Genomic DNA, 57,671 nt, shown 5'->3' with positions numbered 1-57,671 from the left:
CCGGGCACGCGTTCCATGACGTAGAAATCGCTGCCGAGCACGCTGTGGTCGGTGCACATGCCGACCATGGCCGGCACGTGCGGATAGGCCGGTGCGAGCAGCGACTGGATGCGGTACTCACGCGCCATGTCGTGCCCGGACGACGGTTTCGCCCCGGCCGGCGGACGGCGCAGCACGAGATCTCGATCCGGATAGCGCAGCAGGTAGGTCAGATTGGACGCGCCACCCGAGAATTGACGCACCTCCGGAATCCCTGCGATGCCGGCGTGCTCGCCGAGCCACGTTGCGACGGCCCGAACGTCGAACGTGTCCTCGTCGCGGACCACACGTGCATTGTCGGGAAGCTCGCTCACTCCGGTATCTCCATCTCAGTTGTATTTGCCGAGTTCGAATCGTGCCACGAGGCCTTGATGCACCTCGTCGGGGCCGTCCGCAAGGCGCAGTGCCCGCGCTGCCGTCCAGGCACCGGCGAGCGGGAAGTCGTCGGACAGTCCTGCGCCACCGTGGATCTGGATCGCGAAATCGATGATCTGTTGCGCGACCCGCGGTGCGGCGACCTTGATCTCGGAGACCGCGGATCGGGCACCTGCCAGACCCTGCGTGTCGAGCAGCCATGCGGCGTGCAGGACGAGCAGTCGGAGCTGGTTGATGGCGATGCGGGCATCGGCGATGCGTTCACGGTTGCCGCCGAGGTTGACGATCGGTTTGCCGAAGGCCGTCCGGTCGAGGCCGCGGCGGCATGCGAGTTCGAGTGTGTGCTCGGCGAGCCCGACCAGGCGCATGCAGTGATGGATGCGACCCGGACCGAGACGACCCTGAGCGATCTCGAAACCGCGGCCCGGCCCGGCGATCACCGCATCCAGGGGGAGCCTGACCTCGGTGAACGACACCTCGCCGTGCCCACCGGGTTCGTCGAAATATCCCATCGCCGGGAGCATGCGTTCGATCGTCACCCCGGGTGTGTCGATCGGGACGAGGACCATCGAATGCTGCTGGTACTTGTGCGCGTTCGGGTCGGTCAGGCCCATGAAGATCAGTACCTTGCAGTCGGGGTGCCCGATACCGGTGCTCCACCATTTGCGTCCGTTCAGGACCACCTCGTCGCCGTCGACGACGGCGGTCGCGGCCATGTTGGTGGCATCCGACGAGGCGACGTCGGGTTCGGTCATGCAGAACGCCGACCGGATCTCACCGTCGAGCAGCGGGCGCAGCCACCGTTCCTTCTGTTCGGCGCTGCCGTAGTGGTGGAGCACCTCCATGTTCCCGGTGTCGGGCGCATCGCAGTTGAACACGGCCGACGCGAACATCGACCGGCCCATCTCCTCGGCGAGCGGCGCGTAGTCGATGTTGGACAGGCCCGCACCCAGGTCCGGGTCGGGGAGGAAGAGATTCCACAGTCCGGCCTCGCGGGCCTTGCGCTGCAGTTCGCGGAATTCCGGCGAGACGGACCAGCTGCCGGTGTCGTCGCGACGTTGGGCGAGCGCCTCGCTCCGCACGGCACGCACGTGCCGTTCGACGGGTTCGACTTCGGCGGCGATGAAGCTGCGCAGCCGCTCGAGATAGTCGAGGCTCCGCGCGGACTGTCCGAAATCCATGAAGGCTCCGTCCTCAATTGAGCAATGCTCAGTTAGGCTATCGAGGTGAGCACTCCCCGACAAGCCCCGGATGTCAGACGCCGGCTGCCACCCGAGGAGCGTCGACGCCAACTCGTCGCGGTAGGCCTTCAGGAGCTGTCGATCCGGCCGATCCATGCACTGTCGATCGACCGTGTCGCCGAGATCGCCGGTATCTCACGTGGCCTGCTCTTCCGATATTTCCCCACGAAGCAGGACTTCTACGTCGCGGTCGTGGGTGCCGCGTCCCGCCGTATGTTGCGCGCGGCCGCAGCGAGCCCGGACGATCCCGACCCGCTTCGAGCGGGCCTGAGCGCATTCGTCTCGTTCGTCGACCGCCACCGCGACAATTATCAGGCGTTCTTCCACGGCGGGTTCGGCGCCGACCCGCAGATCCGCGAGATCCACGAGGAGGTCAGGAACACGATGGTCGGGCGAATCCTGGCCGCCACGGGAGCAGCACCGGATCCGCTCACCACCATGAGACTGCGCGGCTGGTGGTCGATGGTCGAATCACTTGCGGTAGACCGCACCACCGCCCCGGACACCTCGGTCGACGATGTGGTCGACTACAGCATCACCGTGCTGCGGACCGTCGTGCTCGACGACCACGCAGCACGACCCGACCTCACATCCCCGGGATCTGGATCGTGACGCCGGGGAACACCTCGATCTGCGGCGGCAACTGAACCTGCGGCGGAATCTCGACCGGCGGCGCCGGGATCGTGATCGGCGGCAAGTCGCTCAGGCCGGGGAGTTCGAACCCGGGCACCGGACGTCCGGTGGTCGTCGGAGCGGTGATGCCCGCGTCGGCCGGCACGCCCGCCTGTCCACCGACCGGGTCGGGCCACGGGAAGCTCTCCACATCGGTGCCCTCGAGCGCGACGTCCATCGTGTCCTTCCAGATGTCGGAAGGCAGGCTCGAGCCGTATATGGAGCCACCCCACAGATTGGTGATCGGCCCTGCATCCGAGGTACCGATCCAGACAGCAGTCGAGAGGGACGGGGTGTACCCGACCATCCACGCGTCCTTGTTCATGCCGGTGTCGCCGAGCTGGGTGGTGCCGGTCTTTGCCGCAGACGGCCGACCGCCGGCGAGCGCGTGGCCACGCGAGTACGCCGCGACCGGCAACAGCGCCTGGGTGACGTTGTCGGCCACTGCCGGGTCGATGCGATCCTCGCCGGGCGACGCCGGCCGGTCGAGGAGGACCTCACCGTCGGAAGTGGTGACCTTCTGCACGAAGTACGGCTGATGGAAGGTGCCCGACGCCGCGAGGGTTGCATACGCCGACGCCATGTCGATCACGCGCGACTGGTACTGGCCGAGCACGATGCCACCTTCGGGGATGCCGTTGGCCTCGGTGAGCGAGGTGCCCTCGACCCCGGGAATCTCCATGGGGATACCCGCGTCGTGCGCTGCGTCGGCGATCTTCTGAGGACCGTTCTCCATGGACATCATCAGCCGGTAGAAACTGGTGTTCAGCGACCGCTTCGTCGCCTCCGCGATCGTGCACCTGCCACACGACTCACCTTCGACGTTGTTGATCTCGAGGTTGCCGACGGTCAGCGGCGTGCTGTCGTAGCGGGTACCGAGACCGATTCCCTCACGCAAAGCCGCGACCAGGCCGAACGCCTTGAACGACGAACCGGTCTGCAGCGGCGCCTGGGCGTAGTCGTAACCCGCACCCTCCTCACCGCCGTAGTACGCCCGCACCGCACCGGAGCGCGGGTCGACGGACACCACGGCGGTCCGCAGGTCCTCGGGTTCACCCTCGAGGTTGCCCCGCGCCGCGTCGACCGCGGCCTGCTGGGCCACGGGATCGATCGTGGTGACGATGCGCAGGCCCTCGGTGTTGAGCACCTGCTCGCTGACTCCGGCTGCGGAGAGCTCACGCAGCACCTGAGACCGGATCAGTCCTTCGGGGCCGGGTGCCTCGTTGGCTCGCGCCAACTGATCCGACGGGACGGTCTCCGGGAAGGCCGCTTCCATGCGGTCACCGGAGCTGAGCACGCCCATCTCGACCATGCCGTCGAGGACGTAGTTCCAGCGCGCCTCGATCGCGGGGCGATTGAATTCGGGATCGAGCGACGACGGCGTCTGGATGACACCGGCGAGCACCGCGCCCTCGGAGACCGACAGGTCGCCGACCTGTTTGCCGAAATACGCCTGCGACGCGGCCGCGATACCGTAGGCGCCGCGGCCGAAGTAGATGGTGTTCAGGTACGCCTCGAGGATCTCGTCCTTCGACCATTCCCGGGCCATCTTCGAGGAGATGACCAGCTCCTTCATCTTGCGGGTGAGGGTGCGATCGGCGCCGACGAGCACGTTCTTGACGTACTGCTGGGTGATCGTGGAGCCGCCACCGGCGCTGTCCTTGCCCATGACGTTGTCGCGGGCCGCGCGCACGAATCCGGAGATCGAGAAACCCGGATTGCTGTAGAAGTCGCGGTCCTCGGCGGAGAGCACTGCGTTGCGGACGTGTTCGGGGACCTCGTCGATACCGACCTCGACGCGATTACCCTCCGGCGGCACCACCCGGGTGATCTCGGTGGTGTCGTCGGCAGCGTAGATACGAGCGATCTGGTTGGTCGTCAGGTCGGACGGGCGGGGAACCTCTGCCGAGACGTACGCGCCGGCGAACACTCCGATCGGCGCGAGAATCAGCAGCGCCACCACCACGAGTACGACATATCGGACGGTTCGCCACCGCCGTGACTTCGAATCAGCGGAACTGCGTCCACTGGCGGACGTCGACGGATTCGGGGGACTCACACGTACCACTTTCTCCAGGATGGGAACTCGGCAGATTCTTCCATCCTGCCGACAGCATGGTACGAAGTCACGCGCAGAAGTGACGTACGCAGCACTAGGACGAATCTGTGCGGCGCCACGCACGGTATGTGAACCACCACGCAAGCACGAACCCTGCCAGCACCAGTGACGGCACGATACCGGGCTCCGGTGACAGCATTTCTGCGACAGCCCCCACCACCGCCATCACGGCAAAGACCGTGATGACACCGAGCAGCATCTCGAGTCGCTGACGGCGGGGGAGTCGACGACTCACGACTTCACGCCACCCGCCGTCAGACCCGAGATGATCCGACGCTGGAAGATCAGCACCATCACGACCAGCGGCACCATCACCAGCGTGCCACCTGCCATGATCGACGCATACGGCGTCACATACGGGTCGGTGCCGGTGAACCGCGCCATCGCCACCGTCACCGGGGCCGTCCGTTCACTCGAGAGCTGCGACATGAGCAGGTATTCGTTGACCGTCGCGATGAACGCGAGGATCGCGGTGGTGAACAACGCGGGCGCCGCAAGCGGCAGCATGATCAGGCGGAACGCCTGCCCACGGGTCGCGCCGTCCATGCGCGCAGCTTCCTCGAGTTCCCACGGCAATTCGGAGAAGAACGAGGTGAGCGTGTACACCGTCAGCGGAAGCACGAACGAGATGTTCGGAATGATCAGCGCCTGGTAGCTGCCGATCCAGCCGATGTCGGTGAACAACTGGAACAGTGGTGTCACGAGTGCGACGACGGGGAACATCGAGGCACCGAGAATGATACCGGTGACGAAGTACTTGCCCCGGAACTCGAAACGCGACAGCGCGTACGCGGTGAACACACCGATGAGCAGTGCGATCGCGGTGGTCGCCCCGGCGATGATGACGCTGTTCATCAGCGCACGGGAGAAGTTGACCTTGGCGTCGGGGTCGAGCGCATCGGCGAAGTTCTGCAGGGTCGGATTCGTCGGCCACAGACTCGTGCTGAACGTCTCGGATGGATCGCGCAGCGCCGTCACGACCATCCAGTAGCACGGGGCGAGCCCCCAGACGATGATTAGCGCCACCCCGAGGTAGGTGCCGATTGTTCCCATCCGGAACCTGCCCGCACGCTTGGGGCCGGGCGGCGGGGTCTCGTCGGCAGACGTCTCGGTGGCGGTGACAGTGCCGGTCATGCGACGTCTCCCTTACGCTGCTTCTCCTGCGTACTGACCGCATTGGCGCCGAGGAACCGCACCAGGATGAAGGCGACCGCGAAGATGATGAGGAATGTGATCGTCGACAACGCGGACGCCGAGTTGGCGCCTTGACGCATCTGGTCGACGACCAGCACGGAAATCGTCGAGGTCGCGGGGTTGGAGCCCATCATGATGGCCGGCAGGTCGTACATGCGCAGCGCGTCCATGGTGCGGAACAGGATCGCGACCATGAGCGCGGGCTTGACGAGGGGCAACGTGATCTGGGTGAAGCGCTGCCAGGCGTTCGCGCCGTCGACCTTCGCCGCCTCGTACACATCCGACGGAATCATCTGCAGGCCCGCGAGGATGAGCAACGCCATGAACGGCGCGGTCTTCCACACGTCGGCGACGATGATCGCGAAGCGGGCGGGCCACGGATCGGCGGTCCACAGGATGTCGGTGCCGAGCATCTTGTTGGCGATACCGTCGTTGGCGAAGATGAAGAACCACAGCTTGGCGGTCACTGCGGTGGGGATGGCCCACGGCACCAGAACCGACGCACGCAGCAGACCGCGGCCGCGGATCGACTTGGCCATCACGAGCGCCATCGCGAAACCGATCACTGTCTCGATCGACACCGTCACGACAGTGAAGAAGAAGGTGTTGAAGATCGACTGCCAGAACTGAGAACCGAGGGTTCCCGGCGGGCAGGGGATCGAACCGGTGGCAGTACCGCAGGTCTGGGTGATCCAGCGGGTGTAGTTCTCGATACCCACGAACCCGCCCGTGACGAACCGGCCCGTATCGGGGTCGAGCGTCTTCGCGTCGCCGTGCAGCGACATCCAGACCGCTCTGCCGAGCGGGTACAGGATGATCACCGCGAGGACGATCATCGACGGCGCGATGAACATCCACACCGGCACCTTCCGCCGGGCCTTGGCCGGCGGAGCCGTCATCGGCGGCGGCGCGGGCGCGCGGTGCCGTCCGGCCACACGTCCGCGGCCGGGACCATCGGTCCCGACCGCGGTGTCGTGTGGCGGATCCGCGGGCTTTCCGACCTGCGGTTCTGCCATCTACTGCTCCTAGTGGATCAGTTGCCGGCGGTTTCGATGCCGGCCTGCGTGTCGTCCAGGGCCTGCTGGACGGGCTTCTCGCCCCGGATCGCAGCGTAAGCGTTGTCGGAGATCGCCTTCGACACGGCCGAGTAGTACGGCGACGACGGACGCGGCTTCGCGCTCTCGAGAGCTTCCTTCAGTGTCGAGAAGTACGGGTACTGCTCGAGGATCTCCGGGTCGTCGTAGACCTCGGCGAGGACCGGTGCGCCACCGACCTCGGCGTAGTACTCCTGCGACTGACGGGTCTGCATGAACTCGAGGAAGTCGCGAGCCGTCGCCGGAGCGTCCGTGAACGCGCTGATGCCGACGTTGTAGCCGCCGAGGGTGGACACGCCCGGACCGTCGACGCCCGGGAGCACCGCGATGCCGTAGTTGCCGGCGACCGACGTCTCTTCACCGTCGGTGTAGAAACCGGGCCACGTACGCATGAACAGGGCTTCGCCGTTGCCGAAAGCAGTCTGCGACTCACCCTCGGTGTAGGTCTGTGCGGCAGCGGGGATCGTGCCGTCCTCGAAGGAATCGACGATGAACTGCAGGCCCTCGGCCGTCTGCTCGTCGATGGCCGGGGTGAGGCCGTCCTCGGCGACGAAGCTGCCACCGAAGGCGTTGACGATCTCGGTGACGTTGACCGTCAGTCCCTCGTAGTTGCTGAACTGGCCGATGTAGCAGGCGATACCCGCTTCCTCTGCCTTCGGGCATTCCGCCTTCAGCTCGTCCCACGTGGCGGGCGCCTGATCGACGAGGTCGGTGCGGTAGTACAGGAATGCACCGTTGGTGTTCTTCGGCGCTGCGTACAGCGTGCCGTTGTAGGTGCCGGATTCGACGGTCGCGGGCAGCAGGCCGTCGGTATCGATCGCGTTGTCACCCTCGAGCGGCAGCAGCCAGCCGTTGGCAGCGAACTCGGCGGTGTTCGTGACGTCGACGGCGACGAGGTCGTACTCGTCGCTCTGCGCCTGCATACGCTGCGCGATATCGGCGTACTGGTCGTTGGCCTCGCGCGCGAGCGGCTTGAAGGTGACCTGCTCGTCGGGGTTCTCGGCGTTCCAGTCGGCGATGATGTTCTCGAGCGCTGCGTTCAAGGGGTCCTGCCCCTCGACGATGGTGATCGGGCCGCGACCCTCGTCGGATGCGGCGGCGCCCGTGTCGGAGCCGGTGTCGCTGCCACCGTCGTCGGAGCCACATGCCGTCAGAACCAGCAGCGCCGCCGAGGAGGCGGCGATGACAGCTCTGCGCATCGCCTTCTTGTTCAAAGCCATGTACATCTCCCGTGTGAGATCGGAAAATCAACTCGCCGGTAACCCCTGGGCCACCGACACCGGCCACTACTGTGGCACGGGCCACCCCGAAAAGTCGGCATTCCGCCCATCCTTTATCGGTTCTGTGTCGGGGACCGCAGCCGCCACACGCGGCCCGAATCGACCCGTTCAGCCGATGCGAAGACCATCCGACGTCTTGAACACGTGCACGTGGTTCGGGTCGAACCGCAGGTGGACGCGGTCGCCCTTCTGCGGTGGGGTGCGCCAGTCACTGCGCGCAACGATCTCCTGACGGATTCCACCGATCGTGGCGTTGCCGTACACGTACGCGTCCGAACCCAATTCCTCGAGGACATCCACATCGACGGGGAGCCCGTCGGTGGCGATCTCGAGGTGCTCCGGCCGGATGCCGATCGTCACCTCCGTCTCGGTCACCTGCCCGAGGATGTCGCGGGGCACCTGGACGTGGACGTCGCCCACCATGACTCCGCGTTCGACGACAGGAAGGGTGAACAGATTCATTGCGGGTGAGCCCATGAATCCGGCGACGAACACATTGGCCGGCTGGTTGTAGAGCACGCGCGGCGACGCGCACTGCTGCAGGATTCCCTTGTCGAGCACGGCGACGCGGTCGCCCATCGTCATGGCCTCGACCTGGTCGTGGGTGACGTAGACGGTGGTGGTGTTCAGACGACGCTGCAACTGCGCGATCTGCGTGCGGGTCTGTACGCGCAGTTTGGCGTCGAGGTTCGACAGCGGCTCGTCCATGAGGAAGACCTGCGGTTCCCGCACGATCGCACGCCCCATGGCGACGCGCTGCCGTTGACCGCCGGAGAGGGCCTTCGGCTTGCGGTCGAGGTACTGCTCGAGGTCGAGCATCTTGGCGACCTCGGTGACCCGCTCACGGATCCGGTGTTTCGGGGTCTTCGCGAGCTTGAGCGCGAATCCCATGTTCTCGGCCACCGACATGTGCGGGTACAGCGCGTAGTTCTGGAACACCATCGCGATGTCGCGTTCCTTGGGATCCTGTGCGGTGACGTCGTCGGCTCCGATGAGGATGCGGCCACTGTGGACCTGTTCGAGTCCTGCGAGCATCCGCAGCGACGTCGACTTACCGCAACCGGAGGGCCCGACCAGGACAAGGAACTCGCCGTCCTCGATCTCGAGATCCAGTGCGTCGACCGCAGGTGTACTCGAGCCGGGGAACAGACAGGTCGTCTTGTCGAAGGTCACCGAGGCCATCGCAGATCCTTTCCGAAGCGGACACGCTCGTGCGCTACCGGAATCTACCGTGCGTCTTCGTGGTCCACCGCCACCGGCGCGTCGTCGTCGCCCCACACCTGGATCCCACGGACCCCCGGCACATCGCCACGATGGAAGACCGGGTCGCGTCCCTGCTTGCGTTGTGCGCTGTAGTTGTGGAACAACGCGTACGCGATACCCGACAACGGGACCAGCGCGATGAGGTTGACCGTCGCCATCACGCCCATCGCGAGGTCGGCGATCGCCCACACCAGCGGGACCGAGCCGATCGCGCCGAGGAACACGCACACCACCACGGCCGAACGCAGATAGGGCAGGGCCTTCCGCGAACCGGTGAGGAACTCGATGTTCGATTCGCTGTAGTAGTAGTTGCCGATGACCGAGGTGAAGGCCAGGAAAAAGATGAGGACCGCGAAGAAGTGCACGGTCCAATCGCCGAGCTGCAACGCCAACGCATTCTGGGTCAACGCAGCGCCCTCGAGTCCCGAACCGAACTCCGGATCGGACAACAGGATGATGAACCCGGTGATCGAGCACACCAGCCACGTGTCGAAGTAGACGCCGAGGCTCTGCACGAGACCCTGTTTGACCGGGTGCGACACCGATGCGGTCGCGCCGGCGTTCGGGGCCGACCCCATGCCTGCCTCGTTCGAGAACAGGCCGCGCCGGATGCCGTACATGAACGCGGCACCGAACCCGCCTCCCGCGATCTCGCGGATGCCGAAGGCGTTCTCGAACACCAACTTGAACATCCCGGGGACCTCACCGATGTTGAGGACCACCACGATGATTCCGATGATCAGGTAGGCGATGGCCATGACCGGCACCACCACCTGCGACACACTCGAGATCCGCCGCACCCCACCGAAGATGACCAGGGCGACGAGGATCGCCACGCCGATGCCGATACCGACCTGCAGACCAGTCGTCTTCTCACCCACCGAACTCGACACCGCGTCGACGATCGAGTTGGTCTGCACGGCGTTGAACACGAATCCGTAGGTGATCGTGATGATCACCGCGAAGATCATGCCCATCCACCGTTTACCGAGCCCGTATTGCATGTAGTAGGCCGGGCCGCCCCGGAACGCACCCTTGTCGCGCACCTTGTACAGCTGCGCGAGAGTCGACTCGACGAAGGCGGTGGAGGCACCGACCAGCGCCATCGCCCACATCCAGAACAGTGCGCCGGGGCCGCCGATACTGATCGCGATCGCGACGCCCGCGATGTTGCCCGTTCCCACCCGCGACGCCGCCGAAATGGAGAATGCCCGGAACGCCGAGATCCCCTTCTCCCCGTCGGGGAGGTCCTCGGCCTTCTCCACGATGGATCGCAGCATGTCGGGGATCAGCCGGATCTGGATGAACCGTGACCGGAACGAGTAGTACAGCCCGGACCCCACGAGAAGCGCGATGACCGCGTACCAGTACCAGTCGTTGATGTCGGTGACGAATTCGACCGCGGTGTCCATTCCACTGATCTTGGCGGTCGGGGAACGGTTCCGCAGGGTTTCGACCCGGAATCGCCTCAGATCCGGTCGGCGAGCCGGGTGCCCTGCTCGATCGCACGTTTGGCGTCCAGTTCCGCCGCGACGTCGGCGCCGCCGATCACGTGCGTCACCACCCCGGCGAGGGTGAGCCCGTCCACGAGATCACGAACCGATTCCTGTCCCGCGCACACGATGATCGTGTCGACCGGCAGCACCCGATGCTCGCCCCCGTCCTTGCCGAGAGCGATGTGCAGACCGTCGTCGTCGATCCTTTCGTAGCTCACGCCCGAGATCTCGTGGACACCCTTGTGCTTCAGTGCGGCTCGATGTACCCAGCCGCTCGTCTTGCCCAGTTTCGCCCCGATCCGCGCCGGACTGCGCTGCAGCAGGTAGACCTCGCGGGGCGACGGCGAAGGCTGCGGAGTGGTCAACGCTCCGGGCGCATCCTCGTCGTCACTGACACCCCATTCGCGTTTCCATTCGGCGAGATCCGTCGCCGGGGAAGTGGTGTGGGTGAGGAACTCGGAAACGTCGACGCCGATGCCACCCGCACCGATCACCGCAACCCGCTCACCGATCGGCGCACCGCCGCGCACGGCCTGCGCATAGGTCAGCACGCTGGGATGGTCGATGCCGTCGATGGTCGGTACTCGCGGCGTGACACCGGTCGCGACGACGACCTCGTCGAATCCGTTCGTCAGGTCGGCGACCGTTGCGCGCGTATTCAACCGGACGTCGACGCCGGTGAGCTCCAGTTGTCGCGTGTAATACCGCAGGGTCTCGGCGAATTCCTCCTTGCCCGGGATGAGACGGGCAATGCCGAACTGGCCACCGATCTGCGCATCCGCCTCGAACAGGCTGACGCGATGGCCACGCCGCGCGAGGTTCACCGCGGCCGACAGGCCCGCGGGACCGGCACCGACGACCGCGACAGATTTGCTGCGGCGCGTGGGCGAGAGCAGCAACTCGGTTTCCCGTCCGGCGCGTGGGTTGAGCAGGCACGAGACGTGTTTGTTCACGAATGCGTGATCGAGACACGCCTGGTTGCATGCGATACAGGTGTTGATCTCATCCGGTGCGCCCGCGGCGGCTTTGCGCACCCAGTCGGGGTCGGCGAGCATCGGCCGCGCAAGCGACACCAGGTCGGCGCGACCGTCGGCGAGAATCTCCTCCGCAGTCTCGGGCATGTTGATGCGGTTGGATGCCGCGACCGGAATGCTCACATGCTTCGCGAGTCTCGCGGTGAAGTCGACGAATGCGGCGCGAGGCACGGAAGTGACGATCGTCGGTACCCGCGATTCGTGCCAGCCGATGTCGGTGTTCAGCAGCGTGGCGCCGGCCGCCTCGACTTCCTGTGCGACCGAGACGATCTCGTCCCAGCTCTGACCTCGGTCGACGAGATCTGCCATCGACAGCCGGAAGGAGATCACGAAGTCGGGGCCGACGGCCTCGCGGACTCCGCGGACGATCTCCACGGCCAGGCGGCGACGCTTCTCGGGTGTGCCGCCCCACTCGTCGGTGCGCCGGTTGGTGCGTTCCGCCAGGAACTGGTTGATGAAATACCCTTCACCACCCATGATTTCGACTCCGTCGTAACCCGCCTGCTGCGCGAGCCCGGCGCACCGGACGAATGCGCGGATCTGTCTGCGCACACCCCATGACGTGAGTCGCCTCGGGCGGAACGGGTTGATGGGTGCCTTGATCGACGATGCCGACACGCTCAGCGGCCAATAGCTGTACCGGCCCGCGTGCAGGATCTGCAGCACGATGCGGCCACCTTCGGCGTGCACGGCATCGGTGATCGTGCGGTGCCGCCGGGCCTCGATCCGGTTGGTGAGCTTGGCTCCGAACGGCAACAGCCATCCGGTCCTGGTCGGTGCGTAACCGCCGGTCACGATGAGCGAGACCCCGCCGCGGGCACGTTCGGCGAAGTAGGCGGCGAGTCGGCCGGTGTTCTTGGCGCGGTCCTCGAGCCCGGTGTGCATCGAGCCCATGATCACGCGGTTCGGCAGGGTGATCGAGCCCAGGTCGAGCGGCGACAGCAGGGTGGGGTAGGGGTCTGTTGTTGTCACGGATGATCCTGTCCGGAAGGTGGTGTGAGAGCGTCGAGCATGTCCTGGCACCAGTCGCGGAAACCTTCCTCGACGCGGATTCCGCCACGCAGCACCAGGTACTGATGCAGCGCAGGACCGGTAAGTGGGGCAGGACCGGTGAGCGAGGCCGGCGCCGGAAAGTCCCGCTTCTCGATGAGCCGATACACGTCGAGGCGAGCGTCGTGAGCGTCGCGATGACGGGTGATCTCCGCGAGCAACTCGACCATGGTGCCGGGCCGGGCGGCACGGATCTTGACGGCCAGTTCGCTGCGCAGGTGGTCAGGTTCCGACGGCTGCGCGATCCAGCGGTCGAGTTCGGCGTGTCCGGCTGCGGCCACGGTGTAGATCTTCTTGTCGGGGCGGCCGTCCTGCGGCACGGTCTCGCAGGTCACCCAGCCACGTTCCTCCATCCGTCGCAGGACCCGGTAGATCTGCTGATGGGTCGCGCTGTGGAAGAACCCGATGGATTTGTCGAAGCGACGAGCCAGCTCGTAGCCGGATCCGGCGTGCTCGTCGAGTGAGACGAGCAGCGCGTGTTCGAGTGCCATGCAGACATTATGCAACCAGGTGCATATGCAATCAAGTGCACTTCATCGGTGACCGGATCTTCGAGGGCAGGACCCTCTACGCTCGACGCGTGAGTTCGGACAAGATGCTGACCCGCATCGGCGGCCTGTTGCGGCAGGCGGAGTCGACCGACAACCCGCACGAGGCCGATGCCTTCCTCGCAGCCGCCCAGCGGCTCGCCACCTCCGCCTCGGTCGATCTCGCGGTGGCCCGCACCCATGCGACCGCCAAGGAACGCCGTGCGACACCGGTGCAACGACTCATCACCATCGGGGAGGCCGGAAAGAAGGGGCTGCGCACGTATGCGCAGCTGTTCCTGGCGATCGCGGCCGCCAACGACGTGCAGTGCGACATCACCGCCACCTCCACGGTGATCTACGCGTACGGCTTCACCGGCGACATCGACGTGTGCGAGGCCCTCTACTCGTCGCTGCTGGTGCAGATGGTGCGCGCATCCGACGCCTACCTGCGCTCCGGCACCTACAAGGACGAGACGACGGTGCAGACGGTGGTCGAACGCCGTGGGGGCCGGCAGGTCCGCACGCGGGTGCGGAAACCCGTCGCGGGCGTCACCGCACGCCTGAACTTCCAGTCGGCGTTCGCCGCGCGGATCGGCACGCGCCTCGCCGAGGCGAAACACGACACCGAACGCGAAGCCGAGGAATCGACGCCCGGAACCGCTCTCGTCCTGCGCGGCAAGGAACTCGAGTTGCGCGATTTCTACCGCATGACCTCGCAAGCGCGAGGAAGCTGGCGTGGGAACCGCGTAGCGACGCGGTCCACGGATGCGCAGAGAGCCGGCGACCGCGCCGGGCGCACCGCGCGACTCGGCAGCTCACCCGAACTGCCACCCGCCGCGAGGAGGTTGGAACGGTGACCAAGGTCCGTGACACGAAGAGAACATCCGTGTACGAGGCGGAATCTCTCGTACGACGCATGTTCGACCTGGCCGATGAGCGCGGGCTGCGCACCGTCGAGGTCGCCGGGTCGCACGTCACACTCCCGGTCGAACGTCGTTTCGCGTCGCTGGAGTCTGCTCAGCAGTACGTCGACAAGGTGCTCGCATTGAACTGGGTACGCGAGCGCTGGCCGCGCGCCGCGCTACCCGTACGAGTCCGCGCCCGGTCGGGAAATACCGCGGCGCACTACGAAAACGACTGTGCGACCATCGCGCTACCGGTACATCGCGACAATCGGGCCTGGGCGTTCCGCGAACTCGTGGTGCTGCACGAGCTGGCCCACCACCTCGACCCGCAGGACCCGGACGATCCGACCGAGCCCGCCCACGGGCCCGCATTCGTCGACCGGTTCCTGACATTGGTCGACGAGATCATCGGGCCCGAGGCGGCGTTCATGTTACGGGCGTCGGGTATTGCGGTTCGCGAGTGAGCTCGCCTCACATACCGGCGACCTCGACCCGTCCGTACTCGCCGACACCTGCTGCGAGGACGCGCAGGTGGTCGTCCATCGTGCCGAGGGTGTGCTCGATCGCGGTGAGCCGGCTCAGGTAGTGCCCGATCGAGTGTTCGGCGGTGACGCCGATACCGCCGTGCATCTGCACCGCATCCTGCCCGATCTTGCGTGCCGACCGCCCGACCTGCAGCTTCGCACGCGACGCGATCACCGGGTCGACGATGCCGTCGGCCAGCGCCATGGTCGCGTACAGGCTCATACTGGCTGCCAGTTCGTACTGCACGTACATGTCGGCGGCACGGTGCGTCAGAGCCTGGAACGTCGCGAGCGGCACACCGAACTGCTTGCGCTGCTTCAGGTAATCCGCGGTCGAGCGCACCGCCCGATCGATCGCACCGGTCGCCTCGGCGCACAGCACCGCTTGCGCCCTGACCTGCGCTGCGACGATCGCGGCCGACGCATCGGTGGCGTCACCCAGCGGGGTGGCTGCGACGCCGTCGAGCACGATCTGCGCGCCGCGGCGCTCATCGTTGGTGTGGTACGCCGTGCGGGTGAGTCCGTCGGCCTCGGCTGCGACGACGAACAGGCCCACGCCGCTGTCGGGCAGCTGCGCCGACACGATCAGAGTCTCGGCACAATCACCGTGGAGCACAGGATTTTTGCGGCCGGTGAGGGTCCACTCGTCGCCGCTGCGCACGGCGGTGGTGGCCACGGCCGCGGACGGCCAGCGGGTTCCCGGCTCGTCGTGCGCGAAGGCCATCAGCAGCGCACCTTCGGACAGGCGCGGCAGGAAGTCGTCGCGCTGGTCGTCGCTGCCGACCTCCGCGACCAGTCCGCCCGGCAGGTACACGGCAGCGAGTACCGGTTCGGGAGCCAGGGCCGCGCCGAGTTCGGTCGCGACGGCCATGACCTCGACGGGTCCGGCTCCCATTCCGCCGTGCTTCTCGGGCAAAGGCAGGCCGAGCACACCGAGGTCTGCGAGCTGCTGCCACACCTCGCGGCTCCAGCCGAGCTCGCCCTCGGCGACGCGGTTGCGGGTCTCCACGTCGTACGCATCGGCGAGCAGGTCGCGGACGGTCTTGCGGAGCAGGTCCTGTTCGGTATCGAGATCGAAGTTCATGTCCTGGGCCTCACAGTCCGAGAATCGAGGAAGCGATGATCGAACGCTGCACTTCGCTCGACCCGCCGTAGATGGTCACCTTGCGGTTGTTGAGGTAGGTCCCGGTGGTGAGCTGTGCCCACTCCGGCGAATCGATGTCGTCGGAACCGGTGGGGAGCGAATCCGGGCCGGCGATGTCGACAAGGAGTTCGGTGGCAGCCTGCTGAAGTTCGGAGCCACGTATCTTGAGCAGCGACGATGCCGGGTTCGGCTTGCCGTCGGACGAGCTGGCGACGACACGCAGCTGGGTCAGCTCGAGAGCGATCAGCTCGTTCTCGAGTTCGGCGAGGCGGGCGGCGAACAGCGGGTCCTCGAGGAGCGTGCCCTCGCCGAGCCGGGTCTCGGCGGCGAAGCTCTTGGCGCGGGCCAGCTTCACCTTGGTGGCGCCGACGCGGGTGATGCCGATGCGTTCGTTTCCGAGCAGGAACTTCGCGTACGTCCAGCCGGCGTTCTCCTCGCCGACGAGATTCTCGGCCGGCACCCGCACGTCTTCGAAGAAGACTTCGTTGACCTCGTAGCTGCCGTCGATCAGCTTGATCGGGCGCACGGTGATGCCGGGGGTCGACATGTCGATCAGCAGCATCGAGATGCCGGCCTGCTTCTTGACATCGGGATTGGTGCGGACCAGACAGAAGATCCAGTCGGCGTGCTGTCCCAGCGTCGTCCAGGTCTTCTGGCCGTTGACGATGTAGTCGGCGCCGTCGCGCACCGCGCGGGTCTTGAGCGAGGCGAGGTCGGATCCGGCCTCGGGCTCGGAGAATCCCTGGCACCACCAGATGTCGAGGTTCGCCGTGGCAGGAAGGAAACGTTCCTTCATCTCCTGCGACGCGAACTGCGCGAGCACCGGGCCGATCATCGAGGTGTTGAACGGGAGGGGTTCGGGAACCGACGCGAGCTGCATCTCGGTGAGCCAGATGTTGCGCTGCACCGGAGTCCAGTCCTGACCGCCCCACTCTACGGGCCAGTTCGGGACAGCCAGGCCGCGCGCGTTGAGTAGCTGCTGGGCGCGGACGAATTCGTCCTTGCCCAGGGACTTTCCGGCCGCGACCTTCTCGCGCAGCTCAGCGGGGAATTCCGTGGTGTAGAAGGTGCGCAGTTCGTCGCGGAACGCGCGCTCCTCTGCGGTGAGTTTCAGATTCATGGGTGGCCCTCTGTCGCGGTTGTGCGGTGGGGAGACCAGCGGAAAGGCTGCTGATCTGTACTCCCGAACGGTAACCTGACACTGTAAGGTTGTCCAGTACGACAGCCGAAAGGAGATGCACATGGCACGGCCGCGCACCCCGATCCTGAGCCGGGAACTCATCCGCCACACCACGCTGCGTCTCGTCGACGAGCACGGACTCGACGCCCTGTCGATGCGCAAGATCGCAACCGAACTCGACGTACGCGCACCCTCGCTGTACAGCCACTACGCCAACAAGGACGAACTGCTCGACGACATCGCCGCCACCATCGCCGAGAACGTCGACGTCAGCGGATTCGCCGGCGACGACTGGCAGGGTGCCCTCCGCACCTGGGCGCACTCCTACCGGGACGCCCTGGCCGAACACCCCAACATGGTTCCGTTCCTCGCCTCCGGCCCGAGCAACCGTCCCGTCGCACTCGTCCGCGCCGACGCCGTTCACGGCGGACTCACCCGCGCGGGCTGGCCACCGCGGACCGCCACGATGATCGGGGCATCGATCAAATACATCGTCGTCGGGTCGGCGATCACATCGTTCGCCGGCGGATTCATCGACGACATCGACACCTACAACGAGCGCTACCCGCACCTGTCGCAGGCGCATCGACTCCGCGAGTACGCCGCCGAGATCGACCAGGACAGCTTCGAACTGGTGCTCGAGACCTTTCTGTCGGGACTCACCCTGCAGTACGCAGCACTCGACACCCGGTGATCCGGCCAGGCGTCACACCCGCCGCAATCGGACGAACCGGATCCGGCTCCCCGCCTCCCGGAAGTCGGAATCGCTGCCGTCGACCTCGAAGCCCATCGCCGCGGACAACCTCGTCGCGATGCGGCGGTGCTTGTCCGCGTAGTGCACGAAGAATCGCGCACCTTCTTCGGGCTTGAGGAATTCCGCGGTGACCCCGGCCCGCTCACGTCGCGACTCGACGCGCACATGAGGATCGGCCCGCAGATTGCGATACCAGTCGGACGTGGCCCCGAACCCGGCCGCAACGACGAAACCGTCGCGCGTGTCGTCGTAGTTGACGACCTCGAGCACCACATACCGGGGTTTCCGGGTCTTGCGACCACGGTGTTCGAGAAGCAGGAAATGGCGGCCCAGCAGGAAACCGAGGTGCCAGCGGTACAACCGGATCGGCGAGCGGAAGAGCCGACGTCGGATACCGGTGGGCGGCACAACGGCTTTCGTCTCGCGCATGTCCTCCACCATGCACCTACGTGATCGCCGTTGTCGACACGCCGTGCGAACCGTCCCAGCGGATTCCGGCTGCGGCGCGAACACGATCCGAATACGGTTGACGCATGACTCGCTCCATTCGCATCGGACTCCAACTCCAGCCCCAGCAACAACCCGACTACGGCGTCATCCGCGACACGGTGCTGCGCGCCGAGGACGCGGGCGCCGACATCGTCTTCAACTGGGACCACTTCTATCCGCTGTACGGCGACCCCGACGGTGCGCACTTCGAATGCTGGACGATGCTCGGTGCGTGGGCCGAGCAGACCGAACGCGTCGAGATCGGTGCGCTCGTCACCGGCGGCGGCTACCGCAACCCCGACCTGCTGGCCGACATGGCGCGCACCGTCGACCACATCAGCGGCGGTCGCCTCATCCTCGGTATCGGCTCCGGGTGGTTCGAGAAGGATTACGACGAGTACGGCTACGAATTCGGGACCAAGGGGTCGCGGCTCGATCTGCTCGCCGAGTACCTCCCGCGCATCACCTCACGGCTCGGCAAGCTGAACCCGCAACCCACCCGGCACATTCCGCTGCTCATCGGCGGTGGCGGACCCAAGAAGACGCTGCCCCTGGTAGCGAAGTACGCCGATATCTGGCACAGCTTCGGCGAATTCGAGACCCACACGGAGAAGTCGAAGATCCTCGAGGCGCGGTGCACAGATGTGGGACGTTCCCCGTCGGAGATCGAACGGTCGACGTCGTGGCCAGGACTCGAACACGCCGCGGCCTACGTCGACGAAGGCATCAGCCTGTTCACCGTCGGTATCGGCGGGCCCGACTACGACCTCGCACCGCTGATCGAGGCGATCGGGTGGCGCGACGAGAATTCACCGCCGCCCCTGTCCGGTCTCGCCTAGGGCGCGGGGTCGAACATCCTCGGACCCGGGACGGTCTCACACCAGATCGGCGTCGTGGACGAGCAGCGCGATCTGTGTCCTGTTGTCGAGTGCAAGCTTGGTGAGGACGCTCGACACGTGGGATTTCACCGTCGTGACGTTCATGGTCAGTGCCGCTGCGATCTCGGCATTGGTGTCCCCGTTCCCGACCCGCACCGCCACCTCGTGCTCACGAGGCGTCAGCACGGCCAGCGCCGCGCGTGCGCGCTCGTACGTGCCCGCCTGTACGACGGTGCGGTCCATCAGCCGCCGGGTGATCGCCGGCGACAGGATCGGGTCCCCGGCGGCGACCCGGGCGACGGCCTCGGCGATCTGCGCCGGTGGGGTGTCCTTGAGCAGGAACCCGGCGGCCCCTGCGCGGAGTGCGTGCAGAACGTTCTCGTCGGTGTCGAAGGTCGTCAGCACGATGACCTCGGGCGGCCGAGGCCGTCCCCGCAACAGCGCCGTGGCGGTGATGCCGTCCACATGAGGCATCTGAAGGTCCATGAGCACCACATCGGGGCGGTGTGCGTCGGTGGCGGTGACGGCTTCACCCCCGTCTCCCGCCTCTCCGACGACGACGATGTCGCCGACTCCGTCGAGCATCATGGAGAGGCCGGCACGCACGAGGGCGTCGTCGTCTACGAGGACCACACGGATCACGTCGGCCATGGTAACCGGGCGCTGAGGTGGAACCGGCCGTCGATTCGCTCGTGGTCGAGCCGCCCTCCCGCGAGCCGGACCCGTTCGGTGAGCCCGACCAGGCCCAACCCACTGCCCGGCGCAGCCGGGGTGGTCCCGGGCGCGGGTAGCGCGTTCCGGATCTCGATCGCGAGCTCCGCCCCGGGCGAGCCGCCCAGAGTCACCTCGACCTTGTTCCCGGCGGCGTGCTTGCGTGCGTTCGTGAGTCCTTCCTGGACGACGCGGTACACGGTGCGGCCCATCGAAGGCGGCAGGTCGCCGGGGAACCCTCCGCTCAGCGTCACCGGCTGGCCGGCCGCGCGGGTCTCCTCGATCAGCACATCGAGGTCCGCCGCGGTCGGGCCGGGGCCGCTCGACGCTGCCGCATCGTCTTCGCGCAGTAGCACGATCACCTGCCGCAGCTCCTCCAACGCCTGGTGCACCCCGGAGCGAACCACCCCGGCCGCCAGCGCGATCTTCTCGGGCGGCGCATCGGGCCGGAACTCCAGCGCACCGGCGTGCGTTGCAACCAGCGACAGGCGGTTGGCGAGGACATCGTGCATCTCCCGGGCCAGGCCGCGTCGCTCCGCCGCTCGGGCCTCGGCAACGAGCCGGCCCTGCTCGGCCTCGGCGCGGCGTGCGCGCTCGCGCAACGACATCACCAACTCGCGGTGCGAACGGGCAAGCGTGCCCCAGCCCAACAGCGCAGCGTAGGCGACCGTCACCAGCACAACCCACCAGCCGAACCCGAGAGCCGGATCGGGGTAGCGGATCCATTGGAGCAGGTGCGCCGCGATCCCGGCGACCGCGACGGCCACAGCCGTGCGAAACCGCGTGCGCCAGGCAACCTGGAGCGCGCCCACGGTCGCCGCTGTGGTGGCGACCGGCGAGAGCACCGCAAGTACGGTCGCAGCGAGCGCACCGGTCACCGGCCGCCACAGCTGCAGCATCGCCGCGGCCAGGCCGAGGACCGCGACAGCGAAGTCCAGCGGCCCCGGATCGGGAAGCGACCACAGCGTCAGTGCGGTCAGCACGCCGACTCCAGCGGCCATGCCGATCAGTTCTCGAGGACGGGGATTACGGCGCTCCATCACCGGGCGATGCTATCCGCGCGAGCATCGGGTCCGTCACCTACGAAAGTAGGAGGCGTCTCTCTCTGCGGCAGGAGACCCCATGCCCTCGAGGCCGATGCGGTACCCGCTGTGCCTGAATGACACTGACCGGCATGAGCATCCCCTACGGCTACCTGATCGGGCTCGCCTTCCTCACGATCCCCGCGCTGCCGGTCCCGCGTCTCGGCGAACGTGTCGGCACCGTGGTCTTCCTGCTGTGCATGGCCATCAACGAACTGCCGTTCCTCGCGATAGGACTCTTGGCCGCCAGCACAGCACTCGCCTTCTCCGAGGGCGACCTCACCTCGCCTGTCACCATCGCCGCCGCCGTCATCACCACGGCCTGCGTGGCGTCGACCACCTGGAAGAGTGTGCGCGCCCAGCGGATCCTCCAAGACGCAATGGGCGCGATCACCGTGACCCGCCGCGTATCATACACGCGGATCCTATTACACCCCTTCCCTTTCCGACCTCGATCGGTGGAGCGGACCGCGAATATCGCCTACGGCCCGGCGGGCAAGCGCAACCTGATGGACGCCTACCGGCACCGCTCGCATCCCACCGGCGCCCCCGTCCTCATCCACTTCCACGGCGGCTACTACGCCATGGGCCGCAAGAACACCCAATCCCGGCCGATGCTCCACCACCTCGCCTCCCGAGGTTGGCTGTGCATCAGCGCGAACTACCGACTGCGCCCCGAGGCCGGTTTCGAGGACCACCTGATCGACGCCAAGCGCGTCATTGCCTGGGTCCGCGAGCACGGCCACGAATGGGGCGCCGACCCCGAGCGGATCGTCCTGACCGGCTCCTCCGCGGGTGCCCATATGTCGACGATGGCCGGCTTCACCCAGGGCAGGTCGGAGTACCAGCCGGGCTTCGAGGAGGTCGACACCTCGGTATCGGCGGTCGTCGGTATCGGCGGCTACTACGGACCGTACTTCGGTCGCGGCGACGACACCGACCCGTTCGCTCAGGCCCGCGCGGATGCGCCCCCGATCATGATCGTTCACGGCGACCGCGATTCCCTCGTCCACATCTCCATCGCCCGCGCATTCGCGAAGCGGCTGCGCGAAGCCTCATGCCGGACGGTCTACGCCGAACTGCCCGGAGCCCACCACGGCTTCGACGTGTTCCACTCACCCCGTTTCGATGCGGTCGTGGGCGCGGTCGAAGCCTTCGCCGCCCACGCCTGGGCACAGGACGGCCAGATCGGTACCGAGCGGCCGCAGGCCTCCGGATAGGGCGCCGCGTCCGTCTCCACCACACCCGAACAGCGACGACCCCGACGGTCCCCACGCGCCTCGTACGATCGGAAGTGCATGCCAGATGTACCGACACTTCCACCGTGTACCGCCGACGACTGGGACAACGCTCGCCGGCGGCGGCGCCTGCGCGACACGCGGACAGGTCACAGCTGGCGCCGGTTCGGCCGGGCGCGCCGGTTCATCGCGCGCACCGCGATCGCCACGGTGCCGTTCGTCGCCCTCTACACGCAGTACTGGCATTTCGACGTCGCACCCATGCGGGAGCAACTCGCCGAAACGCAGCCGCGCATCCATCAGGTCTACGACGCGCGGGACCCCGACGACCGTGATACCGCAGTCGTCGACCTCGTCGGGCTCGGCAATCTCGACGCCACCGACACCGCGAGGGCCCTGCCCGCACTGAGCGGCCTCGGGGACGTCTGGGCGGTGGAGTACGACAACTCCGGCCTCGACACCGCCGTCGTGAGCCGTCTCGTCGCCGCACGCGCCGAAACCCTGGGCATCGACTCGGTGATCCTCACCGGCCACAGCATGGGCGGCATCATCGCGCTCGAGGTCGCCGAGCATCTGTATCAGGACACACCGCTCGAGGTGCTCGGGGTGATCCTCGACTGCACGCCGATCGACCTGCACGCCGTGCGCGCCGACAGCCGCGATGCGGGCGAAGAGCTGCTCCGCTGGATCGGCTGGATCCCCGGCGCCCGTGAAAGCCGGATCATGCGGATGGTCATCGAGATCGCGGCACGCCAGGACAGGTTCGTCCTTCCCTCGGATCGCTGGTACCGACGCATCGACGGCTCCGACTTCATCGATGTCGTCGAAGAGGTCCTGAAGGACAAGATCCTGTCGACCGACGCCGCGAGCAACGGCCTGATCGAATCGCAGTTCCGGGCGATCGTCGCATCCGGCGCGTCCGACAGCCTGCGAGCACTCGCCGCCGAGCAGGACGACAAGGTGCGGCCGGCGATCGTGTTCGTGCGGCCACGGCACGCACTGAACGACCACGTCGTGGACGTCGAGTACACACAGCAGGCCCTCGTCGAACACTCCGGTGGAGTCGACGGCACCCTGCTCGTCGCGAAGATCGACCACACCGGTCACGCGAATCCGATCCAGGCACCCGAGGCGTACAACAACGCGATCACCGACCGGGTCGAACCGTTCATCGATCTACGTCCCGGGGAGAACCTCGACAGCGACAGCGACACCACAACCGGCCCGTCCATCGGGCCGTGACCTTCCTAACACTCATCCCACGTTCACCTTCTCGTTGCCTTCGACTCGTTTCGAGCTTCTACGGTCCGTCGGTTGTACCTAGAGATGAGGGAGACAGCCCCGTGGCCCGCAAGGAACTACCACTGATCGTCATGCACGACGGCAAGTCGTCGCGCTCGAATATCACCTGCAAGTACAAATGCGGCGACGCCTGCTCGCACGACGTGCCCAACACCTCCGGTGGAGCCTACTTCGGCGACATTGTGCGCCACGCGATGTCGCGCCGAGGAGTACTACGCGGCGGCGCAATGGCTGTCCTCGCGGTCGGCGCCGGCGGTGTTCTCGCCGCTTGTTCCGATGATTCCTCCGCCGCAACCACCGAGGGGGGAGCCGCAGAGGGCGCCGTCGATCTCGGCCCCAGCCCGGCCGGAACCGACTTCGTCGCCGTTGCCCCCAACACCGACGATGCAGTGACCGTGCCCGAAGGGTACGAACAGGAAGTCGTGATTCGCTGGGGAGACAAGGTCCTCCCGGACGCCCCCGAATTCGACATCGACAATCAGACTGCCGCCGCACAGGAGAAGCAGTTCGGATTCAACAACGACTTCGCCGGGCTGCTGCCCGTCGACGGCGTCCCGAACACGTACCTGCTCGTGGTCAACCACGAATACACCACCGAGCCCTTCATGTTCGCCGGGTACGACGAAGAGAACCCGACAGAGGAACAGGTCCGTATCGGCATCGCCAACCACGGCCTCTCGGTTGTGCAGGTCAAGGGCGAGTCCGGATCCGGTCGTCTCACACCCGAATTCGGTGAGTACAACCGTCGGATCACCGGCACCACCGAATTTCTCGTCACCGGCCCGGCAGCAGGCAGCGACCTACTGAAGACCACCGCGGATCCCACCGGCACGAGGGTCGCCGGCACGTTCAACAACTGTGCGGGTGGGGTCACCCCGTGGGGCACCGTGCTGTCCGGCGAGGAGAATTTCAACCAGTACTTCGCGAACGCCGAGACGGTCACGGACGCGGCGGGCGCCGAGCGTCTGGCCCGCTACGGAATCGAAGGCGGTGAGTCCGACCGGAAGTGGGAGCGTTTCGATCCCCGGTTCGACATCGCTGCAGAACCCAACGAGGTCAACAGGTTCGGCTGGGTCGTCGAGATCGACCCGTTCGATGCCACCTCGACACCCGTCAAGCACACCGCGCTCGGCCGTTTCAAGCACGAGGCCGCGAACATCCATGTCACCGACGACGGCACGGTCGTGGCGTACAGCGGCGACGACGAACGCTTCGACTACATGTACAAGTTCGTATCGTCCCGCAAGATGCAGGATGGAAACTCCCGCGCGGCAACGGCACACAACATGACGCTGCTCGATGCGGGCACCCTCTACGTCGCAGCGCTCGAGGGCGACAACCCCGACGCGATCGACGGTTCCGGCGACCTGCCCGAGGGCGGCGCATTCACCGGAACCGGCACCTGGATCCCGCTGCTGCGCGCAGGCGAGGACGGCACGGCCGAGTCCCTCGTCGAAGGTATGAGCGCCGAAGAGGTCGCAGTGTTCACTCGCCTCGCGGGTGACAAGGTGGGTGCGACGAAGATGGATCGGCCCGAGGATTTCGAGGCCAACCCGGTCTCGGGCAAGGTCTACGTCGCACTGACGAACAACACCAAGCGCGGCGTCGACGGCGGTGCTGCTGCCGACGAAGCGAATCCGCGCAACGACAACAAGAACGGTCAGGTTCTCGAGATCGACGACGACCACGCCGGTACGTCGTTCACGTGGAATCTCCTGCTGGTGTGCGGCGACCCGTCCACCGCCGACACCTACTTCGGTGGGTTCGACAAGTCCCAGGTCAGTCCGATCTCGTGCCCCGACAACCTCGCGTTCGATCCGCACGGCAACCTGTGGATCTCCACCGACGGAAACGCACTCGGATCCAACGACGGCCTGTTCGCGGTGGTGCTCGACGGACCGCGCCGCGGTGAGACCAAGCAGTTCCTCACCGTCCCGATCGGTGCCGAGACATGCGGTCCGATCGTCGAGGACAACCGCGTCGTCGTGTGCGTCCAGCATCCGGGCGAGACCGACGACGCATCGTGGGACAGCCCGGGATCGCACTGGCCCGACGGTGGTGACTCGCAGCCGCGCCCGTCCGTGGTCGCAGCATGGAAGAGCGACGGCGGCCGGATCGGCGTCTGACCACCTATCGCCCTATGGCCGAATGTCACCTTCGTACATTCCAAGTTGCCGAAGGTGACATTCGGCCATTTCACGCCAGGACCGCTAACCCAGCCAGTCCAGAACCGCTGCAGCAGTCCAGGATTGCTGCATGCTTCCCAAAGGCTCGCCGGTGAACGGCTCGTAGTACTCGGCGAACGAGCCGCCACTGGCCTGCCGTAACCCTTCTGCTCGCAGGGTATTCGCGCGCTCGACCCAGCCGCGGCGCGCGAACACCCACGAGAACAGCCATGTCATGACGGGCCACACCGGACCCCGCCAGTACTCCCGCGACCGGAAGTCCAGCGACACCGGTGACGTGGACGGCGGCACCGCGTATCGCAGGTCGGGGTGTCCGCAGAACTTCGGGCCTTCGAAAGTCCGTAGCAGCGCCCGCTCGGTCCTGCGGTCCGACCCGCCGCTGAGCAACGGCGCGAACATCGCGAGAGTGTCTGTGGCCACCCACTTCCCTGATCTCAGGTCGAAGTCCTTCGCCGCACCCGTTCGCGCATCGGTCGAGTCGAGCACGCCGCGTCGGAATCGGTCGGACCACTCGTGCAGTTCGCGCACGTCGGCATGGGGGCGCGACTCCTCCTCCCCGATCTCGGCGAGCACCTCGCACGACAAAGCGAACACGGCGCTGACGAAGATGTCCTCGACCGCGAAGCTCATCGTCTCGGCGAGCACGTCGTCCTCGTACCGCGCGGCCTTCATCTCCTCGAGCAGCCACAGGTAGCGGGCGTACTCGACGTCGCTGGGTCGCTCACCCGGATCCGCGACGTGGGCGAGGTCCTCGCGTCGGAAATCCGGGACTGTGTCGACGGCGACATTCGCGTAGGCGGTATCCCACCGGGGCGAGTTGTCCATGCCCGATTCCCAACCGTGGAAGATCGCGATGCGTCCGTTGCCGCCGATGTCCCTGGCCCGCGCCAGCCATCGATGCCAGCGCATCAGATCGGGCCAGCGCCGGTCGAGGAACTCGTCGGCGACCGCGCGGGTGCTGCGGCCGTGCCGACGGGCATGGTCGAGGATGCGTTGGACAGCGATCGCGTGCACCGGCGGCTGGGTGATACCCGACGTCTGCACCTCCCGCGGGGCGTGGGCCGCGAGCCGGTTCACTTCCCACCGCGACGGGCCGGGAAAGTATCCGTCGACACCGCCCGCGAAGACGATGTGCGGAATCATCCCGTTCGACCATTGCGCCGACAGGAGAGTGTCGAGCTCGACGACAGCGCGCTCCACACTCAGCGGAGCCAATCCGATCGATACGAACGCTGCGTCCCAGCTCCACATGTGCGGGTACAGCTTGGGAGCGGCACTGGTCATCGTGCCCAGGTCGTTGCCGCGAAGAAGGTACGCAGCGCGGGCTGCGAGCTGGGTGGGGGTGAATCCGCGGTCCGGCATCGTCCCATTCTGCGGCTTCCCAGCGAAGATGCACGTCCGACGCCCCACCCGTAACACTCACGACACAGTGGCACCCCTCCACTCGCTGGGACGGGCTACCGGGCAGCGGAGAGGAACGCCGTCGAACCGGACAGATCCGCGGCGGAGCGGTTGCGCGGGGTGACCAACCCACGACGCTCGAGAATCGGACGCACGCCCTCACCGAATCGATAGGCTTCCTCGAGGTGCGGGTATCCGGACAACACGAAGTGATCGAGCCCGAGCGCGGCATATTCGGCGATGCGGTCTGCGACCTCTTCGTGCGAGCCGACCAGTGCGGTACCCGCACCGCCGCGAACGAGACCCACACCCGACCACAGGTTCGGCGCCACCTCGAGGGTGCGTGCATCACGGCCCTGCGCGTAGGCGCCGCCACCGCCGTGGAGCTCGAGCATCCGACGCTGCCCCTCCGAACCCGAACGTGCCAGGGCACGCTGCGCATTCTCGACGGTCGCCGGGTCGAGGGCGGAGAGCAGTCGATCGGCCTCGGCCCACGCCTCTTCCGACGTGTCTCGACTGATCACGTGGAGACGGATGCCGTAGTCGAGGGTGCGTCCCTGGACCTCGGCGAGGTCGCGGATCCAGGCGATCTTCGCGGCGACGGCGCTCGGGGGTTCACCCCACGTGAGGTACGTGTCGGCGAACTGCGAGGCGACGGTCCCCGCAGCCGGGGACGACCCGCCGAAGAAGAGCGGAGGAACGGGGTCGGGGAGCCGCTGGAGCTGCGCATTCCCGACCTGCACGTATTCGCCGGAGAAGTCGACGGGCCCGTCGCCGGCCCACAGTCGGCGGAGAACATCGAGGTATTCGCCGCAGCGGGCGTAGCGCTGGTTCTTGTCGAGGACGTCACCGTAGGCGCGCTGCTCGTGGTCCTCGCCTCCGGTCACGACGTTGAGCAGCAGTCTGCCCTTCGACTGCCACTGGAAGGTCGCGGCCATCTGCGCTGCCAGTGTGGGGCTGATCAGGCCGGGCCGGAGCGCCACCAGGAACTTCAGTGTCTCGGTGGTGTCGATCATCATCGCCGTGGTCAGCCACGCGTCCTCGCACCATGCACCGGTAGGGGTGAGCACGGATTCGAAACCTACGGCCTCTGCCGCCGCGCCGATCTGCCGCACCCCAGCCCCGCGCCCCTCGGGCACTCGGCACAACCCGAGTCCGATCTCGAACGGCGCAAGCGCCTGCGCACCGTCGTCGCGGCGAGCCGTCTGGGGACCACGGTCGAGTGGTACGACTTCTTCCTCTACGCAACCGCCGCATCGCTGGTCTTCAACCAGCCGTTCTTCCCCGACCAGAGTTCGTTCGTCGGCACCATGCTGGCGTTCGCCACGTTCGCGGTCGGGTTCCTGGTCCGTCCGATCGGCGGTGTCGTCTTCGGACATATCGGAGACCGCATCGGTCGCAAGCGGGGGCTGTTCGGAAGCATCCCCCAGATCGGGCTCGCGCTGGGACTCGCGCTCGGTACCGGCGTCTTCGCAGCATTGCAGTTGCTCTTCGACGACGCGCAGTTCCTGGCATACGGATGGCGGATCGCGTTCCTGCTGAGTCTGGTGCTCGTGGTGGTCGGCTTCGTCGTCCGTCTCGAGGTGGACGAAACACCCGCGTTCCAGATGGTGCACGATCTCGAGACGAGGTCGTCGGCTCCGTTGAAGGACATTTTCCGTGGACGGGCAGCGCGGTGCTCGGCCTGTTGTCGAGGTGGGGCGAGGGCGCGGCGTTCAACACGTGGGGCGTGTTCGCGATCACGTACGCGACGAGCAAGCTCGCCTTCGAGAACGTGCCCGTGCTGCTGGTCGTGACGGTGTCCGCCCTCGTCATGGCCGCACTGCTCCCCGTCTCCGGGGTGCTTGCCCGTGGCGATGGTGGTGGTGTTCGGCATCATCCATGCGCTCTTCTACGGCGCGCAGGGCACGCTGTACGCGAGCCTGTACCCGACCGAGGTCCGCTACACCGGACTGTCGGTGGTTTGCCAGTTCTCCGGCATCACCCCGATGATCCTGACGGCACTCATCGCCGTCGGCGGGGGAAGTCCGTGGCTCGCATGCGGTTACCTCGTCGCGACAGCGGTCATCAGTGTGATCGCCACCTCCCTCATCAAGAAGGACGACCTCTACCTCTGACAGGGCGCGCGCCTGAGCGGCACCGTGTCGGTACTAGGCTCCTCTCATGGGCAGACGCAGGACTGGCCGGGCCAAGCCGACTGTGTCGAGCCATGAACCGGTCGCAGGGTTGTACGACACCGATACGGGCACATGTGAACTGGTCAAGGACCCGTACCGCGACTCGGGATGGATTCTCGAGGTCAACGGAGTCCCGAGCTCCCACATCGATCCGGACGATCCGACGCTGCTCGAGTTCGAGTACATGCGCTGGATCACGATGCTGGTGCACAGCCACTTCTCCCGCGACACACGGCTGCGGGCCCTGCACCTCGGCGGAGGCGCGTGCACCATGGCGCGGTATCTCGCCGCGACCTATCCCGAAGCTCGGCAGGTCGTCGTCGAGATCGACGGTCGCCTCGCCGAACTGGTGCGCAAGTGGTTCGACCTACCGCGCGCACCGCTGCTGCGGATCCGGGTGGGTGAGGCGCGGTCGGTCCTCACCTCGCTCACCGACGCGACGCGCGACGTCATCATCCGCGACGTGTTCGCGATCGACAGGACGCCGGTCGCGCTGACGACCGTCGAGTTCACGCGACACGCACGACGCGTCCTGGCGCCCGGTGGACTCTACGTCGTGAACTGCGGTGATACCCGCGATCTGACCACCGCCCGGCGGGAGGCCGCGACCATCGGCTCGGTGTTCGAGCACACCGCGATGATCGCGGACCCGGCCATGCTCAAGGGTCGGCGCTACGGCAATCTCATCATCGCGGGTAGCGACCGGCCGCTCGGAGAGTCCGACGCCCTGATCCGTGACCTGCTCGGTGGTGCAGTACCGGCGCAGATCAGGCACACCGCGGAAACCCGCACGTTCGCGGCAGGTGCGAAGGTTCTCGACGACAGTGAAGCACCCCGACGGCCCACCAGAGCACCCACCGGGGCGCCGCAGCCGGGAACACCCGAGCCCTCGTAATCGTTGAAACCTGCATGACCTCGACACAGTCGCCCGTCCGGCAGGTATTCGAGCTGGGTTCACCCTGGCAGACGATCGATCCGTTCCTTTTCGTCGCCCACCACGTCGACACATATCCCGCAGGCAATGCCGATCTCGGACCGGATGCGTCGCTCGACGGGCGTCCGCTGGGGCAGGATTTCGGCAATCCTTCCGGGTGGAACATGTACCACGGCACCACCGTCCCAGGATTCCCGGGCCATCCGCACCGCGGGTTCGAAACGGTGACATTCGTGCGATCGGGTTTCATCGACCACTCCGACTCCGTCGGTGCCTCCGCCCGATTCGGCGGCGGCGACACCCAGTGGCTCACTGCCGGGAACGGCGTCGTGCACAGCGAGATGTTTCCGCTGTTGAACCAGGACGACGACAATCCCCTCGAGCTGTTTCAGATCTGGCTGAATCTGCCCGCCGAGTCGAAGACCGCCGACCCACATTTCGCGATGCTGTGGAACGAGGACACGCCGACGCGGACCTTCACCGATGACGCCGATCGGACGGTCTCCGTCCGGGTGCTCGCCGGAAAACTGGACGACGCGACGGCACCGGCACCGCCGCCGCACTCGTGGGCGTCACGATCCGACACCGACGTGGCAATCTGGAACATCGACCTGTCGGCCGGCGCACAGTGGGCACTGCCTGCGGCAGCAGGATCGGGGACCCACCGAGTTCTCTACGTCTACAACGGTTCTCCGGTGCAGATCGGAGATCGGCAGGTGGATTCCGGACACGGCGTCGTTGTCGATGCGTCCGTACCCATCGCGCTCACCGGTGGCGGCGACACCACGCAGATCCTGATGCTGCAGGGACGCCCGATCGGCGAACCCGTCGCGTCGTACGGCCCGTTCGTGCTCAATGACGAAGCCGGCATCCAGCAGGCGTTCGACGACTACCGCCGCACCGGTTTCGGTGGCTGGCCGTGGGAGAGCAACGACCCCGTCCACGCGGCCGATGCCGGGCGCTTCGCGAAGTACCCCGACGGTACCGTCGAGAAGCGGTGACGGTACCGATTCAGGCGAAGTCCATCGACTCGTCGATCCGGCCGAATCGCATAGTGGGTAGATCGAGCAGGTAGTTCTGCCGCATCAACCACGGGCTGCGTGAACCCTGTTTCGGGAGAATGCTTTCCGAACGGGCAACGTATCCCGATGTCAAACCCAGCAGCGGCTGCGGTGAGGCGTCGTGATGCGATTCGGGACGGGCGACGCGATACCCGCCCTGCCGCATGTGGTTGAGCAGGCGGCACACGTACAGCGACGCCAGGTCGGCGCGCAGCGTCCACGACGCGTTCGTGTAACCGAGACACAGCGCGAGATTGGGTACGCCGCTGAGCATCATCCCGCGGTACGTGTAGCGGTCGGCGAGATCCACGGTCTCACCGTCGATCGTGAATTCGACGCCGCCGGCGGGTACGAGGCGCAGTCCGGTCGCGGTCACGAGGATCTCGGCATCGAGATGGTCGCCCGACTTCAGCTGCACGCCCTTCTCGGTGACGGTGTCGATGTGGTCGGTCACGATGTCCGCGGTACCCGCGTTGAGGGCCTTGAACAGGTCCGCGTCGGGCACCAGGCACATGCGCTGATCCCAGGGCCGGTAACTCGGGGAGAAGTGCGGATCCACCGTCGACTCATCGCGCAGGTGACGTTGCGCAAGTCGGCGCAGAACCGGTTTCGCCACCCCGGGAAGACGCTGACACAGTTGATAGAAGCCGAGATTGGTCACCGTGTTCTTCGCGCGGATCACCCGGTGGGACACCTTGTCGGGCAAATATTTCCGGATTCGTGTCGCGATCGGATCGCGGGACGGCAACGACATCACGTACGACGGTGAGCGCTGCAGCATCGTCACGTGCTCGGCCTTCTCCGCGAGCGAGGGCACGAGGGTCACCGCGGTGGCGCCACTGCCGACCACCACGATCTTCTTGCCCTCGTAGTCGAGGTCGTCGGGCCAGAACTGGGGATGCACGACGATTCCGGCGAAATCGTCGAGGCCGGGAATGTCGGGCAGGTAACCGGATTCGTAGCTGTAGTACCCGCTGCACAGATACAAGAAGGCGCAGGTCAGTACGGTTTCGTTACCGCCCGCATCCACTCGGACCGTCCACCGCGCGTCGGTGCTCGACCATGCCGCCGAGACGACGCGGTGCCCGAATCGGATCCTGGTATCGATGCCGTACTCCGCGGCGGTGTCGCGCACATACTGCAGGATGCTCGCGCCGTCGGCGATCGACTTCTCCCCGCGCCACGGCCGGAACGGGAATCCGAGCGTATACATGTCGCTGTCCGATCGAATTCCGGGGTAACGGAACAGATCCCACGTACCACCGATACTGTCGCGTGCCTCGAGTATCGCGTAGGTACGGTCGGGACACTGAGTCTGCAGCCGGCATCCGGCACCGATGCCGGACAGTCCGGCACCGACGACCAGCACATCGAGATGTTCCACGCGCACTCCTACCGCCTCGTCCATGCCGACAGATCATCCATCGGCCAGGTATTGATCACCACGTCGGGTTCCACACCACGCTCGGCCGCGCGTTCGCACCCGAAGCCGAGCCAATCGAGCTGCCCCGGAGCGTGGGCGTCGGTGTCGATCGAGAACAGGCACCCGATATCCAGTGCGAGATCGATCAGTCGCGACGGGGGATCGCGGCGTTCGGGGCGCGAATTGATCTCGACCGCGGTGTCGTAGTCGCGGCACGCCGTGAACACCGCGTCGGCATCGAACGTCGACTCCGGGCGCTGCCCGCGGCCGCCGGTGACGAGCCGGCCTGTGCAGTGCCCGAGGACGTCCACATTCGGATTCTCGACGGCCCGCAGCATCCGCTTCGTCATCGTCGACCGATCGTCCCGCAGTTTCGAGTGCACGCTCGCGACGACGATGTCGAGTTCGGCGAGAAGTCCCTCGTCCTGGTCCAGCGACCCGTCGTCGAGGATGTCCACCTCGATACCCGTGAGGATCCTGGTGCCCTGCGCGCTCTCGTTGAGTTCGGCGACGACGGACAACTGCGTGTGCAGACGTTCGGCGCTGAGCCCGTTCGCGACCGTCAGACGGGGGGAGTGGTCGGTCAGGGCCAGGTACTCGTGGCCGATCATCGTCGTGGCGGTCCGTTGCATCTCGTCGATGGGGCTGCCGCCGTCCGACCAGTCGGAATGGGTATGCAGGTCACCCCTCAGCGCCTCGAGGAGCTCGCGCCCGCCACGGCCGATCGGTTCGGCCTCGTCCCGCACACTCTGCAAGTATTCGGGAACTCCGTCGAAGGCCTCCCGGATCACGGCCGCGGTCTTGGGTCCGACCCCGGTGAGTTCGGTCCAGTCGTCGGCACGACGATGTTTCTGTCGAGCGATGTCGGACAGGCCCTCGACCACGTCGGCTGCGTTCCGGTACGCCTGCACGCGGTAGGTCGACGCGTGCTGACGCTCGAGCCAGAACGCGACCTCTCGAAGTGCAGATACCGGATCCATGCCCCCATTGTGGACGCGCCCGCGCAGGTCGTGCTCCGTAATGTGGAATGCATGTCGAGACCTCGGATGGTGCTGCTCGCCGGATGCGTCGCGACCGGGTCGGCATTCGCATGGCTGTCTGCGCAGGTCGCGTCGTCTGCGCGGGGCAGGATGTACAGCCTCGCCGACGCACCATCGGCTCCCGTGGTGATCGTGCCCGGTGCCCGGGTGCGAGACGGAAAACCGGGCGGATTCCTGCGTGGACGTCTCGACGTCGCGGTGTCGCTCGTGCGGGACGGACGTGCCCGGGCAGTCCTCGTCTCCGGTGACGCCGCGGGACGCTCCGGCAACGAGATCACCGCGATGATCGACTACCTCGTCGAGCACGGCGTGGACCGCGACCGCATCGTCGCCGACCCGTACGGTCTCGACACCTTCGACACCGCGCAGCGAGCGCTGCGCACATTCGGGGTTCGAGAGGCCACTATCGCGACGCAGCGGTTCCATCTGTCGCGTGCGGTCGCGCTGTGCCTGCGCGCGGGGATCGACGCGACAGGTGTCGTGGCGGGCGGACAAGCGCGACCCGTGTCGCAGGTCCGTAGCCACCTCCGCGAATGGGTGTTGTCGCGTCCGAAGGCGTTCCTGGAACTTCGCTTTCCCCGCGACCCAGCGGTCTCGACGCCTCCCGACGACACACTCGCCGAGATCCTCGCCGCCCACTGACCACCCGGTCGATTCGGTTCTAGTCTGGTCGGATGCGACCTTCAGCTCTCATCACCGGAGCGAGCCGTGGCCTCGGCGCCGCGATCGCCCGCGAACTCGCCCCCACCCACGATCTTCTCCTCGGCGGCCGCCTCCCCGAGTCGCTCACCGCGATCACCGACGAACTCCCCGGCACCACCGGGTGGCCCGTCGACCTGCTCGATCACGACGCGCTGACTGCCGCGACGGCCGGCATCGAGCGGCTCGACGTCCTCGTCCACAACGCGGGCGCGGCCGAACTCGGAACCATCGCCGACAGTGACGTCGAGCAGTGGCGGCACATGATGGACGCAAATCTCCTGTCCGTCGTCGCCCTGACGCAGCTGCTGATACCGGCATTGCGGTCCGCGAACGGGCATGTCGTGCTGATCAATTCGGGAGCCGGTATCCGCGCGAATCCCGGATGGGGAGCCTATGCCGCGAGCAAATTCGCGCTACGCGCATTCGGCGACGCGCTGCGCCTCGAAGAGCCGGCGTTGCGGGTGACGTCGGTACATCCCGGTCGCATCGACACCGACATGCAGCGTGCGATCGTCGCGACCGAGGGCGACGACTACGACGCCTCACGGTTCTTGAAGGCGTCGACTGTGGCGCGTGCGGTCCGGAACGCCGTCGAGACACCCGCCGACGCCAATCCGGCCGAGATCATCCTGCGGCCGTGGTCACCGCCCGGGGCCTGATCACGCACTCAGAACGGTAGGGGAATCACCACCGGAGGCCCACCCGGCACATTGATCCGGATCTGTGGGGGCGGCGGCGGTGCCGGAGCAGGCGCGGGGGGAGGCGGCGGCGGAATCTGCGGTACCGGTTCGGGTGCCGGGGGTGGGGGAGGCGGCGGCTCAGGTGCCGGAGGGGGCGGAGGAGGCGGCTCGGGAGCCGGGGGCGGTGCCTGCACCTGGGGCCGCGGCGCTGGGGCAGGAGCCGGGGCCGGGTTCTGCTCGACTGCGTCGGATGTCTCCGCAGGCTCGGGGGTTTCGGAGGGGCTCGGTGGCGGCGCAACCGGAGAGAGCGGGCCCGCACCGATCGGTACCGCGAGCAGGTCACCGGTCGTGATGTCGACGACCTTCAACTCGTTCAGCGCATCGGCGGCAGCCTGCACGACGAACAGTCTTTCGGGATCGAACCCCGTCCACTCGGTTCCTTCGATGTCGGTGTCCCTCGCCAGCACGGGTGGCGACAGGGGGTTGCCGCGCGCGCACCGCACACGCGGCATCCCGCGGTCGTCGACGAGCACCACGGTCCCCGCCTCGAGCACCGCCTGGACGGGTCGGGCCGTGCCGTCGATGTAGTCGTAGCGGGTGACGCGGGTATCCGCGCGGAGCAGAACCGGGGTAAGGGCGCTCGTGTACTCGAGGATGTCGTCGGCACCCACCTTGGCCTTCCAGGCCGCCGCCTTGGCCGTGTCGCTCGTAAGGGTCGCGACCAGTTCGTTCCGGTCGCACAGTTCCCGGTCGAGGCTTCCCCCGTAGAGCGCGACACGGTCGCCCGCGACGGCGGGCGTGCCGTCCTGCGATACCGGGTCTCCGGACTCCGCGAGGGCATCGCGGGGCGGCGGCGGGACCGCGACGGGAACCTGGGCCGGCAGCAGAAGTCCGGTCCAGGGGTGGTCGCTCTGCGCGGTCGCGATGTCGAGTCGCACGGGATCCGGAGAACCGGAACCGCCGGACGAACACGCAGCTGCCACGAGCGCAGTCAGGGCGAGCACCATTCCGAATCCGCGTACTGCGGTGTCGGTGGCCACGTTCGTCAGCCTAGGACGACAGGCCCCGCCGCGCCGGGTTATTCGGATCGTTTGCGTGGATACAGGTCTTCTACGAAGTCGAGCAACAGGTCGTCGACCTCGCGTCGACGCTCCATTTGTACGAAATGACCGGCATCGTCGAGCAAATGGAGTCCCCGCAGATCGGGAACGGTCTGCCGCATCCGCTCGAGCGCGTGCGGCCCGGACATCGTGATGACGGGGTCGGATGCGCCCGCGACGAACAATGTCGGTACGTCGACGTGCGCACCCTCGTAGCGCGCGGATGCCTCCCAATTCGCGTCGTAGGCGCGGTACCACGAGAGGCCCCCGCCGAATCCGGTGCGGGAGAATTCGTTCGCGTAGTGCTCGAGTTCCGCTGCACTGAGCCAGTCCCACGGAAGCTCCGGCGCTACCGGCAGCACGTCGAGGTAGCCGCGCCCCTCCGACGGATGGTTCCAGATGTCGAGGTATCGGTATCCGCCCGAGAGGGCGAAGAACACACGCTGAAGGAACTCCGCCGCGCGCGGATCGAGCTCGGCTTCGGCGACGCCCGGCTGCTGAAAGTAGTGCAGGTGCAGGAAATGCTTGCGGGCCATCGCGGCGTACAACTCGGTGGGTCGCGCAGGCAGCCGATCCGGCGCGTACGGCACCGCGAGCAGGACCAGGCCGGCCACTCGATCCGCATGCCGCAGGGCCATCGTCCACGCGACAGGGGCACCGAAGTCGTGTCCGACGAACACGGCCTGATGGATGCCGAGTGCGTCGAGAAGCCTCCTCAACCGATCCGCGACCGCGACATTGGTGTACTCCCCAACGATCGTCGGACGATCGGTGCGTCCGTAACCGGGCATGTCCGGCGCCACCGCGCGGTAGCCCGCCGCGGCGAGCGTCTTCACTTGGTGTCGGTAGCTGTAGCCGAGGCCGGGGAATCCGTGGCACATCACGACCGCGGGACCTACCCCCTCATCGTGAATGTTCCACGTGAAACCATCGACTTCGACCGACCGGACCGGCATCAGGTCGCGGGTACCGTCCGCATGTCGTCCTGACTCCAATACGCCCTCATGCTGGTGATCTTCGCGTCGTCATCGAAGGTCATGACATCGACGACCTCCATCACCATGTCCTGCTCGCCCAGGTGCGTGACCAGACGGAACAGGAAGGCTGCATTGTTCTCGGCGATCTTGAGGGTCAGCACCTCGCCGTCTTGGTCGAGCGGTTCGATCACGCTGTAGAACTCACGGATCTCGGCCTCCGTGGTGCGCGTGGGGGTGCCGACGGGATCTTCGACGGTCGCGCCCGGCGCGTAGAGCGCGAGGACGTCATCGGTGGTGCCCTTCGCAACCGCGCGGACGTAGTTCTCGACGGTGTCGCGGATCGCGTCACGGGTCGGTGCCATGGTGCCCCTTCAAGTCTTAGAACGTGTTCTATTTTGCAGAGTAGTGCACGATCCCGCCCTCGACCAGAGGGTGAACGTGCGATCCTGTGCGCACCATTCGTTCCCAGGACAGGAATGCAGTTGATGAGCGCCGACCATGCTTTCACCGACAGTTCCGGCTCCACCGAGGACACCGCCTTCACCCTGGCCGGCCATTCGGTCATGCTCGCGGCACGGCGCTGGGAACCCGAGTCTCCCCGCTACATCGCACTGCTGTGCCACGGCTACGGGGAGCACTCCGGAAGATACGGGTACGTCGCGACCCGCCTGACCTCCGATGGCGCCGTCGTCTACGCGGTCGACCACATCGGGCACGGCCTCAGCGACGGGCAGCGGGTCCTCGTCGAGAACTTCGAGGACGTCGTCCACGACTTCCGACTCCTCGACGTCACTGCGCGACGCGAACACCCCGGACTCCCCGTCGTACTCATAGGCCATTCGATGGGCGGCATGATCGCCGCCCGCTGCGCCCAGATCCACGGCGACGAACTCGCCGCGGTCGTCCTGTCCGGCCCGGTGCTCGGCAAGTGGGCCACCGTCGACGCCCTTCTTGCCGCCGAGGAGATCCCCGATACCCCGATCGATCCGTCGACGCTGTCGCGCGACCCCGAGGTGGGACGCGCCTACGTCGACGATCCGCTCGTGTGGCACGGACCGTTCAAGCGACCCACCGTCGAAGCACTGAAGGGCTGCCTCGAAACCATCACCGCCGCCGGGACCGTCGACACCGTGCCCGCGCTCTGGCTGCACGGCAGCGACGACAGTCTCGTCCCCATCGACGGCACCACCACCGGCTGGGCGACATTCGCCGGTCGCGGTTCGTCGTCGAAGGTGTATCCCGGTGCGCGACACGAGATTTTCAACGAGACGAACCGCGACCAAGTGCTCGGCGACGTCCTCGACTTCGTGCACGAGCAACTTCGGTAGCGATATCGACCGAACACGTTGATCGACGGCGGAAGAGGTGATCCGGGTCGTGGCAGGTTGCGGTGATCACCGCAAGTGCTGTTACGATACGAAACGTGCCGTATCCCAGTAAGGACGAGTTCGACGGGCGCCGGCCACGCACTCATCGCGTGGGCCGTCCGCGTGATGATCAACGAGAAAGGGAGATCCTCGCCGCCGCGATCTCGCTTCTCTCCGAAGTCGGCTATGACGGCGTCACTTTCGAAGAGGTGGCCCGCCGGGCGGGCGCGTCCAAGGCCACTCTCTACAGACGCTGGAAGTCCAAGAGAGACATGGTGGTTGCCGCTCTGAAGGCAGGTCCTTCACGGCGCGACGAGCCGGATGAAATCAACACCGGAAGTTTGCGCGGTGACCTGCTCGCCCTGTGTCGCCGCCTCGTACAGTCCATGCGCTCCGCAGATGGCCAGACCGCGATGCTGCTGCTCCAAGCCGGCCTCGAGGATCCGGAACTCTGCGAGGAAATCGAACGATCCGTGGGGCCGACCGGGGCCCGGCTACCGAAGACCGTCGTTCGGTCGGCCATCGGTCGTGGTGAGTTGCCGCACGAGGGCACCGACCCGTTCCCGTTCGAAGAAGTCGCCGGCGCCGTGATCCTGCTTCGGCGACTCAACGGACTGGAGATCGACGACCGCTACCTCGAAGCCCTCGTCGACACCGTCCTGATCCCTGCGTTACGTGCCACACCTTCCGCGGAACATTCACTTCCCGCGGGCATCTTCTCGGGCCATCCGACTGCCCGACCGACCGACACCGCTGTGAAGGACACCCCGTGAACCGCTTGACCATCAATGGATTCCGATACCGAAAGCTGCCCGGAGACAGCGAAGTCGACCTCAACGTCGCCGTGGCCGGTACCGGGCCCGCAATCGTCCTCCTCCATGGATTCCCGCAGACCCACTACATGTGGCGCCACGTCGCACATGAGCTCGCCGAACAGCACACGGTCATCATCCCTGACCTTCGGGGGTACGGCGAGAGCGCCAAACCGGCAGAACAGGGCCGGCAGACCTACTCGAAGAGGACAATGGCCCGAGACATCCTGCGCATAGCCGAAGCGCTCGGCCACGCCCGTTTCGGCCTGATCGGCCATGACCGAGGCGCCCTCGTCGGTGTTCGCGCAGGACTCGACCATCCGGAGTCGGTGCAGTTTCTCGGGATCCTCGACGTGCTGCCCACTTCGGACACCTGGGACGTCCTGCACGGCGTCGACGCCAAGGTCGCCTGGCACCTCTACCTCATGGCACAACCCACAGGTCTCCCCGAGAAGATGATCCGCGCCGTCGGACCCGAGTTCTTCGGTTCGTTCCTGGACGACTGGGACACCGATGGTTCGACGTTCCCGCCCGAGGTCCGCCGACACTACGTCGACAGCTCGGTGAATTCCGTGGACTCCATCGTCGCCGACTACCGCGCCACAGCGGGCATCGACCTCGACATGGACCGTGAGGACCGCGACGCAGGCAAGCAACTCACCATGCCCGTCGGAGTCATTTCCCAGGACTGGGGCTCCCAACTGGGGTTCGACGCCGCGGCGCTCTGGCGGGTATGGGCGCCCGACCTGACGTATGAGCCCATCGAGGCCGGCCACTTCATGGCCGAAGAGAAGCCCGCCGAAATCGCCCGCTTCATCCGCGCCCTCGCCGCCCGCTCCCACCCCGCCACTGTGGGATAGGCCGGGCCACCCATATCACGCGGTCTACTACCCGCCCGAACCGTATGGCCGCGTTATGATTTCGAGGTAGTGACCGGACGGGTCGAGGAAGTAGGTTCCGCGCCCGCCGTCGTTTCGGTTGATCCCGTGCGCAGACTGCCGGGGATCGGCCCAGTGCTCGAGTTTCTGCTCGAGGATGCGCCCGTAGATCTTGTCGAAGTCCTCCTCCGACACCAGGAACGCATAGTGCTGAGGTGAGACGTCGACGTGCGGCGGTGGCTCGGCGAAGTCGAGGGTGACGCCGTTGGCGAGCTGAACAGCCAAGAAGTGCCCGGCCGGGACCGGATCGGGGAGACCGAACAGGGTTGTCAGGAAATACGCCGAATGCTGTTTGTCCTCGGCAGCGACGATGGTGTGGTTGAGCGAGATGGTCAAAAGGAATCCCTTTAGGGTTCGACGCCTCCATGCCTGACGCAGTCCGTCATCGACACGCGACGCTGTATCCAGAAATACCAGACTCGTGTGGAGTTGTCGAGACCTCTGCTCGTTCAGCGCTACTCAGGCTCCTTCGATCTTGCCGATCTGTTTTTCCGCCAGGTCGCTGACCAACTGATCGTCGATCGGTCCCGTGGCATTGATCTGGAAGTACACGCCGTCGACCGTTCCGGCGACGACGGTCGTGGACTCTGCTGCCCCGCCCTGGTCCGCCTCCGCGCGGGCAGCGATCAGACCGTCGGCTCCCTCAACGTCGAGGTCCAGTGGGGAGACCCGGTAGGTGACAGATGCTTCCGTGTCGCCGGACGAGCTCGTCCGGGTGAAACTCGTGCACTCGTCTAGGCTCTCGGGCACCCGAGCTCCGGTGTCGCTGGTGGTGGCCACGACGGTGATGGCACTGTCGGTTCCCTCGGTGCCGTCGGAGGCGTACTCGGAGACGGCCGTGCCTGCCCGATCCTCGTTGAGTCGCAACACAGTGTCCACCGCGGTGGGCACGAGTGCGCCGCACGCCTCAGGATCGGTGACGGTGCTGTCGCTGATCTCGGTGAACATCGCGATCACCTCCTCATTGCTCACCTCACCGATATCCGAGTCGAGCGTGTCGGCCACATCGGCGTGGATGTAGCCCGCCGGGGCATCGACATCGGACAGAACCACCTCCGAGGGAACGATCGCAGTCGACGGCATGGGTGTCGCGTCGGTCTCGGCATTGCCGGAATCGGTGCCGCAGGCGCTCAGCGCACACACGGTGAGGCACGCAAGGCCGGCGACGAGTTGCTTGTTCACAGCGCGAAAGTCACTTCCTCCCAATGGGGGATCGGGCGCTCGGCAGGAGCAGATCCATCCGCCAAGCTACCAAACGCGAGAAGCAGGCCACTGCCAGACCACTCCGAGCTATCGAACAAATGTTTCAGCAATCCTTCAATATCGAATACGCGTTCTATACAATTCGATCATGGGTGGGGAGCTCTGGAGATTCGACGACACACAACTCATGGCCGAGACACTCGCCGTCTCCGCCGAAATCCACACCGCCCAGGTGCACCGCATGGATCTGATGATCGCGATGTACGAACGCGACACCGTCACAGAACACGGCTACCGCAGCCCCGCACACTGGCTGTGTGCCGCGACCCACCTCGAGATCGATGAATGTCACCGCATCGAATCACTGGCTCGCCTACTGCGACTCGAACCGGAAGTGCGCACAGCCTATTCATCCGGCTTACTCGATGCGGAGAAAGCCCGCCAGATCGCCTACTTCTGCCAGCACTACCCCCGCACCATGAACCCCTGCGACTTCGACAAAGCCCGCACCATCCTCATCGACCACGCCAGCGAGAAGGTCGGCCACCGAGCCGTGGGCCGTGCGGCTGGCACACGGGCGGACCCGCCGCACCGCCAGTCGGGAACAGCGACGCGCTCTCACCGTCCGCGACGGTGGATGCGCCTTCCCCGGGTGTTCGACACCGCCGGCCTGGGCGGATGCCCACCACATTCACCATTGGGTCGACGGCGCTGATACCGACCTCGACAATGTGGTGTTGTTGTGCAGACATCATCACCGGTTGATGCATCACACCGAGTGGGAAGTCGAGATGACCGAACACCGCCGGCCGCAGTTCGTTCCGCCCGCGAGTGTGGACGTGTTCCGGACACCGATTCCGGGGAATCGGCCGGATCTGGTGTCCTGATCCACACGTAAAGAACACAGTCACCGCTGCCAGGGCACCCGTGTGCCCTGGCAGCGGTGACTGCGTGCGTTCCCTCGGGTATGTCCGAAAGCTACTTCACGATGTTGACCATCTTGCCGGGCACCACGATCACCTTGCGCGGCGCGGCACCACCGAGCAGATCCACGATCTTCGCATCGGCCAGCGCCGCGGCCTCGATCGCATCCGGCGTCGCATCGGCCGGAACGGTGATGCGGCTACGGACCTTGCCGTTGACCTGGATCGGGTACTCGACAGAATCCTCCACCAGCCACTTCTCGTCGGCGGTCGGGAAAGGCCCGTGCGCAAGCGGTTCCGAGTTCCCGAGCCGCGACCACAACTCCTCTGCGAGGTGCGGTGCGACCGGAGCCATCATCAACACGAGCGGCTCGACCGCGGTGCGCGGCGCGCCCGACGGGTACTGCTTCGTCAGATGGTTCGTGTACTCGATCAGTTTCGCGATCGCGGTGTTGTCGCGCAGATGGGTGTAATCGTCGGTCACGCCGGCGACCGCCTTGTTCAGTGCGCGAAGGGTGTCGTCGTCCGGCTCTGCGTCGGTGACGCGGACAGCACCGGTCTCCTCGTCGACCACCAGACGCCACGCGCGCTGCAGGAACCGCGACGCACCGACGACGTCCTTGGTCGCCCACGGACGTGACTGGTCGAGGGGACCCATCGACATCTCGTACACGCGCAGGGTGTCGGCACCGTAGTCGTTGCAGATCTCGTCGGGCGCAACGGAATTCTTGAGCGACTTGCCCATCTTTCCGTATTCGCGGGCGACTTCCTGCTCACCGTCGGGACCCGTCCGGAAGAACTTGCCGTCGCGTTCGACCACTTCGTCGGCGGGAACGTACACGCCACGCGCATCGGTGTAGGCGTAGGCCTGGATGTAGCCCTGGTTGAACAGGCGGCGGTACGGCTCGGACGACGTGACGTAGCCGAGGTCGAAGAGCACCTTGTGCCAGAAGCGAGCGTAGAGCAGGTGCAGTACCGCATGCTCGACACCGCCGACATACAGGTCGACGCCGCCCGGGTCGTTCGGCCCGTGGAGTTCGGGGCGCGGACCCGTCCAGTAGGCCTCGTTCTCCTTGGCACAGAACTCTTCCGAGTTCGTCGGGTCGATGTAGCGCAGCTGGTACCACGAACTGCCCGCCCACTGCGGCATCACATTGGTGTCGCGGGTGTAATGCTGCAGTCCATCTCCGAGATCGAGTTCGACGTTCACCCAGTCGGAGGCCTTCGCAAGCGGGGGCGACGGCTCGGAGTCTGCATCGTCCGGGTCGAACGACACCGGTGCGTAGTCCTCGACCTCGGGAAGTTCCACCGGCAGCATCGAATCGGGCAGTGCGTGAGCTTCACCCTGCTCGTCGTACACGATCGGGAACGGCTCGCCCCAGTAACGCTGGCGTGCAAAGAGCCAGTCGCGCAGCTTGAATTGGACGGTACCGGTACCGGTGCCGTCTTCCTCGAGCTTCGCGATGATGGTCTTCTTCGCGTCGGCGATGTTCAGCCCGTCCAGTTGACCGGAGTTCACGAGAGTGCCGTCGCCGGTGTACGCCTCGGTCGTGATGTCTCCACCGGAGATGACCTCGCGGATGGGCAGGCCGAACGCGGTCGCGAATTCCCAGTCGCGCTGGTCGTGGCCGGGAACAGCCATGATCGCGCCGGTGCCGTAGCCGGTGAGCACGTAGTCGGCAATGAAGATCGGGAGCTTCTCCCCGTTGACCGGGTTCACGGCGTACGCGCCGAGGAACACACCGGTCTTCTCCTTCGACTCCTGCCGCTCGAGGTCGGATTTGGCGCCGATCGCGGCGCGGTACGCGGCGACGGCGTCGGCGGGAGCGGCAGCGCCACCGGTCCACCGCGCGTCGACGTCGGCCGGCCATTCCGACGCGACGATCTCGTCGACAAGTTCATGCTCGGGAGCGAGGGTGACGTAGCTGGCACCGAAGAGTGTGTCGGGGCGGGTCGTGAAGACCTCGACCGCGGCATCTGCGCCGTCCACTGCGAACGCCACCTGAGCGCCGTGAGAGCGGCCGATCCAGTTGCGCTGCATGGACTTGACCTTGTCGGGCCAGTCCAGGTACTCGAGGTCGTCGATGAGGCGATCGGAGTACGCAGTGATCCGCATCATCCACTGGCGCAGGTTCTTCCGGAACACGGGAAAGTTACCGCGCTCCGAACGGCCGTCGGCCGTGACCTCTTCGTTGGCCAGCACGGTTCCGAGCCCGGGGCACCAGTTGACGAGCGAATTCGACTGGTAGACAAGTCGGTACGAGTCGAGTACCGCGCCGCGCTCACTCGTCGACAGCGATGCCCAGTCGCGCCCGTCGTCGAGGGTGCGCGTGCCGTCGGTGAATTCAGCTTCGAGTTCAGCGATCCGACGAGCCTTACCGGCTGCGGTGTCGTACCACGCGTTGTAGATCGTGAGGAAGATCCACTGCGTCCAGTGATAGAAGTCGACATCGGTGGTCGCAACGGAGCGGCGGTCGTCGTGGCCGAGTCCCAGACGTCCGAGCTGCCGCTTCATGTTCACGATGTTGGCTTCGGTGGTGGTGCGGGGGTGGGTGCCCGTCTGCACCGCGTACTGCTCGGCGGGCAGGCCGAACGCGTCGTAGCCGAGTGTGTGCAGCACGTTGTGGCCCTGCATCCGATGGAAGCGGGCGTAGACGTCGGTCGCGATGTATCCGAGGGGGTGCCCGACGTGCAGGCCCGAGCCCGACGGGTACGGGAACATGTCCTGCACGAACAACTTGTCGGCGGGCACGTCGCCGGCAAGGTCGCCCACCGGGTTGGGTGCGTGGAAGGTGCCGCGCTCGCGCCACAGCTCCTGCCAGCGCTGCTCGATCTGCCCTGCGAGTTCCGCGGTGTAGCGGTGCTGCGGGGTGGGGTCGGACGACGGTGTGGAGGACTGATGGGGACGGGTCACGGTGATCGCTATCTACTCGGCCGGCGTTTGTGGGCTCCAACCAGGGTAGAACGTGTACATACCCGACGGGTGGGGCGGCTGGACGCGGCGGTATCCTGATCGGGTGCTGATCGTCGCCATCCTGCTTTTCCTTATCGCCCTCGCCGTCGGCGCGGTCGGTGTCGCGGCGCTGACCGGCAAGCTTCCGCGCAACCGCTGGGCGGGTGTGCGCACGCCGGAGTCGCTCCGCGACGACGCCACCTTCGCCATGTCCAACAAGATCGCCGCACCCAGCATGCTCGGCGCAGCTGCGCTGTGCGTCTTCGGTGGCGTCGCAGCGCTGACCCTGCCGACGATCTGGGGTGTGGTCGCCGTGGTCGTCACCGTCGTGGCGGCTCTGCTCACCGCGGGCGCCGGTGGGTCCATCGCCGCGCGGGTCGCCGAAGCCACGAAGCCCGAGGAAGCCGGCTGCGGTACGTCGTGCGGGTCGTGCAGCCTGCGCGGAATGTGCGAACCGACCGCCTGAGCTTCGCTCCTGCGGCTGTCCCTACCATGTGGCCATGACCAGCCGCCGCACCATCGACCCCGCAGGCGCCGTGTTCGGTCTCGCGATCCCACTGCTGTGCGCACTAGCCGTTCTGATTCTCACCGCCGCGTGGGAGCCGAGGCTGCCCGCTGAGGTGGCATCCCATTGGTCCGGCTCGACTCCCGACGCGTTCACGAGCCCGATGACCGGCGCCTGGACGATGGCGTTGCTGATAGCGCTGGTCGGGGGCGGATGCTGCGCGATCGCTGCACTCGCCCAAGCGCAGCTGATGATGCGCCGGTACATGCTGGTGATCGGGCTTGCGGTGACCTTCCTGATGGCGACGCTGTATGTCGCGACCCTGACCGCACAGCTGGACGTGTCCGACTCGTCGGACGCGCCGTTTCCCGCGTGGTCCCTCGGGCTGGGGATGTGTCTCGGCATCGCGGTCGGATGGCTCGGCGCGAGCCTGCTCCGTGATTACCGGGAGCGTCCGCCGGCAACGACCACGCCCGATCCGTCACTGCCACGCGGCTCCGTCGAGCTGCCCATCGTCGACCAGGTCGGTACCGGCCGGCCCACCACCGCGGTGCTCGCACTTCTCGTACTGGTCCCCGTGACCATCGTGTGCCTCCTGATGGGGAGCTGGTGGCCCATGGCCATCGCAATCCCGTCGTGTTTCCTGATCCTGAGCCTGCTCCGATTCACCGTGCGAGTGGACGAGCAGGGAGTGTCGGTGCGCAACCTCGGCGCATCCGCCCTCGACTACGGCCTCGACGAGATCATCGGCGCGAAGGTCACCGAGACACGCCCGTTCCAGGACTGGGGCGGATGGGGGATGCGGATCAAGCGACCCAACCGGTACGGGCTTGTCACGAACACCGGTCCCGCGCTGGTGATCACCACCGAATCAGGTCACGAACTCACGATTACGACCGACCGTGCCGAGGAGATGGCAGGCGCGATCAACACCCTCGCCGATCGACGGGCATAATCCTTCTACTTCCACCCGCCCCCGCTGCTTCTCCGGCGTTTCCTCCTCGGATCTGGCAACATCGGGGCCATGGGCGGCAGGCGAGGTGAGAGCGGATCGTTTCGGTCCGTCTCAGGGGAAACCCCTGGGTACAGTTCACAGTTGGTTCCTGCGTCCGACGCCGCACCGCACGCTGCGCGTGCCGAACGGCGCCGCGACCACGAGGTTCAGGTCACCTCGCGTGCCGCCCGTCCTGAAAGGCACCGCTTCCCCATCCGATGATCGAACCGTCACTTCCCGCCGTCGAGGTTTCGGAGGCGGCAGCCGTGTTCTCACGGATCTACACCGCCTGGACATGGCCCGAAGTGCTGCGGGCACTCGACTCGGTCCTACCCGGGGAGATCGCCCCCGATGTAGCGCATCGCTTGTTCCGTCTGACACGGGCAGAGCCACGTCATCCCGCGGCGGCCCTGGTCGACGCACTCGCACCGTGGACGATTCCCAGGCCGGCAGTGCCTCGACACATCGAATTGCACGAGCCGACGTCGACCGGGTCCGTGCTCGACGGTCTGCCCGATCTCTACTCCGTCGAGCAATGCGCGCACTGGCTCGGTCTCACCGTCCCCGAACTCGAGTGGTTCGCCGACCGCGGCAACTGGTTGCGCACCGCCGGACCACCGCTTCGGCATTACCGAATCTGGCACCGCACCAAACGCGATGGCGTCCGCGTCATCGAAGCACCGAAACCCCGGATGCGCGAGACACAGCGACGTCTGCTCCACCGACTCGTCGGAAAGATTCCCGCGCATCCGGCCGCTCGCGGGTTCGTTCCGGGCTCATCGCCTGCCGCGTTCGCCTGGCCGCACACCGACCGGTGCACGGTGCTGCGCATCGACCTGCGCCGCTGCTTCGAGACGATCACCCTCCGTCGTGTCAGGGGAGTGTTCGACCGCGCCGGTTACCCACCGCGGATCGCTCGCCTGCTCGCCGAGTTGTGCACGACCACGACCCCGGTCGATGTGCTCCACGGTGTCACCTCAGCGCACGCGGCTCTGCTGCGCGACAGGCATTTGCCGCAGGGCGCACCGACATCACCTCACCTGGCGAACCTGGTGTTGCGGTCGCTGGACCGACGTCTCGACGGATATGCCCGGCGCAACGACCTGCGCTACACCCGATACGGCGACGACCTGGCGTTGTCGGGGGACACACTCGACGTCGACCGAACGCTGTGGATGGTGGTTCGAGTGGTGTCCGCGGAAGGATTCGTCGTACATCCCGACAAGCTTCGGATCATGCACCGGCATCAGCGGCAACGCCTCGCGGGCCTGGTGGTCAACGACCGGCCACAGGTCGCCCGCTCCGACTACGACACTCTGCGCGCGCTGCTGCACAACGCGATCCGGGAGGGCGCAGCATCTCAGAACCGGAGCGGCCATCGTGACTTCCGCGCCCACGTGTACGGGCTGATCGCCTGGATCGGTGCCACTTCGCCCGCGCGCAGACAACGGCTGCTGGAGATGGCCGCGGCTGTCGACTGGCAGTCCTGAGGGCCCGCGCATGCCCCGGTGAGTCAGTTCCGTTCGACCTCGATCGGGTGGGTCGCCAGCAACGCGGTCGGGAGAGGCTGGCGGCGCAGCACAGCCGCCCACTGATCGATACCGGCCGGAGCCAGGATGTCGCGAGGTAGGGCGGAGACGACCATCCAATCGTCGTTGCCGAGTTCACCGTCGAGCTGACCGGCACTCCACCCCGCGTAGCCTGCGAAGATCCGCACTCCTTCGACGTGCTCGACGAGGGTCGCGGGGTCGGTGTCGAGGTCGATCAGCACGACCCGGCCCGCGATCCGGCGGACGCCCTTCACGTTGTCGACCTTGGCGCCCTCGCGCGCGGCGCCGAGGCACAGCGCCGAATTCCGGTGAACCGGCCCACCCACGTACAGGGCTCCCGGCGACGTCGACAGTGGAGCCCAGCGGGGGAGCATCGCGCCGACGGCGGTGTCGCTGATCCGATTGAGTACGACGCCGAAGCTACCGGAATCGTTGTGTTCGATGATGTAGATCACGGTGCGGCGGAACGTGGCTTCGGAGAGAGCGGTGCCGGCGACGAGCAGATTTCCCGCACGGACCTTGGGGGTCGACGGTGCGGTGCGATCCTCGGGGTCGTCCTGGTGCTGCGCCACTCCGTCATTCTCTCACCGCGGCTGTGCGTTTGTGGTCACGAATCCTGCAGTGTCGGCGAGAACCGCAAGGTGATGTTCGAACAGCGCCGACGCGTCGGTGAAGTTGTCGCGACCGTACTGACCGAAGACCTCGAAACTCACCGCACCGAACAGCCCGGACCACACCAGGACCCCGCGAGCGAGGACCGCGTCGGGTAGATCCCTGTCGAACCCACTCCTGATGCGCGCGAGATCGGCCGAGAGCGAGTCGGGGACCGGAACGGTCTCGATCGACCGCAACGCACCCGCGGTATACGCGTCCGCCAGGATCCCGACGAGACGAACTACGACCCGGGTTCCGGGTTCGGTCGTGCGTTCGGCGGGCGCCTGGTAGCCGGGGACGGGGCTTCCGAACAACAGCGCGTAACGCGCCGGCTCTCGCAGCCCCCATCCGCGGACCGCGCGGCCCAGTGCACGGAACTGGTCGGACGAGTCTTCCGCGTCGGCGATTGCGGCGTCGACAGCGTCTCCGAGTTCGTCGTACGCATCGATCACCAGAAGAGTGAGCAACTCGTCGCGGCTCGCGACGTAGCGGTACACGGCGGACGACACCACGCCGAGGTCGCGAGCGACGGCTCGCAAGGACAGTGCGGCGGCGCCTTCGGTCGCCAGGTGGTCGCGGCCGATCCGGAGGATGTCGGCCATCGTGCGGGCGCGCGCCTTTGCGCGAGGTGTCGTCATGTCTCCAGCCTGACCACTACCGCGAGCACTGTCAACAAATGTGAGCACTGCTCTTGACATGACCGCGCTCGGCGGTGCAGTCTGAATTCAGAATAGAGAGCAGTGCTCACACTTCATGAAAGGCGGACACCATGTCGAAACTCCACGTAGTCGCCGGCGCCGGACCTGTCGGCACCACCGTCGCGGAACAACTCGCAGCACAGGGACACCGCGTCCGCGTCCTCACCCGCTCGGGGAGCGGACCCGACCACCCCCGCATCGAGCGCCTGCGCATCGACGTCAACGATCCCCGCGCCCTCGACGACGCACTGACCGGCCCCGACGGCGACAGTGCCGTTGCGTTCTACATGTGCATCCACGGCTCGACCTACTCCGCCGCGGTCTGGGAGAAGGAACTGCCCGCCGCCGAGCAGGTCGTGCTCGATGCTGCGGGTCGCGTCGGCGCGGTCGTCGTGTTCCCCGAGAGCCTCTACTCCTACAGCTCCCCGCACGAGGTCATGACCGAGAACTCACCCCGCAACGCAACCCGCGGCAAACTCGGTGTGCGCACTCGCCTGCTCGAAGCCCGCGACGCACACTCCACACCGACGGTCAGCGTCGTGGCATCGGATTTCTTCGGACCCCATGTCCTCAATGCCCATGCGGGCGAACGCATGGTCCCCGTTGTTCTCGCCGGGAAGACGTCACGGGTACTCGGATCGGCGGACACACCGCACTCGTTCACCTACGTGCCCGATCTCGCAGCCGCGATGATCGCCGCCGCCGGCAACGACGAAGTATGGAACCGCGTCCTGCACGCACCCACCGCACCGGCGGTCACACAGCGCGAGATGGCAACCGCCTTCGCCACCGCCGCGGGAATGCCCGCCCCGAAGGTGGGGACCATCCCCACCTGGATCCTGCGTGCCGGTGCGATCGTCAACAGCGGTATGCGTGAACTCGCGGAGACCACCTACATGTTCACCGACCCGTTCGTCATGGACTCGAGCCGCACCGAGGCCGCCCTCGGGTTGTCGCCCACACCGATCTCGGAGGCCGCCGACACGACCGTCCGCTGGTGGCAGGACCGCACCCGATAGGGCTCCTTCCACACAGATAGTCTCGGAGATTGTGCAGGACTCGAAGCGGCAGGCGTGGCATTCGACGGTCTCCGCCCTCCGCGGATCACCGGGACTCGCTCGTCTGACGATCGTCCGCTTCTCGAGCCAGTTCGGCGACGGTATGTTCCAGGCCGCCCTCGGCGGCGCGATCCTGTTCAATCCCGAACGACACGCCGATCCCGTGGCCATCGCCGCGGGATTCGCCGTTCTGCTACTCCCGTACTCGATGATCGGCCCGTTCGCCGGTGCGCTCCTCGACCGCTGGGACCGCCGCCTCGTTCTGGTATGGGCCAACGCGCTCCGCGGCGTGTTCATTCTTGCGGCCGCAACCGTGCTCGTCACCGGGGGACCGCAGACCCCGTTGATGTTGCTCGCACTCGCCGCCGTCGGCGTGAGTCGATTCGTTCTCGCCGGCGTGTCGGCATCGCTCCCGCACGTCGTCGCCCAATCCTGGCTCGTCCCGGTCAATTCCGTTCTAGCGACGGTAGGTTCCGCGGTGTCGGCGGCCGGCGCCGGGGCCGCGGTCACGACGATCGCTCTCGTCGGTACCGGCGACCTCGGTTCCGGAATCGCCGTCGCCCTCGGAGCGTCCGGATCCGTGATCGGAGCAGTCGCGGCAGGAGGATTCGCACACCAGGCGCTGGGACCGGACGGCGCACGACCTCGGGCGGTGGTGCGCACCATCGTCGCCGGGCTGCGCACGGGAGCAACAGCGGTCTGGGAAGCCCCCGGTGTCGCCGCCGCCATGATAGGAATCGGTGCACACCGCATCGTCTTCGGCATCGACACGCTGATCATGGTGCTCGTCCTCCGCGACACCGAACATGAGACGTCACTGCCCGGCGGGTTCGCCGGATTCGGTGTGGCGGTCGCGGCCACCGCAATCGGCATGCTCATCGCAGCGATCGTCGCGCCGTTCCTCATCCCGCGACTCGGTCGGCCACGCACCGTCACCGTCGGGTTGATCGTCGCGGCGGTGGTCCAAACCCTGTTCGTCACAACCGTGACCCAGGGCCCGCTTCTCATCGCCGCGTTCCTGCTCGGACTCGCGGGTCAGACGATCAAGCTCACCGGCGATGCCGCGATGCAGATAGACATCGACGACGCACGGCGCGGACAGGTCTTCGCATTGCAGGACACCGTCTTCAACATTGCGTTCCTCGCCGCACTCGCAGTCGCGGCATTCGTCGTCGCGCCGGACGGCCGCTCGCCCGCACTCGCTGTCGCCGGCGCAGCGGTCTACATCCTCGGTGTGATCGGGGTGCTCGCGATCAGGCGTTACCGAATCGACCCCGGGCGCTGATCACGCAGCGCGGTGGATCCGGATCTCGGTCGCCTTGACCACGAACCACACCGTCGCACCCGGTTCGAGTGTCAGCTCGGCCGCCGCAGCCGTCGTGATCTCGGCTGTCAACCCGCCCGACGCACGCACCAGCACGGTCGCGCCTCTGGCCTCGAGCTCACCGACCTCGACGCACAGCGCGTTCCGTGGGCTTCCGTGCGGAGGCTCGGTGTAGACGGCCACCGCTGACGGCAGAAACACAGCAGCCGCTGCGGTACCGGGGGTGCAGTCGTCGTCGACAAGTCCGTGCACGACACCGACTTCCGTAGCGAGACCACCGGCTTCGACGATCCCCCCGAGTAGGTTCGTTCCAGCGATCCGCGCGCCGAATGCGCTGCGCGGGCGGGTCAGGACACGTCGCACGGGGCCGTCCTCGACGATCCGTCCACCCTCGACGACGATCACACGATCGGCGAGCGCCAGAACATCGAGCGGGTCGTGGGTGACGATCAGCGCTGTACGACCGTCGTCACGAAGCACCCTGCGCAGCAGCGACCGTACGGCCGGTGCCGTGGCGACATCGAGTGCGGCCATCGGTTCGTCGAGCAGGAGTAGTTCCGGATCGGCCGCCAGTGCCCGCGCGACCGCGATGCGCTGTGCCTGCCCACCCGACAGTTGATGCGGTGTGCGGTCAGCGAATTCGACGGCGTCGACGGCCTTCAACCACCGCATCGCGACCTCACGTGCAACGCGACGCCGCTTCCCTGCGCTGCGGGGCGCGAACGCCACATTGTCCAGAGCTGTCAGGTGCGGAAACAGAAGCGCCTGCTGTGCAAGCAACGCAACCGAACGTTTGTGGGGCGGTATCGCGGCGCCCGATGCAGTGTCTATGAGGACCCGGTCGCCCAGTTCGACGCGACCCCGGTCGGGCCGGAGCAGGCCGGAGATCACGCCGAGCAGCGTGGACTTTCCGGCTCCGTTCGGTCCCAGAACCGCGACCGTGCTGCCCTCGTCCACTTCGAGATCGACCATGAAGTCACGCTCGTCGACACTCGCCTGCACCTGCAGCCGGCTCACTGATCCGCTCCTTTCGGGCGCCGCGAGTGCACGGCGACGACGATCACCAGTGCAACGACGATGAGCAGCAGCGAGAGCGCCACCGCCGCATCGGGGTCGGTCTCGCGTCGCAGATAGATCTCGAGGGGAAGCGTGCGTGTGGTGCCCTGCAAGCTGCCCGCGAAGGTGAGGGTCGCACCGAATTCTCCGAGCGCGCGGGCAAATGCGAGGACCGCGCCCGATGCGAGTCCGGGCAGCACGAGGGGCAGGGTGACGCGACGGAAGACGGTGGTGGGCCGGGCGCCGAGCGTTGCTGCGACGTTCTCGTACCTGTGCCCCGCTGTGCGCAGGGCACCTTCGAGGCTCATCACGAGAAACGGCAATGCCACGAAGGTCTGCGCCACCACCACCGCGGTGGTGGAGAACGCGATACTGATGCCGAGCACCTCGAGGTGCTCGCCGAGCAGACCGCGTCGGCCGTAGGTGTAGAGCAGGGCGATACCCCCGACCACCGGTGGCAGGACGAGTGGAAGGAGCACCAGCGCGCGCACCACCTGCTGGCCTCGGAAACTACTGCGCGCCAGCACCAGAGCCATGGGTATCCCCAGAGTTGCGCACAGCAGTGTACTGAGGGACGCGGTCACCAGACTGAGCTCGAGCGCATCGAGCGACGCTTCGGACGTGATCAGCTCGGGATAGTTCGCCCAGTCGACCGTGAGCAGCATCGCCACCAACGGAACCGCGATGAAGACGAACCCCACCGCGGCGGGCACGTACATCCACCGGGGAATCCCCGTCGATGTGTGCGCCGCGCTCACGGTGCCGCGATCGCCGCCGACGCGACCACGACGGCCCGAATTCTCATGTGTGCTCCCCGGGGGTCTCGACGATGACATTGGTGGATTTGACGACGGCGACCGAGATGCTCCCCGGTACGAGACCGAGTTCTTCGACGGCTTCGGTGCTCATCAGCGAGACGATCCGGTGAGGGCCGCACTGCATCTCCACCTGCGACATCACTGTGTCGGAGACGACCCTGGTGACGAGACCGACGAGACGATTGCGCGCCGAGCTGCCGACACCCAGAAGGTCGGGCGCCGCAGCGGCCTGCGCTCGGGCGAAGGCAGCAAGCTCGCTGCCTTCGATCACTTTGCGTCCCGCTTCGTCCTTGCCCGCTGAAAGCGCGCCCTGGTCGACCCAGCGGCGGACCGTGTCGTCGCTGACCCCGAGTAGCATGGCGGCGTCTTTGATCCGCACATTCGTCATGAAATGGACCATACTTCCGTATATTCGGATGAACAAGCTGGTCACCGTCACCTCTTATACGTGCCACGTCATGGTGAGAGACGCCCGAGACCGCCTCCCTACCGGCGGTCGCGTTGCTTCAGATCTTCAGCGCGACGCCGTAACGGCCACTCCGGAACGACGGTGACACGCACCGACGTCCCGAACTCGTCCCGAGGTGCGACGTGCGGCGTGGCCGACGGAACAGGAACGTCCGCGGGATCGCTGGAGTCCACCCACTGCGCGACCGCGGCTTCACGGCGAAGGTCCTCACGATTCGGGGCGAGCAGCAACGCAACGATGGGTAGAGCGATCACGAGGATGCCGAGAACGAAGGCCGGGAACAGCACGGACAGAACGGTCAGTCCCTCGGGGTCGGCGGCGCTCGGATCGATCGTGGCCTTCACGCCCGCCATACCCGTGTAGTGCAGGGCAACCACAGCGCACCCCATGATCAGCGCCGCAGCAGCCCGGGCAGGAAGACGTTCCGCCACACCGGCCAGCCACAGCGCGGCTGTGGACGCGACGACGCCGATGACGATCGAGGCGATCACGAAAGCCTGATCGTGCTCGATCGTGCCCTTGATCCGGATCGCGGCCATACCGCTGTAGTGCATGAGACTCACGGCCAGGCCCATCACCAGTCCGCCGACAGTGAGCGGGATGCCACGAGGCACTCGTGCTTTCCACTCGGCGCGTGAGTCCACGATCCAGAGCCCGAACAGCGTGGCGCCGATCGCGAGCACGACCGAGAACAGCGTCGGCGCGAAGGCATACCGGATCGTCGAGCCAGGCACTGCAAATCCCATCATGCCGATGAAATGCATCAACCAGATCCCGACACCACCTATGGCGAGCGACGCCGTGGCGAGCCACCGCATTCTGGCGTTCTTGCCGTCGTCCTTGAAGGACTGCCGAACGCAGGACAGGCCCACATACGATCCGACGACCGAGGTCGCGTACGCCAGGAAGAAAACCCACAGACCCATCGTGAAATGGTGTAGTTCGTGCGACATCCATAACTCCGTACGGCACGCCTGGCTGTTGCCCCAGATCCGGATGGGACGTGCCGTACCGACCGATCGAGACCGCACCAAGTCCCCGACGCGGCGTAAGCGACGTTACCTCATGTCACATTTCGATAACCTTGCCGCTTAGTTTCGATCACAAGGGCGCTGGAACCCCGGCCGCGCAGGCCGCCTATTCGGGGCTCGGGTCGGGAATCTCGTCCGGCTTGTACGCAGGAAGCCGCGAAGCCGGGAGGATCGCAACGACACTGATCCCCGCGAGAATCAGCAGCCCGGTCTTCAGGGCCCTCAATCGTGCATCGGTGTTGATCTGCACGGCCGCATCGACCACCGCCGGTGAGGCACTCGTCGCGCTGAGCACTTCGCGGAGCTGATCGTTGCTCACGAAGTTGACATCGTCGAGGTCGATCTCGGCGACGACGGACTCCGGAATCTCGATATCGTTGGCAACCGACTGAGCGACATTGAGCCCGAGGATCGTCACCAGCATCGCTCCCGCAACCGCGGTACCGACAGCAGAGGCCAAATTCTGGGTCGTGCCTCGAATCGAGCCCACGTCCCCGGCCAACTCCTTCGGCGCCGAGGTCACGAGCACGTTGAACACCAATGTGACCAACGCACCCTGGCCCACACCGAAGACGATCAGACCCGCGATCGTGGGAAGGGTTTCCCAGTCGTTCGTCACGACGAAGGCAAGCCAGACCAGGGCTACCGTAGTCAGGACGAACGAGAACATCCCGATGGCTCTGGGGCTGAACCGCTTGTAGAAGCGAATGATCAGGGTGGCCGTGACGAACACCGTCAGATTGAACGGCATCATCGCCAGCGAGGTGTCGAACGGCGATCGCCCCTGGACGATCTGGATGTACAGCGGCACGGTGAAGTTCAGCGCCGCTTCCAACGCGACCACCACGAACATTGCGTAGAGGGCTGCCCTCTCGCGGGATGAGCCGAGGACCGACAGACTGACCAGCGGAACTTTGCCGACCTGCACCCTGCGCCTGGTCCAGACCAGGAAGGCCTGACCGAGAACGACACCGAGAACGATGAGGATCGGTGCCGGCGACAGGCCGACGACATCGAACGGCGCTCCGTCACGTGCGAGGAGTAATCCCCAACCGTTGAGATTGTTGAAACCCAGAGTCAGCACCACGATCGCAACGCCGATCAGGGTCGCGGCAACGAAATCGATCTCGACCGACGAGTTACCCCGGTCCGAGCGAAGAGTGAAACTGAAGGCGAACACCGCAATTGCAACCGCCAGGACGATCGCGAACACCGGCCGCCACCCGACGGTAGCGCCGAGCGCACCGCCGATGAGGAACGCACTCATCCCGGAGAACGCGCGGGCGGACCCCAGCGAGCCGATGGCGGTCGCCTGCTGGGTTCCGTGATAGTTCTCCGCGATCAACGCCACCAGTGCCGGCACGATGATGGCCGCAGACACCCCGGCAAGAGTCTGAGCTGCAATGACGAACTCGACGGTAGGCGCGAAGATCATCATCAACGACGAACCCGCGAACACGACGACGACGATGCGGAACACGAGAACCCACCCGAAACGCTGGCCGAGTTTCGCACCGAGCATCACCAGCGCGGCCACACCGATTCCGTACATGACGATGGCAGTGCTCACCGCGGTCGGCGGCGCACCGAAATCGTCGACCATGCCGCCGATCGACACCGGCAATGCCGCCACATTGAACGACATCAGGATCTGGCCGAGGAACAACCCGATCATCGGTAGCCACGAGTTGCGCTGTTCGACCGTCGCGGTGTCCTGTCCTGTACTTATCAGACGAGCCCCTTCTGTCGAGAATGCGCAGCGGAAGCGAAGATGTTCAGTCCGAGAACCCTCGACAGATAAGCCGTCGCGAGCTGTCCTCGAATGCTGTTTCCCGCAGTGTCCAGGAGCGGTGAGAACACCCCGATTCCGCACTTACCCGGCGCAATCGACACGATGCCACCCGAAACACCCGATTTGGCAGGCAATCCGATCTCGAACAGCCACTCACAGGGTGCCGTAGTTGTTGACTTCCGGGGCTGCGGCCTGGAGTTTCATGCGCTCAAGACCAGGTCGACCGCGTGATGAGGGTTGGCCGCCAGTCG

The 57,671-nt window shown here is 66.3% G+C and carries 56 protein-coding genes and 1 pseudogene (1 of these 57 running past the window's edge); 23 read left to right on the top strand and 34 right to left on the bottom strand.

The features are described from left to right. Positions 1–353 carry the beginning of a phosphotransferase family protein gene (locus EV641_RS26265; protein ID WP_054716742.1) on the bottom strand. Its footprint begins 721 nt before the window's first position, so only the first 353 of its 1,074 coding nucleotides appear in the window; the start codon lies at positions 351–353; the stop codon falls past the left edge of the window. A gap of 15 nt (positions 354–368) precedes the next feature. Continuing rightward, positions 369–1,595: an acyl-CoA dehydrogenase family protein gene (locus tag EV641_RS26260; protein ID WP_054716745.1), complete on the bottom strand. Its 1,227-nt coding sequence runs from the start codon at positions 1,593–1,595 to the stop codon at positions 369–371. A 45-nt stretch (positions 1,596–1,640) separates the two neighbouring features. Between EV641_RS26260 and EV641_RS26255 the strand changes: the two genes are divergently transcribed. Further along, complete coding sequence (locus EV641_RS26255) at positions 1,641–2,267, top strand: TetR/AcrR family transcriptional regulator (RefSeq protein WP_054716746.1); 627 nt, start codon at positions 1,641–1,643, stop codon at positions 2,265–2,267. Here EV641_RS26255 and EV641_RS26250 read toward each other — a convergent pair. From EV641_RS26250 to EV641_RS26210, 9 genes are all read right to left on the bottom strand, one after another. Further along, the gene (locus tag EV641_RS26250) at positions 2,242–4,386 is read right to left on the bottom strand and encodes a transglycosylase domain-containing protein (RefSeq protein ID WP_132475954.1); all 2,145 of its coding nucleotides are present in this window, start codon (positions 4,384–4,386) and stop codon (positions 2,242–2,244) included. The genes EV641_RS26255 and EV641_RS26250 overlap by 26 nt on opposite strands. 94 nt (positions 4,387–4,480) lie before the next feature. Continuing rightward, a complete protein-coding gene (locus tag EV641_RS26245) occupies positions 4,481–4,681 on the bottom strand; it encodes a hypothetical protein (protein WP_132475951.1) in 201 nt (66 codons plus the stop codon). Next, positions 4,678–5,499, bottom strand: a complete 822-nt coding sequence (locus EV641_RS26240) for a carbohydrate ABC transporter permease (protein ID WP_132476002.1) — start codon at positions 5,497–5,499, stop codon at positions 4,678–4,680. Before EV641_RS26240 ends, EV641_RS26245 begins: the two co-directional genes overlap by 4 nt. Positions 5,500–5,576: 77 nt before the next feature. Further along, positions 5,577–6,656: a sugar ABC transporter permease gene (locus EV641_RS26235; RefSeq protein ID WP_132475948.1), complete on the bottom strand. Its 1,080-nt coding sequence runs from the start codon at positions 6,654–6,656 to the stop codon at positions 5,577–5,579. Between the two features lie 17 nt (positions 6,657–6,673). Then, positions 6,674–7,954: an ABC transporter substrate-binding protein gene (locus EV641_RS26230; RefSeq protein ID WP_132475945.1), complete on the bottom strand. Its 1,281-nt coding sequence runs from the start codon at positions 7,952–7,954 to the stop codon at positions 6,674–6,676. A 168-nt stretch (positions 7,955–8,122) separates the two neighbouring features. Next, complete coding sequence (ugpC, locus tag EV641_RS26225) at positions 8,123–9,196, bottom strand: sn-glycerol-3-phosphate ABC transporter ATP-binding protein UgpC (RefSeq protein WP_054717041.1); 1,074 nt, start codon at positions 9,194–9,196, stop codon at positions 8,123–8,125. 44 nt (positions 9,197–9,240) lie between these two features. After that, a complete protein-coding gene (locus EV641_RS26220) occupies positions 9,241–10,689 on the bottom strand; it encodes an alanine/glycine:cation symporter family protein (RefSeq protein WP_054717038.1) in 1,449 nt (482 codons plus the stop codon). A gap of 56 nt (positions 10,690–10,745) precedes the next feature. Then, positions 10,746–12,779, bottom strand: a complete 2,034-nt coding sequence (locus EV641_RS26215; protein WP_132475942.1) for an NADPH-dependent 2,4-dienoyl-CoA reductase — start codon at positions 12,777–12,779, stop codon at positions 10,746–10,748. Continuing rightward, positions 12,776–13,348: a PadR family transcriptional regulator gene (locus EV641_RS26210; RefSeq protein WP_054717035.1), complete on the bottom strand. Its 573-nt coding sequence runs from the start codon at positions 13,346–13,348 to the stop codon at positions 12,776–12,778. The genes EV641_RS26215 and EV641_RS26210 overlap by 4 nt, the downstream gene beginning before the upstream one ends. Before the next feature lie 89 nt (positions 13,349–13,437). Here EV641_RS26210 and EV641_RS26205 point away from each other — a divergent pair, with 89 nt between their 5' ends. Together EV641_RS26205 and EV641_RS26200 are read left to right on the top strand one after the other, a co-directional pair. Further along, positions 13,438–14,244 carry a DUF2786 domain-containing protein gene (locus tag EV641_RS26205; RefSeq protein WP_132475939.1) on the top strand — a complete coding sequence of 269 codons (807 nt, stop codon included), beginning with the start codon at positions 13,438–13,440 and terminating at the stop codon, positions 14,242–14,244. Next, on the top strand, positions 14,241–14,756 hold the full coding sequence (locus tag EV641_RS26200) for a TIGR04338 family metallohydrolase (protein ID WP_132475936.1): 516 nt from the start codon (positions 14,241–14,243) through the stop codon (positions 14,754–14,756). The genes EV641_RS26205 and EV641_RS26200 overlap by 4 nt, the downstream gene beginning before the upstream one ends. 7 nt (positions 14,757–14,763) lie before the next feature. On the opposite strand, the gene EV641_RS26195 is transcribed toward EV641_RS26200, so the two are convergent. Then, a complete protein-coding gene (locus EV641_RS26195; RefSeq protein WP_132475933.1) occupies positions 14,764–15,900 on the bottom strand; it encodes an acyl-CoA dehydrogenase family protein in 1,137 nt (378 codons plus the stop codon). A 10-nt stretch (positions 15,901–15,910) separates the two neighbouring features. Next, entirely contained in the window at positions 15,911–17,080 is a 1,170-nt protein-coding gene (locus EV641_RS26190) for an acyl-CoA dehydrogenase family protein (RefSeq protein ID WP_054719341.1), read from the bottom strand. Between the two features lie 121 nt (positions 17,081–17,201). Between EV641_RS26190 and EV641_RS26185 the strand changes: the two genes are divergently transcribed. Next, a complete protein-coding gene (locus tag EV641_RS26185; protein WP_054719343.1) occupies positions 17,202–17,834 on the top strand; it encodes a TetR/AcrR family transcriptional regulator C-terminal domain-containing protein in 633 nt (210 codons plus the stop codon). A gap of 12 nt (positions 17,835–17,846) precedes the next feature. Here the strand turns inward: EV641_RS26185 and EV641_RS26180 are convergent, their stop codons facing one another. Next, on the bottom strand, positions 17,847–18,323 hold the full coding sequence (locus tag EV641_RS26180; protein WP_132475930.1) for a nitroreductase family deazaflavin-dependent oxidoreductase: 477 nt from the start codon (positions 18,321–18,323) through the stop codon (positions 17,847–17,849). A 104-nt stretch (positions 18,324–18,427) separates the two neighbouring features. Here EV641_RS26180 and EV641_RS26175 point away from each other — a divergent pair, with 104 nt between their 5' ends. Further along, positions 18,428–19,222 (top strand): LLM class F420-dependent oxidoreductase, encoded by a 795-nt coding sequence (locus EV641_RS26175; RefSeq protein WP_132475927.1) that lies wholly within the window; start codon positions 18,428–18,430, stop codon positions 19,220–19,222. Between the two features lie 36 nt (positions 19,223–19,258). Here the strand turns inward: EV641_RS26175 and EV641_RS26170 are convergent, their stop codons facing one another. After that, positions 19,259–19,912, bottom strand: a complete 654-nt coding sequence (locus EV641_RS26170; RefSeq protein WP_132475924.1) for a response regulator transcription factor — start codon at positions 19,910–19,912, stop codon at positions 19,259–19,261. Next, positions 19,900–21,012 carry a histidine kinase gene (locus EV641_RS26165; RefSeq protein WP_241997485.1) on the bottom strand — a complete coding sequence of 371 codons (1,113 nt, stop codon included), beginning with the start codon at positions 21,010–21,012 and terminating at the stop codon, positions 19,900–19,902. Before EV641_RS26165 ends, EV641_RS26170 begins: the two co-directional genes overlap by 13 nt. A gap of 134 nt (positions 21,013–21,146) precedes the next feature. On the opposite strand from EV641_RS26165, the gene EV641_RS26160 reads away from it, so the two are divergent. From EV641_RS26160 to EV641_RS26150, 3 genes are all read left to right on the top strand, one after another. Then, a complete protein-coding gene (locus EV641_RS26160; RefSeq protein ID WP_241997482.1) occupies positions 21,147–22,274 on the top strand; it encodes an alpha/beta hydrolase fold domain-containing protein in 1,128 nt (375 codons plus the stop codon). A 78-nt stretch (positions 22,275–22,352) separates the two neighbouring features. Then, on the top strand, positions 22,353–23,534 hold the full coding sequence (locus EV641_RS26155; protein WP_132475921.1) for an alpha/beta hydrolase: 1,182 nt from the start codon (positions 22,353–22,355) through the stop codon (positions 23,532–23,534). A 101-nt stretch (positions 23,535–23,635) separates the two neighbouring features. Then, positions 23,636–25,720, top strand: a complete 2,085-nt coding sequence (locus EV641_RS26150) for a PhoX family phosphatase (RefSeq protein WP_132475918.1) — start codon at positions 23,636–23,638, stop codon at positions 25,718–25,720. Between the two features lie 84 nt (positions 25,721–25,804). Here EV641_RS26150 and EV641_RS26145 read toward each other — a convergent pair whose 3' ends face one another. Further along, positions 25,805–27,142, bottom strand: coding sequence for a hypothetical protein (locus EV641_RS26145; RefSeq protein WP_054714243.1), 1,338 nt, complete (start codon positions 27,140–27,142; stop codon positions 25,805–25,807). A gap of 95 nt (positions 27,143–27,237) precedes the next feature. After that, positions 27,238–28,329, bottom strand: a complete 1,092-nt coding sequence (locus tag EV641_RS26140) for an LLM class flavin-dependent oxidoreductase (RefSeq protein WP_241997481.1) — start codon at positions 28,327–28,329, stop codon at positions 27,238–27,240. On the opposite strand from EV641_RS26140, the pseudogene EV641_RS26135 reads away from it, so the two are divergent. The 3 genes and pseudogenes from EV641_RS26135 (at position 28,288) to EV641_RS26125 (ending at position 31,293) form a co-directional block, all read left to right on the top strand. Beyond that, positions 28,288–29,298 (top strand): annotated as a pseudogene (locus EV641_RS26135) (MFS transporter). The gene EV641_RS26140 and the pseudogene EV641_RS26135 sit on opposite strands and share 42 nt — an antisense overlap. 46 nt (positions 29,299–29,344) lie before the next feature. Continuing rightward, the gene (locus EV641_RS26130) at positions 29,345–30,253 is read left to right on the top strand and encodes a fused MFS/spermidine synthase (protein WP_132475915.1); all 909 of its coding nucleotides are present in this window, start codon (positions 29,345–29,347) and stop codon (positions 30,251–30,253) included. A gap of 14 nt (positions 30,254–30,267) precedes the next feature. Then, positions 30,268–31,293: a pirin family protein gene (locus EV641_RS26125; protein WP_054714248.1), complete on the top strand. Its 1,026-nt coding sequence runs from the start codon at positions 30,268–30,270 to the stop codon at positions 31,291–31,293. Positions 31,294–31,303: 10 nt separating this feature from the next. Here the strand turns inward: EV641_RS26125 and EV641_RS26120 are convergent, their stop codons facing one another. Next, positions 31,304–32,743: an NAD(P)/FAD-dependent oxidoreductase gene (locus EV641_RS26120; protein WP_054714257.1), complete on the bottom strand. Its 1,440-nt coding sequence runs from the start codon at positions 32,741–32,743 to the stop codon at positions 31,304–31,306. A gap of 2 nt (positions 32,744–32,745) precedes the next feature. After that, positions 32,746–33,756, bottom strand: a complete 1,011-nt coding sequence (locus EV641_RS26115; RefSeq protein WP_054714251.1) for a PHP domain-containing protein — start codon at positions 33,754–33,756, stop codon at positions 32,746–32,748. Between the two features lie 66 nt (positions 33,757–33,822). Between EV641_RS26115 and EV641_RS26110 the strand changes: the two genes are divergently transcribed. Further along, positions 33,823–34,458, top strand: coding sequence for an ElyC/SanA/YdcF family protein (locus EV641_RS26110; RefSeq protein WP_241997484.1), 636 nt, complete (start codon positions 33,823–33,825; stop codon positions 34,456–34,458). Between the two features lie 32 nt (positions 34,459–34,490). Beyond that, positions 34,491–35,177 (top strand): SDR family oxidoreductase, encoded by a 687-nt coding sequence (locus EV641_RS26105; RefSeq protein WP_132475910.1) that lies wholly within the window; start codon positions 34,491–34,493, stop codon positions 35,175–35,177. An 8-nt stretch (positions 35,178–35,185) separates the two neighbouring features. On the opposite strand, the gene EV641_RS26100 is transcribed toward EV641_RS26105, so the two are convergent. The 3 genes from EV641_RS26100 to EV641_RS26090 are packed head-to-tail and all read right to left on the bottom strand — an operon-like array spanning position 35,186 to position 37,637. Then, positions 35,186–36,238, bottom strand: coding sequence for a DUF6777 domain-containing protein (locus tag EV641_RS26100; RefSeq protein WP_132475907.1), 1,053 nt, complete (start codon positions 36,236–36,238; stop codon positions 35,186–35,188). A gap of 38 nt (positions 36,239–36,276) precedes the next feature. Continuing rightward, positions 36,277–37,254 carry an alpha/beta hydrolase gene (locus EV641_RS26095; protein WP_132475904.1) on the bottom strand — a complete coding sequence of 326 codons (978 nt, stop codon included), beginning with the start codon at positions 37,252–37,254 and terminating at the stop codon, positions 36,277–36,279. Then, a complete protein-coding gene (locus EV641_RS26090; protein ID WP_054716221.1) occupies positions 37,254–37,637 on the bottom strand; it encodes a nuclear transport factor 2 family protein in 384 nt (127 codons plus the stop codon). Before EV641_RS26090 ends, EV641_RS26095 begins: the two co-directional genes overlap by 1 nt. Before the next feature lie 123 nt (positions 37,638–37,760). Between EV641_RS26090 and EV641_RS26085 the strand changes: the two genes are divergently transcribed. The 3 genes from EV641_RS26085 (at position 37,761) to EV641_RS26075 (ending at position 40,314) form a co-directional block, all read left to right on the top strand. After that, a complete protein-coding gene (locus EV641_RS26085; protein ID WP_054716234.1) occupies positions 37,761–38,603 on the top strand; it encodes an alpha/beta hydrolase in 843 nt (280 codons plus the stop codon). Between the two features lie 95 nt (positions 38,604–38,698). Beyond that, entirely contained in the window at positions 38,699–39,415 is a 717-nt protein-coding gene (locus tag EV641_RS26080; protein WP_054716224.1) for a TetR/AcrR family transcriptional regulator, read from the top strand. After that, positions 39,412–40,314: an alpha/beta hydrolase gene (locus EV641_RS26075; protein WP_132475901.1), complete on the top strand. Its 903-nt coding sequence runs from the start codon at positions 39,412–39,414 to the stop codon at positions 40,312–40,314. Before EV641_RS26080 ends, EV641_RS26075 begins: the two co-directional genes overlap by 4 nt. A 27-nt stretch (positions 40,315–40,341) precedes the next feature. Here the strand turns inward: EV641_RS26075 and EV641_RS26070 are convergent, their stop codons facing one another. Both EV641_RS26070 and EV641_RS26065 read right to left on the bottom strand, forming a co-directional pair. Continuing rightward, positions 40,342–40,728: a VOC family protein gene (locus tag EV641_RS26070; RefSeq protein WP_132475898.1), complete on the bottom strand. Its 387-nt coding sequence runs from the start codon at positions 40,726–40,728 to the stop codon at positions 40,342–40,344. Positions 40,729–40,851: 123 nt separating this feature from the next. After that, positions 40,852–41,574: a hypothetical protein gene (locus tag EV641_RS26065; RefSeq protein ID WP_054716227.1), complete on the bottom strand. Its 723-nt coding sequence runs from the start codon at positions 41,572–41,574 to the stop codon at positions 40,852–40,854. Positions 41,575–41,743: 169 nt separating this feature from the next. Between EV641_RS26065 and EV641_RS30010 the strand changes: the two genes are divergently transcribed. Together EV641_RS30010 and EV641_RS30005 are read left to right on the top strand one after the other, a co-directional pair. Next, entirely contained in the window at positions 41,744–42,310 is a 567-nt protein-coding gene (locus EV641_RS30010; protein WP_158289214.1) for a DUF222 domain-containing protein, read from the top strand. Continuing rightward, positions 42,285–42,482, top strand: a complete 198-nt coding sequence (locus tag EV641_RS30005) for an HNH endonuclease signature motif containing protein (protein WP_241997483.1) — start codon at positions 42,285–42,287, stop codon at positions 42,480–42,482. Before EV641_RS30010 ends, EV641_RS30005 begins: the two co-directional genes overlap by 26 nt. 91 nt (positions 42,483–42,573) lie before the next feature. On the opposite strand, the gene leuS is transcribed toward EV641_RS30005, so the two are convergent. Continuing rightward, on the bottom strand, positions 42,574–45,432 hold the full coding sequence (leuS, locus tag EV641_RS26050) for a leucine--tRNA ligase (protein WP_132475886.1): 2,859 nt from the start codon (positions 45,430–45,432) through the stop codon (positions 42,574–42,576). Positions 45,433–45,535: 103 nt separating this feature from the next. Between leuS and EV641_RS26045 the strand changes: the two genes are divergently transcribed. The 3 genes from EV641_RS26045 to EV641_RS26035 all read left to right on the top strand — a co-directional run bounded on the left by EV641_RS26045 (position 45,536) and on the right by EV641_RS26035 (position 48,460). Next, positions 45,536–45,937, top strand: coding sequence for an SdpI family protein (locus EV641_RS26045; RefSeq protein WP_132475883.1), 402 nt, complete (start codon positions 45,536–45,538; stop codon positions 45,935–45,937). Positions 45,938–45,971: 34 nt separating this feature from the next. Then, complete coding sequence (locus EV641_RS26040; RefSeq protein WP_132475880.1) at positions 45,972–46,931, top strand: DUF1648 domain-containing protein; 960 nt, start codon at positions 45,972–45,974, stop codon at positions 46,929–46,931. A gap of 257 nt (positions 46,932–47,188) precedes the next feature. Further along, positions 47,189–48,460, top strand: coding sequence for a reverse transcriptase family protein (locus EV641_RS26035; protein ID WP_132475877.1), 1,272 nt, complete (start codon positions 47,189–47,191; stop codon positions 48,458–48,460). Positions 48,461–48,483: 23 nt separating this feature from the next. Here EV641_RS26035 and EV641_RS26030 read toward each other — a convergent pair whose 3' ends face one another. Next, entirely contained in the window at positions 48,484–49,092 is a 609-nt protein-coding gene (locus EV641_RS26030) for a YqgE/AlgH family protein (protein ID WP_132475874.1), read from the bottom strand. A gap of 12 nt (positions 49,093–49,104) precedes the next feature. After that, the gene (locus EV641_RS26025; protein ID WP_132475871.1) at positions 49,105–49,812 is read right to left on the bottom strand and encodes a TetR/AcrR family transcriptional regulator; all 708 of its coding nucleotides are present in this window, start codon (positions 49,810–49,812) and stop codon (positions 49,105–49,107) included. A gap of 131 nt (positions 49,813–49,943) precedes the next feature. Between EV641_RS26025 and EV641_RS26020 the strand changes: the two genes are divergently transcribed. Next, on the top strand, positions 49,944–50,891 hold the full coding sequence (locus tag EV641_RS26020; RefSeq protein ID WP_054713516.1) for an NAD-dependent epimerase/dehydratase family protein: 948 nt from the start codon (positions 49,944–49,946) through the stop codon (positions 50,889–50,891). A gap of 31 nt (positions 50,892–50,922) precedes the next feature. Continuing rightward, positions 50,923–52,215 (top strand): MFS transporter, encoded by a 1,293-nt coding sequence (locus EV641_RS26015; RefSeq protein ID WP_132475868.1) that lies wholly within the window; start codon positions 50,923–50,925, stop codon positions 52,213–52,215. Here the strand turns inward: EV641_RS26015 and EV641_RS26010 are convergent, their stop codons facing one another. The 6 genes from EV641_RS26010 to EV641_RS25985 all read right to left on the bottom strand — a co-directional run bounded on the left by EV641_RS26010 (position 52,216) and on the right by EV641_RS25985 (position 57,569). Continuing rightward, on the bottom strand, positions 52,216–53,271 hold the full coding sequence (locus EV641_RS26010) for an ATP-binding cassette domain-containing protein (protein ID WP_054713517.1): 1,056 nt from the start codon (positions 53,269–53,271) through the stop codon (positions 52,216–52,218). After that, positions 53,268–54,029, bottom strand: a complete 762-nt coding sequence (locus EV641_RS26005; RefSeq protein WP_054713518.1) for an ABC transporter permease — start codon at positions 54,027–54,029, stop codon at positions 53,268–53,270. The genes EV641_RS26010 and EV641_RS26005 overlap by 4 nt, the downstream gene beginning before the upstream one ends. A gap of 82 nt (positions 54,030–54,111) precedes the next feature. Continuing rightward, complete coding sequence (locus tag EV641_RS26000) at positions 54,112–54,516, bottom strand: helix-turn-helix transcriptional regulator (protein ID WP_054713520.1); 405 nt, start codon at positions 54,514–54,516, stop codon at positions 54,112–54,114. 98 nt (positions 54,517–54,614) lie between these two features. Beyond that, positions 54,615–55,550, bottom strand: a complete 936-nt coding sequence (locus EV641_RS25995; RefSeq protein ID WP_132475862.1) for an MHYT domain-containing protein — start codon at positions 55,548–55,550, stop codon at positions 54,615–54,617. A gap of 184 nt (positions 55,551–55,734) precedes the next feature. Continuing rightward, complete coding sequence (locus EV641_RS25990; protein WP_132475859.1) at positions 55,735–57,303, bottom strand: MFS transporter; 1,569 nt, start codon at positions 57,301–57,303, stop codon at positions 55,735–55,737. 53 nt (positions 57,304–57,356) lie between these two features. Further along, positions 57,357–57,569, bottom strand: a complete 213-nt coding sequence (locus EV641_RS25985; RefSeq protein ID WP_277874529.1) for a glutaminase — start codon at positions 57,567–57,569, stop codon at positions 57,357–57,359. Positions 57,570–57,671: the final 102 nt, after the last annotated feature.

It is taken from the genome of Rhodococcus sp. SMB37, from assembly GCF_004345605.1.
In the GTDB taxonomy this organism is placed as follows: domain Bacteria; phylum Actinomycetota; class Actinomycetes; order Mycobacteriales; family Mycobacteriaceae; genus Rhodococcus.
The sequence above is the reverse complement of the archived record's forward strand: the minus strand, read 5'-3'. Positions and strand labels throughout refer to the sequence as shown.

What these genes read in the sequence shown, in the direction of transcription:
- EV641_RS26185 (WP_054719343.1), top strand. Translation starts at nt 17,202, where the DNA reads ATGGCACGGCCGCGCACCCCGATCCTGAGCCGGGAACTCATCCGCCAC.
- EV641_RS26020 (WP_054713516.1), top strand. Translation starts at nt 49,944, where the DNA reads ATGTCGAAACTCCACGTAGTCGCCGGCGCCGGACCTGTCGGCACCACC.
- EV641_RS26195 (WP_132475933.1), bottom strand. Translation starts at nt 15,900, where the DNA reads ATGAACTTCGATCTCGATACCGAACAGGACCTGCTCCGCAAGACCGTC.
- EV641_RS26025 (WP_132475871.1), bottom strand. Translation starts at nt 49,812, where the DNA reads ATGACGACACCTCGCGCAAAGGCGCGCGCCCGCACGATGGCCGACATC.
- EV641_RS26105 (WP_132475910.1), top strand. Translation starts at nt 34,491, where the DNA reads ATGCGACCTTCAGCTCTCATCACCGGAGCGAGCCGTGGCCTCGGCGCC.
- EV641_RS26095 (WP_132475904.1), bottom strand. Translation starts at nt 37,254, where the DNA reads ATGCCGGTCCGGTCGGTCGAAGTCGATGGTTTCACGTGGAACATTCAC.
- EV641_RS26240 (WP_132476002.1), bottom strand. Translation starts at nt 5,499, where the DNA reads ATGGGAACAATCGGCACCTACCTCGGGGTGGCGCTAATCATCGTCTGG.
- ugpC (WP_054717041.1), bottom strand. Translation starts at nt 9,196, where the DNA reads ATGGCCTCGGTGACCTTCGACAAGACGACCTGTCTGTTCCCCGGCTCG.
- EV641_RS26230 (WP_132475945.1), bottom strand. Translation starts at nt 7,954, where the DNA reads ATGGCTTTGAACAAGAAGGCGATGCGCAGAGCTGTCATCGCCGCCTCC.
- EV641_RS26235 (WP_132475948.1), bottom strand. Translation starts at nt 6,656, where the DNA reads ATGGCAGAACCGCAGGTCGGAAAGCCCGCGGATCCGCCACACGACACC.
- EV641_RS25995 (WP_132475862.1), bottom strand. Translation starts at nt 55,550, where the DNA reads ATGTCGCACGAACTACACCATTTCACGATGGGTCTGTGGGTTTTCTTC.
- EV641_RS26040 (WP_132475880.1), top strand. Translation starts at nt 45,972, where the DNA reads ATGACCAGCCGCCGCACCATCGACCCCGCAGGCGCCGTGTTCGGTCTC.
- EV641_RS26260 (WP_054716745.1), bottom strand. Translation starts at nt 1,595, where the DNA reads ATGGATTTCGGACAGTCCGCGCGGAGCCTCGACTATCTCGAGCGGCTG.
- EV641_RS26220 (WP_054717038.1), bottom strand. Translation starts at nt 10,689, where the DNA reads ATGGACACCGCGGTCGAATTCGTCACCGACATCAACGACTGGTACTGG.
- EV641_RS26210 (WP_054717035.1), bottom strand. Translation starts at nt 13,348, where the DNA reads ATGGCACTCGAACACGCGCTGCTCGTCTCACTCGACGAGCACGCCGGA.
- EV641_RS26110 (WP_241997484.1), top strand. Translation starts at nt 33,823, where the DNA reads ATGGTGCTGCTCGCCGGATGCGTCGCGACCGGGTCGGCATTCGCATGG.
- EV641_RS26035 (WP_132475877.1), top strand. Translation starts at nt 47,189, where the DNA reads ATGATCGAACCGTCACTTCCCGCCGTCGAGGTTTCGGAGGCGGCAGCC.
- EV641_RS26165 (WP_241997485.1), bottom strand. Translation starts at nt 21,012, where the DNA reads ATGGAGCGCCGTAATCCCCGTCCTCGAGAACTGATCGGCATGGCCGCT.
- EV641_RS26170 (WP_132475924.1), bottom strand. Translation starts at nt 19,912, where the DNA reads ATGGCCGACGTGATCCGTGTGGTCCTCGTAGACGACGACGCCCTCGTG.
- EV641_RS26125 (WP_054714248.1), top strand. Translation starts at nt 30,268, where the DNA reads ATGACCTCGACACAGTCGCCCGTCCGGCAGGTATTCGAGCTGGGTTCA.
- EV641_RS30010 (WP_158289214.1), top strand. Translation starts at nt 41,744, where the DNA reads ATGGGTGGGGAGCTCTGGAGATTCGACGACACACAACTCATGGCCGAG.
- EV641_RS26115 (WP_054714251.1), bottom strand. Translation starts at nt 33,756, where the DNA reads ATGGATCCGGTATCTGCACTTCGAGAGGTCGCGTTCTGGCTCGAGCGT.
- EV641_RS26175 (WP_132475927.1), top strand. Translation starts at nt 18,428, where the DNA reads ATGACTCGCTCCATTCGCATCGGACTCCAACTCCAGCCCCAGCAACAA.
- EV641_RS26085 (WP_054716234.1), top strand. Translation starts at nt 37,761, where the DNA reads ATGAGCGCCGACCATGCTTTCACCGACAGTTCCGGCTCCACCGAGGAC.
- EV641_RS26190 (WP_054719341.1), bottom strand. Translation starts at nt 17,080, where the DNA reads ATGAATCTGAAACTCACCGCAGAGGAGCGCGCGTTCCGCGACGAACTG.
- EV641_RS26180 (WP_132475930.1), bottom strand. Translation starts at nt 18,323, where the DNA reads ATGCGCGAGACGAAAGCCGTTGTGCCGCCCACCGGTATCCGACGTCGG.
- EV641_RS25990 (WP_132475859.1), bottom strand. Translation starts at nt 57,303, where the DNA reads ATGATCGGGTTGTTCCTCGGCCAGATCCTGATGTCGTTCAATGTGGCG.
- EV641_RS26145 (WP_054714243.1), bottom strand. Translation starts at nt 27,142, where the DNA reads ATGCCGGACCGCGGATTCACCCCCACCCAGCTCGCAGCCCGCGCTGCG.
- EV641_RS26000 (WP_054713520.1), bottom strand. Translation starts at nt 54,516, where the DNA reads ATGACGAATGTGCGGATCAAAGACGCCGCCATGCTACTCGGGGTCAGC.
- EV641_RS26090 (WP_054716221.1), bottom strand. Translation starts at nt 37,637, where the DNA reads ATGGCACCGACCCGTGACGCGATCCGCGACACCGTCGAGAACTACGTC.
- EV641_RS26155 (WP_132475921.1), top strand. Translation starts at nt 22,353, where the DNA reads ATGCCAGATGTACCGACACTTCCACCGTGTACCGCCGACGACTGGGAC.
- EV641_RS26005 (WP_054713518.1), bottom strand. Translation starts at nt 54,029, where the DNA reads ATGTACGTGCCCGCCGCGGTGGGGTTCGTCTTCATCGCGGTTCCGTTG.
- EV641_RS26130 (WP_132475915.1), top strand. Translation starts at nt 29,345, where the DNA reads ATGGGCAGACGCAGGACTGGCCGGGCCAAGCCGACTGTGTCGAGCCAT.
- EV641_RS26160 (WP_241997482.1), top strand. Translation starts at nt 21,147, where the DNA reads ATGAGCATCCCCTACGGCTACCTGATCGGGCTCGCCTTCCTCACGATC.